General features: G+C 57.6%; 43 protein-coding genes and 2 pseudogenes. 21 read left to right on the top strand and 24 right to left on the bottom strand.

The window, feature by feature from the left end; all coding sequences use genetic code 11:
- On the top strand, nucleotides 1-662 hold a 662-nt coding region (locus AC5SEO_RS25065; protein WP_495364124.1), incomplete at its 5' end, for a winged helix-turn-helix transcriptional regulator.
- 15 nt (nucleotides 663-677) lie between these two features.
- On the opposite strand, the gene AC5SEO_RS25060 is transcribed toward AC5SEO_RS25065, so the two are convergent.
- Nucleotides 678-893, bottom strand: coding sequence for a Y4oE-related protein (locus AC5SEO_RS25060; RefSeq protein ID WP_112155426.1), 216 nt, complete (start codon nucleotides 891-893; stop codon nucleotides 678-680).
- 320 nt (nucleotides 894-1,213) lie between these two features.
- Between AC5SEO_RS25060 and AC5SEO_RS25055 the strand changes: the two genes are divergently transcribed.
- From AC5SEO_RS25055 to AC5SEO_RS25035, 5 genes are all read left to right on the top strand, one after another.
- The gene (locus AC5SEO_RS25055; protein WP_112155427.1) at nucleotides 1,214-1,939 is read left to right on the top strand and encodes a winged helix-turn-helix transcriptional regulator; all 726 of its coding nucleotides are present in this window, start codon (nucleotides 1,214-1,216) and stop codon (nucleotides 1,937-1,939) included.
- Nucleotides 1,940-2,064: 125 nt separating this feature from the next.
- Complete coding sequence (locus tag AC5SEO_RS25050) at nucleotides 2,065-3,306, top strand: 8-amino-7-oxononanoate synthase family protein (protein ID WP_112155428.1); 1,242 nt, start codon at nucleotides 2,065-2,067, stop codon at nucleotides 3,304-3,306.
- 162 nt (nucleotides 3,307-3,468) lie between these two features.
- Entirely contained in the window at nucleotides 3,469-4,407 is a 939-nt protein-coding gene (locus tag AC5SEO_RS25045; RefSeq protein ID WP_112155429.1) for a nucleotidyltransferase and HEPN domain-containing protein, read from the top strand.
- Nucleotides 4,408-4,703: 296 nt separating this feature from the next.
- Nucleotides 4,704-5,015 carry an SMa0974 family conjugal transfer regulator gene (gene rctB, locus AC5SEO_RS25040; RefSeq protein WP_112155430.1) on the top strand — a complete coding sequence of 104 codons (312 nt, stop codon included), beginning with the start codon at nucleotides 4,704-4,706 and terminating at the stop codon, nucleotides 5,013-5,015.
- Between the two features lie 387 nt (nucleotides 5,016-5,402).
- Nucleotides 5,403-5,660, top strand: a complete 258-nt coding sequence (locus tag AC5SEO_RS25035; RefSeq protein ID WP_162632963.1) for a hypothetical protein — start codon at nucleotides 5,403-5,405, stop codon at nucleotides 5,658-5,660.
- 58 nt (nucleotides 5,661-5,718) lie between these two features.
- On the opposite strand, the gene AC5SEO_RS25030 is transcribed toward AC5SEO_RS25035, so the two are convergent.
- The 3 genes from AC5SEO_RS25030 to traA all read right to left on the bottom strand — a co-directional run bounded on the left by AC5SEO_RS25030 (nucleotide 5,719) and on the right by traA (nucleotide 12,168).
- Nucleotides 5,719-5,997, bottom strand: a complete 279-nt coding sequence (locus AC5SEO_RS25030; protein WP_003517384.1) for a helix-turn-helix transcriptional regulator — start codon at nucleotides 5,995-5,997, stop codon at nucleotides 5,719-5,721.
- Nucleotides 5,998-6,014: 17 nt separating this feature from the next.
- Nucleotides 6,015-7,337 carry a type II toxin-antitoxin system HipA family toxin gene (locus tag AC5SEO_RS25025; protein ID WP_112178821.1) on the bottom strand — a complete coding sequence of 441 codons (1,323 nt, stop codon included), beginning with the start codon at nucleotides 7,335-7,337 and terminating at the stop codon, nucleotides 6,015-6,017.
- A gap of 202 nt (nucleotides 7,338-7,539) precedes the next feature.
- Nucleotides 7,540-12,168, bottom strand: coding sequence for a Ti-type conjugative transfer relaxase TraA (traA, locus tag AC5SEO_RS25020; protein ID WP_112192284.1), 4,629 nt, complete (start codon nucleotides 12,166-12,168; stop codon nucleotides 7,540-7,542).
- A gap of 222 nt (nucleotides 12,169-12,390) precedes the next feature.
- Between traA and AC5SEO_RS25015 the strand changes: the two genes are divergently transcribed.
- The 5 genes from AC5SEO_RS25015 (at nucleotide 12,391) to AC5SEO_RS24995 (ending at nucleotide 15,961) form a co-directional block, all read left to right on the top strand.
- Nucleotides 12,391-12,678 carry a TraC family protein gene (locus AC5SEO_RS25015; RefSeq protein WP_010974374.1) on the top strand — a complete coding sequence of 96 codons (288 nt, stop codon included), beginning with the start codon at nucleotides 12,391-12,393 and terminating at the stop codon, nucleotides 12,676-12,678.
- Nucleotides 12,668-12,901, top strand: coding sequence for a conjugal transfer protein TraD (locus AC5SEO_RS25010; RefSeq protein ID WP_112192285.1), 234 nt, complete (start codon nucleotides 12,668-12,670; stop codon nucleotides 12,899-12,901). Before AC5SEO_RS25015 ends, AC5SEO_RS25010 begins: the two co-directional genes overlap by 11 nt.
- Complete coding sequence (traG, locus tag AC5SEO_RS25005) at nucleotides 12,898-14,817, top strand: Ti-type conjugative transfer system protein TraG (protein ID WP_112401590.1); 1,920 nt, start codon at nucleotides 12,898-12,900, stop codon at nucleotides 14,815-14,817. The genes AC5SEO_RS25010 and traG overlap by 4 nt, the downstream gene beginning before the upstream one ends.
- A gap of 520 nt (nucleotides 14,818-15,337) precedes the next feature.
- Nucleotides 15,338-15,649 carry a WGR domain-containing protein gene (locus AC5SEO_RS25000; RefSeq protein WP_112192288.1) on the top strand — a complete coding sequence of 104 codons (312 nt, stop codon included), beginning with the start codon at nucleotides 15,338-15,340 and terminating at the stop codon, nucleotides 15,647-15,649.
- A gap of 33 nt (nucleotides 15,650-15,682) precedes the next feature.
- On the top strand, nucleotides 15,683-15,961 hold the full coding sequence (locus AC5SEO_RS24995) for an HU family DNA-binding protein (RefSeq protein ID WP_035200990.1): 279 nt from the start codon (nucleotides 15,683-15,685) through the stop codon (nucleotides 15,959-15,961).
- 149 nt (nucleotides 15,962-16,110) lie between these two features.
- On the opposite strand, the gene AC5SEO_RS24990 is transcribed toward AC5SEO_RS24995, so the two are convergent.
- From AC5SEO_RS24990 to AC5SEO_RS24955, 8 genes and pseudogenes are all read right to left on the bottom strand, one after another.
- On the bottom strand, nucleotides 16,111-16,272 hold the full coding sequence (locus tag AC5SEO_RS24990) for a hypothetical protein (protein WP_174038061.1): 162 nt from the start codon (nucleotides 16,270-16,272) through the stop codon (nucleotides 16,111-16,113).
- Between the two features lie 319 nt (nucleotides 16,273-16,591).
- Entirely contained in the window at nucleotides 16,592-16,903 is a 312-nt protein-coding gene (locus tag AC5SEO_RS24985; RefSeq protein ID WP_003517402.1) for a DUF736 domain-containing protein, read from the bottom strand.
- Between the two features lie 590 nt (nucleotides 16,904-17,493).
- The gene (locus AC5SEO_RS24980) at nucleotides 17,494-18,426 is read right to left on the bottom strand and encodes an ArdC family protein (protein ID WP_025591405.1); all 933 of its coding nucleotides are present in this window, start codon (nucleotides 18,424-18,426) and stop codon (nucleotides 17,494-17,496) included.
- A gap of 431 nt (nucleotides 18,427-18,857) precedes the next feature.
- A complete protein-coding gene (locus AC5SEO_RS24975; protein ID WP_076846236.1) occupies nucleotides 18,858-19,457 on the bottom strand; it encodes a hypothetical protein in 600 nt (199 codons plus the stop codon).
- Nucleotides 19,458-19,962: 505 nt separating this feature from the next.
- Nucleotides 19,963-20,310 (bottom strand): annotated as a pseudogene (locus AC5SEO_RS24970) (DUF1419 domain-containing protein); the annotation flags it as partial.
- A gap of 140 nt (nucleotides 20,311-20,450) precedes the next feature.
- Nucleotides 20,451-23,708, bottom strand: a complete 3,258-nt coding sequence (locus AC5SEO_RS24965) for an error-prone DNA polymerase (protein ID WP_495364123.1) — start codon at nucleotides 23,706-23,708, stop codon at nucleotides 20,451-20,453.
- Nucleotides 23,705-25,216: a Y-family DNA polymerase gene (locus AC5SEO_RS24960; protein WP_162705482.1), complete on the bottom strand. Its 1,512-nt coding sequence runs from the start codon at nucleotides 25,214-25,216 to the stop codon at nucleotides 23,705-23,707. Before AC5SEO_RS24960 ends, AC5SEO_RS24965 begins: the two co-directional genes overlap by 4 nt.
- On the bottom strand, nucleotides 25,137-25,889 hold the full coding sequence (locus AC5SEO_RS24955) for an ImuA family protein (protein ID WP_035200997.1): 753 nt from the start codon (nucleotides 25,887-25,889) through the stop codon (nucleotides 25,137-25,139). Before AC5SEO_RS24955 ends, AC5SEO_RS24960 begins: the two co-directional genes overlap by 80 nt.
- 282 nt (nucleotides 25,890-26,171) lie before the next feature.
- Here AC5SEO_RS24955 and ligD point away from each other — a divergent pair, with 282 nt between their 5' ends.
- Both ligD and AC5SEO_RS24945 read left to right on the top strand, forming a co-directional pair.
- The gene (gene ligD / locus AC5SEO_RS24950; protein ID WP_112401592.1) at nucleotides 26,172-27,224 is read left to right on the top strand and encodes a non-homologous end-joining DNA ligase; all 1,053 of its coding nucleotides are present in this window, start codon (nucleotides 26,172-26,174) and stop codon (nucleotides 27,222-27,224) included.
- A 58-nt stretch (nucleotides 27,225-27,282) separates the two neighbouring features.
- On the top strand, nucleotides 27,283-28,047 hold the full coding sequence (locus AC5SEO_RS24945) for an SOS response-associated peptidase (protein ID WP_112401593.1): 765 nt from the start codon (nucleotides 27,283-27,285) through the stop codon (nucleotides 28,045-28,047).
- A 127-nt stretch (nucleotides 28,048-28,174) separates the two neighbouring features.
- On the opposite strand, the gene AC5SEO_RS24940 is transcribed toward AC5SEO_RS24945, so the two are convergent.
- The 4 genes from AC5SEO_RS24940 to AC5SEO_RS24925 all read right to left on the bottom strand — a co-directional run bounded on the left by AC5SEO_RS24940 (nucleotide 28,175) and on the right by AC5SEO_RS24925 (nucleotide 32,177).
- Nucleotides 28,175-28,762 (bottom strand): DUF1349 domain-containing protein, encoded by a 588-nt coding sequence (locus AC5SEO_RS24940; protein ID WP_003517419.1) that lies wholly within the window; start codon nucleotides 28,760-28,762, stop codon nucleotides 28,175-28,177.
- Nucleotides 28,752-29,222 (bottom strand): transposase family protein, encoded by a 471-nt coding sequence (locus tag AC5SEO_RS24935; protein WP_495364125.1) that lies wholly within the window; start codon nucleotides 29,220-29,222, stop codon nucleotides 28,752-28,754. Before AC5SEO_RS24935 ends, AC5SEO_RS24940 begins: the two co-directional genes overlap by 11 nt.
- Before the next feature lie 313 nt (nucleotides 29,223-29,535).
- Complete coding sequence (locus AC5SEO_RS24930) at nucleotides 29,536-31,485, bottom strand: methyl-accepting chemotaxis protein (RefSeq protein WP_174041393.1); 1,950 nt, start codon at nucleotides 31,483-31,485, stop codon at nucleotides 29,536-29,538.
- Between the two features lie 362 nt (nucleotides 31,486-31,847).
- A complete protein-coding gene (locus tag AC5SEO_RS24925) occupies nucleotides 31,848-32,177 on the bottom strand; it encodes a hypothetical protein (protein WP_162705675.1) in 330 nt (109 codons plus the stop codon).
- Nucleotides 32,178-32,975: 798 nt separating this feature from the next.
- Here AC5SEO_RS24925 and AC5SEO_RS24920 point away from each other — a divergent pair.
- Nucleotides 32,976-33,971: an ornithine cyclodeaminase family protein gene (locus tag AC5SEO_RS24920; RefSeq protein ID WP_495364122.1), complete on the top strand. Its 996-nt coding sequence runs from the start codon at nucleotides 32,976-32,978 to the stop codon at nucleotides 33,969-33,971.
- 2 nt (nucleotides 33,972-33,973) lie between these two features.
- Nucleotides 33,974-34,942 carry a threonine/serine dehydratase family protein gene (locus AC5SEO_RS24915; protein ID WP_025591382.1) on the top strand — a complete coding sequence of 323 codons (969 nt, stop codon included), beginning with the start codon at nucleotides 33,974-33,976 and terminating at the stop codon, nucleotides 34,940-34,942.
- A gap of 22 nt (nucleotides 34,943-34,964) precedes the next feature.
- Here the strand turns inward: AC5SEO_RS24915 and AC5SEO_RS24910 are convergent, their stop codons facing one another.
- The 3 genes from AC5SEO_RS24910 to AC5SEO_RS24900 form a co-directional block, all read right to left on the bottom strand.
- Nucleotides 34,965-35,318: a HipA domain-containing protein gene (locus AC5SEO_RS24910; protein WP_112402046.1), complete on the bottom strand. Its 354-nt coding sequence runs from the start codon at nucleotides 35,316-35,318 to the stop codon at nucleotides 34,965-34,967.
- The gene (locus AC5SEO_RS24905) at nucleotides 35,306-35,452 is read right to left on the bottom strand and encodes a hypothetical protein (RefSeq protein ID WP_162633828.1); all 147 of its coding nucleotides are present in this window, start codon (nucleotides 35,450-35,452) and stop codon (nucleotides 35,306-35,308) included. The genes AC5SEO_RS24910 and AC5SEO_RS24905 overlap by 13 nt, the downstream gene beginning before the upstream one ends.
- A 504-nt stretch (nucleotides 35,453-35,956) precedes the next feature.
- The gene (locus AC5SEO_RS24900) at nucleotides 35,957-36,223 is read right to left on the bottom strand and encodes a hypothetical protein (RefSeq protein ID WP_112402048.1); all 267 of its coding nucleotides are present in this window, start codon (nucleotides 36,221-36,223) and stop codon (nucleotides 35,957-35,959) included.
- A gap of 148 nt (nucleotides 36,224-36,371) precedes the next feature.
- On the opposite strand from AC5SEO_RS24900, the gene AC5SEO_RS24895 reads away from it, so the two are divergent.
- Both AC5SEO_RS24895 and AC5SEO_RS24890 read left to right on the top strand, forming a co-directional pair.
- Nucleotides 36,372-36,983, top strand: a complete 612-nt coding sequence (locus AC5SEO_RS24895; RefSeq protein WP_112402049.1) for a TetR/AcrR family transcriptional regulator — start codon at nucleotides 36,372-36,374, stop codon at nucleotides 36,981-36,983.
- Between the two features lie 217 nt (nucleotides 36,984-37,200).
- A complete protein-coding gene (locus AC5SEO_RS24890; protein WP_080581035.1) occupies nucleotides 37,201-37,401 on the top strand; it encodes a BrnA antitoxin family protein in 201 nt (66 codons plus the stop codon).
- Nucleotides 37,402-37,413: 12 nt separating this feature from the next.
- On the opposite strand, the gene AC5SEO_RS24885 is transcribed toward AC5SEO_RS24890, so the two are convergent.
- Nucleotides 37,414-38,325, bottom strand: a complete 912-nt coding sequence (locus AC5SEO_RS24885; RefSeq protein WP_003517424.1) for an HNH endonuclease — start codon at nucleotides 38,323-38,325, stop codon at nucleotides 37,414-37,416.
- A 50-nt stretch (nucleotides 38,326-38,375) separates the two neighbouring features.
- Here AC5SEO_RS24885 and AC5SEO_RS24880 point away from each other — a divergent pair, with 50 nt between their 5' ends.
- A complete protein-coding gene (locus AC5SEO_RS24880; protein WP_495364121.1) occupies nucleotides 38,376-38,720 on the top strand; it encodes a recombinase family protein in 345 nt (114 codons plus the stop codon).
- A 3-nt stretch (nucleotides 38,721-38,723) separates the two neighbouring features.
- Nucleotides 38,724-38,915 carry a hypothetical protein gene (locus tag AC5SEO_RS24875; RefSeq protein WP_495364120.1) on the top strand — a complete coding sequence of 64 codons (192 nt, stop codon included), beginning with the start codon at nucleotides 38,724-38,726 and terminating at the stop codon, nucleotides 38,913-38,915.
- 100 nt (nucleotides 38,916-39,015) lie between these two features.
- Here the strand turns inward: AC5SEO_RS24875 and AC5SEO_RS24870 are convergent.
- The 4 genes and pseudogenes from AC5SEO_RS24870 to AC5SEO_RS24855 all read right to left on the bottom strand — a co-directional run.
- Nucleotides 39,016-39,142 (bottom strand): annotated as a pseudogene (locus AC5SEO_RS24870) (transposase); the annotation flags it as partial.
- Nucleotides 39,143-39,257: 115 nt separating this feature from the next.
- Complete coding sequence (locus tag AC5SEO_RS24865; protein WP_112402050.1) at nucleotides 39,258-42,347, bottom strand: efflux RND transporter permease subunit; 3,090 nt, start codon at nucleotides 42,345-42,347, stop codon at nucleotides 39,258-39,260.
- Nucleotides 42,344-43,465 (bottom strand): efflux RND transporter periplasmic adaptor subunit, encoded by a 1,122-nt coding sequence (locus AC5SEO_RS24860; RefSeq protein WP_112402051.1) that lies wholly within the window; start codon nucleotides 43,463-43,465, stop codon nucleotides 42,344-42,346. Before AC5SEO_RS24860 ends, AC5SEO_RS24865 begins: the two co-directional genes overlap by 4 nt.
- Nucleotides 43,465-44,889: an efflux transporter outer membrane subunit gene (locus AC5SEO_RS24855; protein ID WP_495364119.1), complete on the bottom strand. Its 1,425-nt coding sequence runs from the start codon at nucleotides 44,887-44,889 to the stop codon at nucleotides 43,465-43,467. Before AC5SEO_RS24855 ends, AC5SEO_RS24860 begins: the two co-directional genes overlap by 1 nt.
- A 146-nt stretch (nucleotides 44,890-45,035) precedes the next feature.
- Between AC5SEO_RS24855 and AC5SEO_RS24850 the strand changes: the two genes are divergently transcribed.
- A complete protein-coding gene (locus AC5SEO_RS24850; RefSeq protein ID WP_112402052.1) occupies nucleotides 45,036-45,722 on the top strand; it encodes a response regulator in 687 nt (228 codons plus the stop codon).
- 2 nt (nucleotides 45,723-45,724) lie between these two features.
- Entirely contained in the window at nucleotides 45,725-47,011 is a 1,287-nt protein-coding gene (locus AC5SEO_RS24845; RefSeq protein WP_112402053.1) for a sensor histidine kinase, read from the top strand.
- Nucleotides 47,012-47,212 lie beyond the last annotated feature (201 nt).

Genomic DNA, 47,212 nt, shown 5'->3' with positions numbered 1-47,212 from the left:
GTTTGGACGCCGATCACCCCATTTGCGGGGTCCTTATTCCATGCCTAATCACACTCGAACAGGCCGGCCACGACGTCGACCTGCTGCCGAGCCTCGATATGTTTTTACCGGATGATGCGAAGAGTCAGCCACAACGCCGCACGGTACTGATCTGCCTTGCAATGGACGATCTGCTCCGCTCAGCGGTTCTTGTAAAGAAAGAACAGCCGGACATTCGAGTTGTCGGCTTCCCACTTGACAATAAAAAGATAGCCGGCGTTCAATCATCCGTATTTGACTATCTGGTGAGGCGCCCTTTTGACCCGGGCAAACTGCTTGAGTTTCTCAAGTTTGGCCTGCGGTGCAACACAACCGCACCAACTGATGTCAGCGTTTTTCTCGATGACGTGGAAATCAATGTTGCATCCGTCAGGGTCCGGCGGGGTGAGACGCACATCAGTCTTTCGCCCCTGCATTTCAGGATCCTGTTGTATCTTGCAAGAAACACAGACAGGGTCGTCAGCCGTGACGAACTCATCCGGAATTGCTGGCCCGAGGATGCCGATGTCGAGCCGCGTACGGTGGACATTCACATCGGCAAAATAAGACGGTCTTTGAACCGACACGGCCACAACGTCATCAGAACCGTGCGCTCCGCAGGATATTCGGCCACAAAATTATAATCCGGCGCGCACAATTCATCCGTCAGTAAGCGACCGAAAAACTCTGGCCCAAAAAAGAAAATCGCGATCCCTCCCGTCTAGACGTGCATCAATAGCACTGAAGGCGACGGCGAGCGCGGCATCTGTACCGAAAATCATTCTGGCAATTGCCGTGGCGTCGGCTTCATCGCAAGACGTGAGAATGTCATCGCCGGCGCTATCGGCAATGACTGCACTTTTCCAACTACGCATGTAACCTCCGAGCCACCCGGCGCGGAACAACGAATATGCCGGGCGTTCAGGCTCGTTTTAGAGATGCAGAGCGCAGCGCCTGCATGTTCGCCCATGGCTATTCGATCAGGTCACGGCTTTCCCGCCCATGAAGCGCAATGGGCCGCAAGAAAGCATCTTTATGATGTCACATAATACGCTCTGACTTCAAGCGACTTGCCGGGATATCGGGTATAATTTGTTGATTATTCTATTTTACATAGATGGCTACCGGTGATTGCATTATTTTTTGTGACATCATATGACGGCTACTAAAAGACGTTATGTATTGAGGATCTGAGATGCAGCACGGGATAGAGACCAAAGCCGCAGTCGCAATTCTTACGGAGAACGCGGACTATTTTGCGATGCTCAAGCACATTCTCTCTACGGAGGGCACGCGGGCGGTTCTTTGCGATAGAAACGAAATCGGCGACAAAGTTGCCCAGCCGGACATCGTCGGACTGATCCTCGACGTGGATCGCGATCACCATGGGGCAGCCATCATCTGCCAACGCATCAAATCGTGTGACAAGACGGAAAAACTGCCAATACTTGCCATCATTCCCAACGGCGACACGGAAGCCTATATGGAACTCATGCGTGCAGGCGCGGATCAGTGCCTGATCCGCCCATTCTGGCCGCCACATCTGCTGGGCTTTCTCGAAGGCATAAACCCTGTACGGCAACAACCAGTCGCGACAACGTCACAAAACGCATCCCTTAAACTGGGCGAAATCGAGCTTTGGCCAGAACGCAAACGCGTTTTGGTTAGCGGCGTCGAGCTCACTTTGGGACCGATTGAGTTCAAATTGCTCGAACACCTTCTTACGGCTCCCGGGAGAGTGTTCAGTCGAGACGAGTTGATAACAGCGGCGTGGCCGAATGAGGTTTACGTGCAACCACGGACGGTTGACGTTCACATTGGCCGTATCAGGCGGCACCTGAAGAAAGCGGCGGGCTTCGACATCATCAGAACCGCGAGATCAAGCGGCTACGCCATCGATGTAGCCGCGCAGCCGGCGTAAGCGCCGTTCTGGTTTATGACGCCAAAGGTTTACAGAGATTTCTCAAAATCTTCCGAGAGCGTTTGTTGATCGTTGCGATAATTTGCCGATCCTGCATGCATCTTTTTGGTTAGGGGACCTGAGAAATGTCGACCGACAAAACGCAGCAGCACGCAAGCCGAAACACCGGGGGATTGATAGATCATGCGCAAGACTACTTTAACGCGGCTCACCAGCAGGGCTTGATGGCCCTATATGCGCGGCCAAGGGCTGCGAGGCAGGTAGACATCGTTTTTGACGGCTTTCCATCACAGCGCATCACAGATTTCGTGCGTTGTTCATATCTGGGCCTCGACAATCACCCGCTCGTCATAGACGGCGCGATCAAGGCGATTGAGGAATACCGGGCACTGCACTGGTCATGCGCAAGGACCCGACTGAATTTTGCAATCCTCCGCGACTTGGAAAATTCGCTTTCAGATCTCTTCCAGGCGAGGGTCATCGCCTACACAACGGTGCTGGCGGCGAACATGGGAGCATTACCTATCGTCGCCTCCGGACACCTCACCGGCGGCATCAGGCCGATGATGGTTTTTGACCGTCACGCGCACGCAACACTCGCCTTTCACAAGGGCACAATCGCTCTGGAAACGCAGGTCCGTACGTTGGCCCATAATGATCTAGATGCATTGGAGGAGTTGTGCCGGTCCAACAGGGCCGTGGCTTACGTTTGCGACGGCGTCTACTCGATGGGTGGAAATGCGCCCATTCGGGATCTGCGCTACTTGCAGGATCGATACGGTCTGTTTCTCTACATCGATGACGCCCACGGCGTATCAATCTGCGGGAAGAACGGTGAAGGATTTGTGCGGTCACAATACGGAAACGAACTCGGCGAGCGAACTATCATAGCCGCGTCGCTCGGAAAGGGTTTTGGCGCCTCGGGCGGAATGTTGATGCTTGGTACGGCGCGTCAGGAAGAACTATTCCGTCGTTTTGCTGTCGCGCACGCTTTTTCTGCGTCATTGAATGTTGCGGCAATTGGTGCAGTTTCAGGTTCGTTGACAATACACCGCAGCGACGAGCTTTTGCGAAGACAGCTGGCTCTCAGTTCCAATATCGCACTTCTGGACTCGATGTTGGTGACAGAGCAAAGCGGAGCTCCCTTGCCAATTCGGACGGTGAACCTTGGCACCGAAGAGCGTGCCGTCAATGGGACCCGGGCGCTGCTTGATCGGGGAATTTACGGCTCGGCGATCTTCTTCCCGACAGTTGCGAAGGGGAAGGCCGGCATTCGCGTTTGTGTCACCTCGGACCATACACCTGAGGAAATCACGGGACTTTGCACAGCTCTGTCAGAGATCATGGATGACCAGGCAATATCGTAAGTCCGCATCAGGCTGTAGTCGCTCAGAAGGCCGGTCTTGCGACGAGAATGAGCGGCGGGTTTTGCGGATAGCAACATTTGTTGCCAGCAAAGTGTGATGTAAACTACAGATTGAGGCGGACGAATCCAGCCTGTTGCGGAGAAGAGAAGACATTTGCCGACCATGAAAACATCGCTCGATCATATTCCCCCGCAAATACAAACGGAGCTCCAGCGCGCGCTGGAGATTATTCACGAAGAATTCGAGGATGCCCTGGAGGGCGGCACGGCGAAATTCAAAAAGCGTGGCCGCATCCTGAAGATCATCCTCTTCGGATCCTATGCCAGAGGTACGCAGGTGGACGAACCGTTCACATCCAAGGGGTATAGATCTGATTTCGATCTTCTTGTGATCGTCAACAACCGCAAGCTGACGGATTTTGCCGAATATTGGTACAAGGCTGCCGACAGGTTGATCCGTGACAAGATGATAAAGAGACCCGTGCAGATCATCGTCCACTCGCTGCGGGAAGTGAACACATCTTTGCAGGAGAGCCAGCATTTCTTCTCCGACATCCGCAAGGAAGGCATCGCGCTTTATGAGCTGGACGACAAGCCGCTCGCAGAGCCCAAGATGTTGACACCGGAAGAGCACTTGCGAGTCGCAAAAGAGCATTTTGACCATAGGTTTAACGCGGCTTCGAAATACAAGAAGGGGTTTGACTTCTACAACCGGGAAGGAGATATCAATGAGGCAGCATTCCTCCTACACCAAGCAATCGAGCAGGCTTATGCCAGCGTTCTTTTGACGATGACGAACTACACGCCGGCGTCCCACAACCTGAAAGTCCTGCGATCATTCGCGGAAGAACGGGATCGTCGACTGATCGAGGCCTTCCCTCGCGATCACCATCGGGAGAGAGCGTGGTTCAATACGATCAACGAAGCATATGTAAAGGCACGTTATTCAAGCCATTACAAAATCAGCCAAGAGGCGCTTGATTGGATTGGCGAGCGAGCAACGGTACTGCTCGGTCTGGTGGACAAGGTATGCCGTGACCATGTATCGGCGCTTGAGGCAGACGTCGCTCGTGAGATTGCCGAGCAAGACGTGGCTGAATAATGCCGGGCTAAAGCGCTTCCCGAAAGTACCTTTATGTTTGTGGTGAACCTTGGCGGCTTGCAGGACTGTCATCACTAGCCGCGCCTTCGTGGAGTGCCGAATGATGAACGTCAAACGGTTATTTCCGTGTCTTTGATCGTCTGTTGCGTCGCATAAAAGGGTTCATGCAGCCTCCTCGCTGCCATTTGCGGAAAACTCCAAGTGTATGAGCCACTTTATCGCCAACCGCTGTTCGCGTCACGCGCTGCCGCTGCTCCGGGCTTGCTATTTGTCTGACCCGTCACCGAGAGTTTCTTATGGCCAAACACATTTCCGAAACGTTCGTGTCGATCGCTGATCCGGATCGGACGCTCGATCTACTGCGCGGCACTCTGCGCGGCTGGTCTTTTTCAATCACAACCAATCATTCTGAACCACTGATTGCCTTTGACGACGGGCGCGTCATCATCACCCACGCAGTCGGTGGCCTTCACCTTCGTATTGAGGCCGAGGATCCTTTGACACTCCTCGGGATGCGGTCCGTGCTGCAGGCAACCTTCTCTCAGGTCGCTACCCATCTGCTCCCGGAGCTCGAATGGCACCGCGCCGATGGCGAGGCACTCGAGTGACGGGGCCCCATGGAGGGAGCACTCGCTGAGGATAACACAAGATGGCTTCGGATCAGGAGCCTCTTAACTCTCCCGGAAAGACAAGCGAGTTAAGGGCATAGCCGACCAACTTGCGAAGTTACCTATCCCCGCATTCCGGCAAATCTTCGCCACTGGCACGCTGCCGTCGCCCTGCTTAAAATTAAACGACTTCTGGGCGTCCGAGAACTTCGATGCCTTCATGCTTCCGCTCTTTTCCCCGACCGGGAAGTTATCGCGGAAAACTCCAGTTATGAACTGGTCCAGTTTTGAGGGCTCGGAGCAGTAAGCGGTGTTTTCCTCGCACATTGACCAAGCTCGATTGGGCTTTCCGAAAAATGCCGTTACGACATTGATGGCAAGGTCAGAATGCGCGAATACGCTTGCAGGTGGGGCTATACGATCTTTATCTTCCGATTTCGCTTCCAAGATGATCAGCGGCTTGCCGTCGTTGCCCAGCAACAAAAAGTCGATGAATCCCTTCGCGCTTTTCTCAAAGTCCGCACCGCGACTTTCGATGTGCTCAGGCTTCAGCTTGACGTTCGGCTCAAGAACGACATTCGCGGGACCGCTCTTGCCATCGAAGAAGCGCCAGCCAGCGGCCTCCAGCAGCCGATTGATTTTTGATGGTCGCCGTCGCTTACTTGCGTAGTACCAACGCCCATCCCCCGAGAAAATTCAGCCATCATTGCGCCTTCGGAATAAACCCCACAGTAAATCCGAACAATCGGCCAATCTTCCCCAAAGTTTCGAGCGTTGGGTTCGCCGTCCCTGCTTCGATCTCAGCAACTTGGCGCCTGGTGAGCGATAGCGTCTTGGCGAATTCGTCCTGCGTCAAACCAAGCCCCCTTCGGATTTCAACAACAGCCTCAGGTAACCTCAAGTCGCCAGTCCGAGCGCGTTCCGCCAGTGTTCGCCGGTTCTCAAGAATTTCCTCTTTCGTTGGCTTTCTCCATCGAGCCATTTAGCTGTCCTCCGGCATCACTGGCACGCCGCCAGAACGCTCTCCGCGATTTCAATGCAGCGGCCCATTGCACGCTCCAGAATTTCCGGAGACCCACCCATATCTTTCGCCATAGCCGGTGTTTGCCGGAGGTAACCGGCAAACACGGAAAGCTCAGCTGCGAGCGCATTCTGCTCATCAGGATCAGGGATCAGTTCAGCGCAAATGCGTTTCCAATCGGGAAGGTGATCGCGACCACCGTCCCGCATCATGGCCCAGCGGGTGGAACGAACGATCCCCTCTTTGGCAAGCCGCATTGGCGCGAAATCAAAGAGCGGAGACAGGCGGATCGTGCCGTCCTGGTGCTTACTCAGTGCAGAATTTCGGCCGTGATTATCGGGATTGCCGAGCGCCAAATTGGCGATGTCCCGCTTCAGGTATTCGACAATGTCCGCGAAGGGATTAGCAGAATAGTGGCGCAAAACGTCGATGTAGGCCTCATGCGAGCCGACATGACCGAAATCAGCAACGCCGATCGCGGATACCAGGCTTTCTTGGCCCAGCCTAACGGTTCCGCCACCTTCTTTTTTCTTCCGGTCGAACCGAGGAATGATCAGGACACTTTCGGCATAGGTCGAAGGTTCGTGCCCATTCAGGCCGATCTCTTGAGCGATCCGCGAATAGAGAGCTTCGCCTTCGAGTATAAGGCGGTCCACAGGCTCGCTGCTGCGGACCAGCTTGACAATGACATGGCGCACGGCCTCATCATCAGTCACGAAGCTGTCGGGATAATAGAGACCGTCATTCGCTTGGGTCATCGAGACCTTAGGCCATTCGCCTTGCAGGCCACTTGAGCCAGAGGCGAGCATTCCGAAGCGATCGGCGACTTCCATGAAACGATCCGAGCGCTCAAGCATTTCCGCTTCTGTAACCCCTTGGCGCTCAACACCGCGCAGCCGTTCCGTCTCGGCCTCCGCCGCTTCTTTGATCCGGATATTGCCTATGCCGCCCGTCGCCGATCGCAGAAGCAGCGGTAGATCAGAAGCGCGCGAGCCTTCAGCAAGACTGAGATGCTCGGCAAGCTTTCGCCTTGCATGCCCCTGTGGCATAAGATCCAAGAGGAAGGGCGGCCAGCTGCGGCTATATCGATTTTCGAGATCAACGGGATATCGGACAGATAACGCGCGATGGTCGCGAACCGTTTTTCCACCCGCGAACTCCGCAGATGCAACTGTGACGAAATAGTAGAGATCGTAATCGACGATGGACGCGCCCTGGAAGCCGGCCGCGTCATCCTTAAGTTCCAGCGTCGCGGCGTGGTGCCACTGGCCATAAAAATGGGTTTGGAGCGTTAGGCGCATTAATTGACCCTTTCAATGGTTCAATTAACGCATATTTTCAATTTATTCAACCCATCAAAGTGGGTTGAATAACTGCCTTCAGAACTGCCAGCTACTGAAGCGGTCATTAAAGCTCCTGATCCGGCTGACCATCTTCCGGCCACGCAACGCATTGCCGCAAGCGAACAGCATGAGGGACAAGCTCAGCACAGGTGTTAGCCATTCATTGGTTAAAGAGGATAACGCCGCGGGCGCGGTCGAGGACACGCCGGTGGCGCTCTGCTACGATGTTCTGGCTTGCCTGCATGCGGACAACCTGCTGCAACACCTTCAACTGTTCCCGCATTACCTCGAACGCGCGGCGCTGAGCAGGCGGCACGCGATTGATAACATCCAGCTCTCCACGCAGGATGGCATTGCGGCCGAAGCGCTCGTCGAGGGCGCGGCTGACGGTTGCAAACTCCTTACTAGTGGAGGGATCGAGCGAGCCGGCAGCAACGTCGAGCCTGCCGTTCTTTTTCTTCATCGCCACTGAGAGTTCTCTCAGTGCATCTTCGGCGGACGGCGACAGTCCCGGGATGGCAATGCTCATGCGCTGGCGCTCCTCAGTTATCGCCTCCCTCTCTGCATCAAATGCGGCCCTAAATGAGGTGGCCAATAACCGCACACGGCTTGCCGCCTCCGGGACGGCACGGAAAGCCTCCCGCCGCTCCAGGCCGACAGCGAGCAATTTGTCCATGATACGGCCGGAGCCTCGCAACGCGCCGTAGGCAGCGGGATCATTGCTGATGGCCGCAGCGATCCGCTCACCGGCAAAGCCCTTCAGGATCAGATCTTCAATCTTTCCGACAGCACCTGCCGGATCGCGCCAGATACGCGCTGCCGCGTTCGCAAGGGCGGCGCGATTTTGACTGTAGTGAGGAACAGCTCGCGCCCTCTCCCGCGCCTCGTGGTCGATCGGGGTTTCAAACTCCATTACAGCTGCAAGCATTGGCAACACCGGCACCGTCTCTTTCCCAGGCACGACGCTGGCGCCGGTAACGATCCTGGAGCGATCCTTCCTTTCGGCAAGATGCTGTTCTTCGGCAAAGCGGCGTATGGTGGTAAAAAGACGATTGAGCTTTTCGCACCGGTCGAGGTCAAGGTCGTCCGGCATGCGCTCGATCATGTTGCGCTGGGCAACAGTGTCTGCCTTGTCGGTGAAGGCGGACCAGCCGAAGCGAGCGTTGAGAGCGTCGTTGACCCCCCTCACCTCTTGAACAAAAAGGCGATCCTCCGCCGCGTAGGCGAAGGCCGTCTTGTAGGCATCCTTGCCACCGCGCTCGCGTACGGCTTCGATTTCGGCAAGGCGCGCCATAGCCGGTTTGGAAAGCGCCGGGATCGACAACGACATATGCGCGCGCCGTTGCTCCTCTCGCATGCCGAAGTGTTCGACCTGGCGGCGGAACTCTGTGGCATGGGAACGCGCCATCGGCAGCAATTCGGACAAGGCCGACACCGCCGCATCGCGCTCGGAGCGGGCCGCGCGGCCATCGACAAGAAGATTCGATCCACGCAGACGGCCGAGACGCTGCGGCGAGGCCTCAAGATCGTCGGCAAGCTCGCGGGGCGCAATCCGCGCGTCGGAGGCAAGCGCGTTCAGTCTTGCAAGCGCACCTTCGGGATCGCGATAGATCTTTTGCAAGACTGGGCGAAGAATGGCGTCGCGTTCCTTCCAGTGATCCGAGCGAAGCTGCGCGCGGCGGGCATCCTCGCCGACACTACGGGAAAACAATGTTTTCGGCGGGATGAGATATTGTCGATCCGTCGGAATTTTTGCCGTCCGGGTTTCGGCTCGTTCCTCACTATAGGAAACACGCTTCTCGCTTTCGATCGCGAAGCCGAGCGCCACGCTCGCCCGCTCCCAAAGCTTCGCCACTTGCTCGCGCTTCTGCGCCAGCCACGCCAGCTGCCGCGCCGCTCCGTCCTCCATCCAGGCTGCGACCCCAAAGAGCGTATCGATACCGCGACGCTGGGCAAAATCGCGGGCGTGCGCCCGGTAGCCGGCCTCGCTCTCGAAATCGAGGGTCGTCGTCTTGGCGCCGGAGCGGCCAAGACGCTCCACCAGTTGCTTGAACAGTTCCGGCCGATGGCTCTCCTCCTCGAGGCGCTGCCGGCGAACCTCTGTCGTTTCAATCCGTTTGGCAGTCCAGACGTTTCGATGGACCGTCCGTTCCTCGAGCCTCTTCTTTCCCGTTTTTTCGTCGATGACGTGCACCATCACCGTCACCCGTTCGACACCGTCCTTGCGCAGCGTCACCGTGTCGCCTTCCGACACGCCGGCCTCCTCCAGGGCCTTCGGAAGGCTTACGCCCCAGAGCCGATGCACGCTTCCGTCGTCCGCTTTCACATCGGCGTAGGGGCTTTTATCGGCATCCTCGTCTTGCGGCCTGAACTTCGCATTGCCGGTTCCGACCAGCTCGCCCGTGACGCCTGCGGCGTGATCAACCCGGGATATTTTGCCCCATCCCGGCTTCGGCTCAAAGTCCTCGCGAGCGGCATAAAGATCGGCCCGGTCGCGATGGCGTGTCATCGACACGTACGTCAGGTGCTGATCCATCAGCCCGGTTGCGAGCACGAATGTCCTGTCGACGGTCGCACCTTGGGACTTGTGAATGGTCGCAGCATAACCGTGATCGACATTGCGATAGCTGTCTTCGCTGATAATGACATCCCGGCCATTATCGAGACGGACCGATAGTAGTGGGCCGCCGTGCGTGTCGCCGGTGGAGACGACCGTGCCGAGCATGCCGTTCTTGACATATTGAGGCCCAAGCCTTTGCGCGCGCGGCTCGAGGAACCGGGCGTTTTCGAGGAAGATGATCCGGTCGCCGACGGCGAACTCCCGCACGCCTCGTTCCGTTTGGAATTCACGAGAGACGGTCAGGGCGCCTTCATCTTTCATGACGTTGCGCAGCGCTTCATTGAGCCGCCTTACGTCGTCATTGGTATGGGCGAGAACGAGCAGTTCGTCACCACGCATGCGAACCGACTGTTCTTTATCGGCATATTGCTGGATGAGGTCGCGGCGAGCGCTCGTCCAGTCAGCAACGATGCGCTCCACAGCTTCAGCCCGGCTCTCCGCCTCGACAATATGCCCCCGCTGCGCATAAGCATCCAGCCCCTCCTCGACCTTGCCGCGGGCGAAAAGACGGGAGGCCTCTCGCGCCCACTCCTCACGCTGGCGCCGCACACCGGCAAGTTCGGCGAAACCGATCCGTTCGGAGATTGCCCGAAAGGCTGCGCCGGCCTGGATCGGTTGAAGCTGCATTGCATCGCCGACCAGAACCACCTTGGCTCCGGCCTCCTCGGCGCGCTTGAGCACACGCGCCATCTGCTGCGACGAGACCATGCCAGCTTCATCGATGACAAAGATGTCCCGCCGGTCGAGGAGATCGCGTCCGCTATGCCAGGCTAGTTCCCAGTAGGCGAGCGTGCGCGATCTGATGCCGGAACTGTCCTCAAGCCCCTCGGCCGCCTTGCCCGCAAGCGCCGCCCCGAAGACGCGGTGGTTGTCGCTCTCCCAGGCGACGCGCGCCGCGGCAAGCAGCGTCGATTTGCCCGCACCGGCAAGCCCGACCACAGCAGCGATGCCAGTGTCGCCGGCGACATGATGGACAGCCTCCACCTGTTCGCGATCAAGCGTGAACAGATTTTCCGGATTGGCGGTTTCTATGGTTCTGACAGCCGCCGCAATTTTCGCGTTGGCGACGCCGAAGCCCTTGCGCCGGGCCAGAACTTCCGCCGACTGCGCCATGTCGTATTCGGTGCGCAGGATATCGCGTGTGGTGAAGACCGCAGGTTCGGCCAACTTGCCGGTCTGCAGGTTAGCCTGTTGCCGCTTCAACAGCATGAGGTCATTGGAGGCCATCAGCTTGGCACGTATATTGGCGAAATCAGCGGGATCGTCGACATAGCGGTGCAGAGCCTTGGCGATGTCCCGTTCATCGAAGGTGGAGCGCTCGTTGCCGAGTTGTTTCAGGAGTAGATGCGGATCGGCCAGCAACCGGTCGGCCATCTCCTGCCGGCGCGCGAGATCGGCCGGCGCGAAATACATCGTGACACCCTTGCGGGCAAGCGCTGCCTTTTCTGGCCCGAGATGTTTCTGGGCAATCCCGTCGAGCCCCTGTTCGGCATAGGAACGCCCGTCGAGGCGTATCTCATGGCCGGCAAGCGCTAGATGCCGATTGGCTGTTTCCGCCCAGGCGATTTTCCAGCCCTTCATGGTCTCCTTGTCGCCGGCCCAGAGCCTGTAGACGATCTTGCCCTTCGGTCGGTCCGGCGTGACGACCCGCAACGGCTCGCCGTCGGTGCCAAGCACCGGCACTTTCTTCGGCCCGAAACCCCGTTCCGTCAGAGGTCGAAGCGCGGTCATCAGGTGGATGTGTGGATTGCCTTGCCTGTCATGATAAACCCAGTCGGCGATCATGCCCTTGGACGTCAGATTGTCCCGGACGAACTCGCGCACAAGGGCGATGTTCTCTGATCGCGTCAACTCTTCCGGAAGCGCGATGATCAACTCGCGGGCAAGCTGCGCGTCGGCACGAGTTTCGAATGCGTCCACTGCATTCCAAAGAGCCTCGCTGGCCGCAACGACGCTCTTCCCGTCGATGACCGCGCGCAGCCAGGCCGGTACCTGGTCCGGCAGCGCCAACTCCTCGTGTTTCAGTTCGGCGCCGCCGCCACGGTAACTGAAGGAGGTTCCGGCCTGTTCGTCCATCATCCGCGCCCGATGACGATAGGCGGCGGCCGAAACGATACTGCGTCCCGCTCCCCTGCTGATCACCTGCGCTCTGACGAACATGATCGCCACTAACGTCTCCAGTCCTTCCAGGCACGTCGCGTCAGCGACGTATATTGCGCCCTCAAATCGATCGGCCTGACAAGACCGATGCTGCTTTTCCAGGAGACGGCCCTGCTGGGATTTCCAATATCGACGTTTGTGGGCTTGTGTACGGTAGCGCTTTTGACTACTATTTTCTAGTCAGTTAAATGACGGGATGAAAATTTCCAAAGACGTTGAAAGGACTTGCCTATGGCCACTAAGCCTGCGCTCATGGATATTGATGCTCAAATCGAGAAGCTTCGCGAACGAAGAAAAACTTTAATAGTAAAATCAGCTGATCGTTTCGCGCGTGCGGCGACGAAGTCGGGATTGGCGGAGATGGAGATCGCTGACGAGGAGGTGGATCGCATCTTCGACGAGATCGCAGCGCGATTTCGCAACGGCGAGAAGAAGCAAGCCGCTGGCTCACCTGCTTCGCCGCGTGGACAGGCAAATGGAGCAACTGGTTCGGAAACGGAGGTTCCTCATGACATCTGACCGAAAGACGGGAGCGAGAGAAAAGTTCTTGCTCGGTGACATTGTCGTTCGCGCGGGCCTTTCGAACGCCGATCGGGCTTTCCTGCTTGGCGGACTTCTCGAAATGAAGCGGGTCGTGCCGGGGACACCTGAACATCGGCGTATTCGCGATATCGGGGAGCTCGCCTTCAGAGATGCGGCATCCAACGGCGGGTTAGAACGCTTTTTGAAGGTGGCGGAATGAAGGGAAAGGCCAAACAGCATCCGAGCCTGTTGCTTATCACCATTCCCATCGCCGTCACCGGATTTTCCTTTTACGTCGCCCACTGGCGTTGGCCTGAATTGGCGACTGGCATCACCGGCAAGACGCAATACTGGTTCCTTCGGGCGTCACCGTTACCGGTCCTTTTGTTCGGGCCTCTGGCTGGATTGCTGGCGGTCTGGGCGCTGCCCCTCCATCGGCGAAGGCCCGTGGCGTTGGCAAGCTTTCTCTGCTTTCTCCTGATGGCCGGCTTTTACGGGTTGCGCGAGTTCGGGCGGCTTCAGCCGCTCGTAGAGAGCGGTGTGCTGACCTGGGATCGGGCGCTCTCATTCGTCGACATGATTGCGGTCGTTGGCGCAGCGATGGGGTTCATGGCGGCCGCGGTCGCGGCGCGCATCTCCAGCGTCGTGCCCGAACAGGTGACGCGCGCCAGGCGCGGAACATTCGGAGATGCAGACTGGCTGCCGATGTCGGCGGCGGCACGGCTGTTTCCCGATGATGGTGAAATCGTTATCGGTGAGCGCTACAGGGTCGACAAAGACCTCATCCATGAGCTGCCGTTCGATCCGAACGATCCGGCCACCTGGGGACGTGGTGGCAAAGCCCCGCTGCTGACCTACGCCCAGGATTTCGATTCGACCCACATGCTTTTCTTCGCGGGCTCTGGTGGCTTCAAGACCACCAGCAACGTCGTGCCGACGGCGCTCAGATATACAGGCCCGCTCATTTGCCTGGATCCGTCCACCGAGGTGGCCCCGATGGTCGTTGACCACCGAAGAGATAAACTCAACCGAGAGGTTGTTGTGCTCGATCCGGCAAATCCGGTCATGGGATTTAACGTGCTCGACGGAATCGAGCACTCGCTAAAAAAGGAAGAGGACATTGTCGGCATTGCGCACATGTTACTCTCGGAAAGCTTGCGCTTCGAATCGTCGACTGGCTCTTACTTCCAATCGCAGGCGCACAATCTGCTGACTGGTCTTCTAGCGCATGTGATGCTGTCACCGGAATATGCAGGACGGCGAAACCTGCGCAGCCTGCGCCAGATCGTCTCCGAGCCGGAAACCTCCGTGCTCGCCATGCTGCGCGACGTACAGGAACACTCCACGTCCGCCTTCATCCGCGAAACGCTCGGCGTTTTTGTTAACATGACCGAGCAAACGTTCTCAGGCGTCTATTCGACGGCATCGAAAGATACGCAATGGCTGTCGCTCGATAATTACGCGGCACTGGTTTGCGGCAACACGTTCAAATCGAGCGAGATCGCTGGCGGAAAGAAAGACGTGTTTATCAATATCCCCGCATCGATTCTGCGGTCCTATCCCGGTATCGGTCGGGTGATCATCGGCTCGCTGATCAACGCGATGGTCGAAGCGGATGGTGCGTTCACGAGGCGAGCGTTGTTCATTTTGGACGAAGTCGATCTGCTTGGCTACATGCGCGTGCTTGAAGAGGCTCGCGATCGCGGTCGCAAGTATGGCGTCAGCATGATGCTGATGTACCAGTCAGTCGGGCAACTGGAACGGCACTTCGGAAAAGACGGTGCGGTGTCGTGGATCGACGGCTGCGCTTTCGCGAGTTACGCCGCGATCAAAGCACTGGATACCGCCCGCAACGTCTCTGCCCAATGTGGAGAAATGACCGTCGAAGTCAAAGGCAGTTCTCGCAATCTCGGCTGGGGTGCGAAAAACAGTGCATCGCGTAAATCCGAAAGTATCAATTTCCAGCGCCGGCCGCTCATTATGCCGCACGAAATCACCCAATCGATGCGCAAGGACGAGCAGATCATTATCGTCCAGGGCCACAGTCCGATCCGCTGCGGACGGGCGATCTATTTCAGGCGGAAGGACATGGATATGCACGCCAGGCCCAACAGGTTTGCCAAGCTGGGACCTTGACGGCTCAGGCGTTTTCTTGCGGACCGTATTCGGCTTCTATTGGCCATTTCGTTGCCTTCATCAGCGCCAGTGCCGCGTCGATAGCCTTCTAGCGCTTCGATCAGGTCGTTGTGTCTCGTTGAAGGATGGGCATGGACACCGAAGAATTGACGATGTGCTAGCTCAACCCGTCCTAGTGCCTCTCCAGCGTAGATGACAGATGCTCCTGTATCGTAGTCGTCGCGGCCGCCGCTTCCTCAAAGGGTGCCATTTGATCCTCCTTTTTCGAAAACATGCGATACCTGAACATGGACCGACTGACGATTGGAAGCGAAGACAGCTCGCCATCTGATTTACCGGCTGTGCTCACCTCGACGATCGCGCCCGGGCGTATCGTTCAGACCGGGAAGCTTGATCCCGTGAGGATGATCGGACACTGCCGAAACCGCAACAGGCATCCATCACAGAAATGAATCGGACGCGACCTTTCGATTCATAAGTCTCGTTGGACCAGATCGCGAGCATCGCCGATCATGCGGGGATGGAAACACACCACTACCAGCTTTATTGCCAGAGGATCGACGCCAACAGGAACATGGCCCGATATTACGCGCTCGCGATCCGGCCAACCCTTTTTGGCGAAATAGCCGTCGTGCGAAGCTGGGGACGGATCGGCAAGGCTGGCGGGGAGATGACCGAGGTGTTCGGCAATGAGAATGATGCGATATCGCGCTTCCTCGAACTGGTACTGCAGAAGCGCAAAAGGGGCTATCAACCGGCAAGAAGCTGTGGAAACCCCTGCAGGAGCGCCACTCTAAGCACAACGCCGCATGACAACGTAATGATCGCCTGAAAGGGTTTTCCCGTCTTTAACGAGGAAACCGTCATGACCACAACCAATGAAATCGCCGAAAAGATCGCATCCGAACAGAACCTGACCAAAGCCCAGGCGAAATCGATCGTCGAAACCGTCTTCGCGTCGATCACGAGGGCAGCCACGTCCGGAGCGGAAACATCTATCCCGGGATTCGGCAAGTTCAAGATCAAGGATACCCCGGAGCGTGAGGCTCGCAATCCGGCAACCGGCGCCACCATCAAGGTTGCCGCTGCGAAGAAGCTTACGTTCCAGCCTGCCAAAGCACTGAAAGATGTGCTGAACAAGTGAGCCGCACCGCGGTAAGCGGGGTCATCAGGGGGGAGCCGCCAAAGGCAGACGGCGCAGCGTCATCGGCGCTGCTTGCCATCACGCTTAAGCTGATCTCGATCTCGATGGCAATCGGACGGTAGTGGCAGCATTGCGGGTGTATGCCACCCTCAGAAGGGCGGCACGGCCTCAACGGAACCGTCCTGCTCGGCCATGATAACGGCCAGTTCGGCCAGAGCCAGTTCCAGCTCCGCGGCAATCTGGCGACGCTCGTCTGGGTGGCAATGGTTCATCTCGGCGCGCAGTTCTTCGATATGTTGTTCCAGTAGCATCGTCATCTCCTTGACGTTTGAGAAAGATGACGCCGCGGGGCGTGAGGAAATGACGGGGTCAGGGATCGCGTCGGCGACCGCCAGAGGCGGCGAGTGGGGTGCCGGTTTTGTTGAAGCGCAGGGAACCGGAGCGGAAGCAAAATCGGGGGGCCACGCGAAGTCCTTGAGGCCGGCATTTGCTCGCGGCACGATTGGTCACTCTGAGCAGACCCCGCCTCTCCGTATCGCGACCAGAAGAAGAAGCGGGCTAGATGCCCGGTTCCTTCTTGGTTTGAACAAGAGAAAAGCCCCGCCGTTTCCGGCAGGGCTTCGTCTTTGATCAGGCGTCGCGCTTCGGGCGGTTCCAGACCAACGTATAGTCGCCTTCCCTCTCGGTCGGCCAAAGTGCCGCATTGATCGGGGCCGGGAAGCTCGGATCGTCGAGCTTGACCGAGATGTAGGGCTCTCCGTCGCCGGAAACCTGGCTCCAGGCGGCGCCGACTTCGGCCGCTCCGGACATGATCCGGAAGTCGGGAGCGTCGCGGGATGTGCGTTCGATCGGGTTCAGGCGGGCCTTCATGGAGACCGTCAGAGTGCGTACGTGGCCGAGGATGGTGTTGCCGTTGGTGGTGAATTCGCCGATGATTGCCATTGTCGTGATCCTTTCGGTTTGATCGGGCCGCGACCATCGCGTCCTCGATGACTGTCGATTTGATCGGGGACGATCGGACCGCATCCTTAAGGGACCGGAATGCAATGGAGGGCGGCGGGAGACGGCTTTCTTGGACCGCGAGGAATGCGAACGCAGGTCGCAGGGGAAGAAAGGGGGCGATGCCGTTGCGGGAGAACGATCGAGGCGCAGCCGCTCTTCGATCAGACATGTCAAATCGAGGCCGCGTTGGCCGCGCCCACTTCCTATGCCCGAATGGATGGCAGCAATGGCCACATCGATCGTTTGGGCATTGCCGGGCCAATGCGACAAGTCCGGTGAGCGTCGCCGAACTTTCCTTCTCGATGGCGGCTCCGGTTTTCAATCGGGCACATGTTGCCCATGCTTGCTCGTATCCGCAAACATGACCTGTTGCTGATGCGCAACGCATTAGGGCCAGTCGCAGCAAAACTGGCTCGCGCCCGCACGGAACAAGATCGCCTTCGCTTTCCTCCCGAACGGTCAATCCGCGCTGCCCGGATTCAGATTTTGGGAGCAGTACCAAAGGACGCTCTAAAAAGAGAGGGGCGCTATTACACTGCCTCCCTCGTCGCGCAGGCATCCGCCCTTGGCTGAAGACCGTGGAGATAATTGACCGCCCGCTGCGCATGCGCGGCCGCCTGGAAAATTGCCCGTTTGTCGTTGGCCAGCACCGAGAGCCATGACTGCAGATAGGACGCGTGATCCGGCCGCGGCTCAAGTTCCGGCGCGATACCGAGGTCAGCGCAGAGGAAGCAACTGCCAAGTTCGGCAATGAGTTCTTCCCGCGCTCGCTCCGTCCGGTCCTTGGCATAGCGCGACAGGTCGCGTCCCACGCGATGTTCTGCCGCCGTCCAGTGGGTCGCCTCATGGCTGAGGACTGCCGCATACCCGGCGGCATCGCGGAAGGCTTCGAACGGTGGCATCTGGATATAGTCCATGGCCGGAGAATAGTATGCCTGTTTGCCGCCGTGCCGAATGACTGCGCCGGTATTGCGGAAGAACTCGTCGGCGTGACCGATGCGCTCGATCGGGCTCAGGAGCGGTTCGGGTACGCCATGATAGTGGTCAGGCAGGCCGTCGATCTGCGCCACGTTGAACACCGTGTACGATTTAAGGAACGGAATATCGCGCTCCACCTCGCCGCCATTGCTGTCGGTCTCCGACTTGGTGAAGCGGCTTGCATAGATGACCGTCGTTCCGGTCTCGCCCTTGCGAACAGCTCCATCCAGCTGCAAGGCCTGTTTGAACGTCATCCATGTCGGCGAGACATAGCCCCTCGCTGTGCTCTCCGACCACAACAGCAGCACGTTGAGACCGCTATAGGCTTCGCCGTTGTGGCGCAGCGGCCGGGTGATCCGTCCGGTCGTATTTGCGGCCGACCAGGGCTTCATCCACGGACGGACGCCTTTTTCCAGATCCGCAACGATCCTGTCGGTGATCCGCGCATAGAGATCGGCGCGCTCGCCCTGCCCTTTTCTTTTCATATCCTTGAACCTCCGTTTTTGGAGGTCGCGACCATCGCGACCCCGTCACGTCGGTCAAAAGCCGGGCAGATCAGGGATGAGCGCACGCGGAACGCGCCGTAACAACGTGAAGGAGGGCGAAGCCCTTGCGCGAGACCCTCGGCCCGGCAGACCGAAGGCGGGACGGGGTCGCAATGGACAGATTCCCGATCTTCATCCGCAGCCAATGCGAGGGCTTCGCCAGCAGGACCACTTTCTGCCGCACGGTAGCCGATGGAATCTTAGCAACGGCGCGGTTGAGGTTGGGACCTTCTGTCGACGCATTGAAGTCGCGTCCCGTCGTAGATTCGAGGTGGTGGCCGGCACAGGCCCTCGTTACTTCGAGCTGACGAGAACAGGACACCTTCGTCGACGTGAACAAAGGCGGGGCCGGAGCCCCGCCGTGATGGATGTTATTCGAAGGCTGACAGCTGGACTGCTGCCGCCTTGCGGTCGAGCGTCTGGCCGGGATTTTCGACCGGCCGGTCGAAGGGCTTCCATGTTTCGCCCACCACCTGCTCATAGGCTGCGACAGCGCCGACGGCCGCCATTCTGAGCGCATGTGCCTGGATGCCCATGTCGGCTGCGAATTCGCGCTTGCGCTGGGCGGCGCTCTCATAGCCGACCGGACCGTCGAGATCCTCGTCGCGGGCATCCGCAGCGCTCTTGGCGGTGGCGTTCCGCGCCTCGGTGACGGCGCGGGAGTAGAACTGGCCGGCGCCATGGGCCGATCCGACATAGGCCCCGACGATGCGCTGCAGATGGATCTGCATCGCCCGGTCGCCAAGGCCATCGGAAAGTGCGGTGGCGGTTTCGACGATCAGGCGCTCGTGCATGCCACGGATGCCATCGCTGTCGACAATGGCGATCCCGAAGCTTTCGGCGATCCGAAGCGCCTGTGTTTCATCGGGGCATGAAAGGCGGACCATTTCGAGGGTGGCGCCTCTGCGCAGCGGCACGACGCGGGCGGATTGGCGGATTGATTGGCGGGATTGGGTTGCTGACTTTGCCATGGTGGTCTCCTTTGCTTCGCCGAAGTGTCGGCCCCCTGGCCGTTCTGTCCTTCGGTGCGGTCGAAAGGAACAGGCGCAATCCGGGCGGATCAGGGCCCGGGCAGGCCAGATCGAGCGAAGCAGGCAGGCGGTCAAGCAGGGGTGACAAGCCCTTGCGAAGCCCGCGTGCCTGCTTTGTCGAGAGCGGCATGACCGGCCGCCCCGCGGCGCGACAGCGGCCTTGAACCGAACGGGCGCCGGTTCAGACGCCACGAAACCGAAGGACGGAACGGCCAGAGGCAAACCTCGGATGCCGAAGCTGAGAGGAAACCACGCTAGACCTGCGCCAGGCCGCGCCGATCCAACGTCCAAGCCGCAGCTTGCCCAGTCATCACAACCGCCGACGTCACTATCGGCTCGTGGTCCCGTTTGGCCTGAGCCACCCGGCAGATGTGCACGGGCACGCAATGATGCGATTGCATCCTCCTGTCGCGCGAGCTTTCACGAAAGTCCATCGACGGAGGGATTACGCCGCATAACCGCGATAATCGTCGGCGGTGCTCGACCAGATATGTTCCAGCTTCTCGTCGTGCGTCATCACAAGGGAGGGCCTGGATTCGCGTTCGATGACAGCGCTTTGCATGCGTTCGGGCGAGCTCTTGTCGGCCAGGTCGCAATAACCGCGGAAGTGCCGGATGCACCCGTCGACCGGCAGAGAGAAGAGGATGCTGGTGACCAAACCGTTCGGGAATTCGCGCATGGTGAATATCCCGGCCTTGATCGAGAGCGGCGGCAGTATCTCCAACGTGTAGTCGCGGGATGCCTCGGCGATCTCGAACCATTCGCCGCTGTAGAGCGCGCTGTCGTCCCACTCCCATACATGCTCAGCCTCGTTCGGTAATTATCGCGCTGATGTGGCACCCATGGCTGCACGCCAACTCTACTGTTTTCCCAAAAATGCTGCGGGGGCCCTCGAGGGACGCCAAGCGGCGCGGCTCCCGGGATAGCGAAAAATCACTGAAAATTCCTGCTCTTCACCTTCAGCGTATCGATATGGAGATCGGGTGTGAACATGTCCCGCGGGACAACAGGCTTTTGTCGATCACGCGAATCCGGCCCGCCGCCGCCGTGGGCAAACTCGTCGCCCCGCCCCGCCGGCAGCCTGAACCCGGTATCCCGATCAGCCAGACCGACAAGGTCCGCTGACAGGTCGAAGAGTTGCTGCGCGACAAGATGCACGACCTCCCCTTCCCGCTGAATCCGCCCATTGATTGCCATCATCGAGGATCCGAGCACCACGCTCCTGCGCTTCTCGAACAGTGACGGCCAGACGACGATGTTGGCAGGGCCTGTTTCGTCCTCGATGGTGATGAACATGACACCCTTGGCCGACCCGGGCTTCTGGCGCACCAGCACCAGACCTGCAGTATAAACCCATCGCCCATCCCGAGCATTCATCGCCTCCGCACAAGGGATGATGTTGCGTGCCGACAGGTCCCTGCGCAGGAACGCAACCGGATGCTGCCGTAGCGTCAAGCCCGTATGGCTGTAATCTTCGATGACGTTGTGCCCGTCCGTCATCTGCCGAAGGGCGACCTCCGGCTCCTGCTGCTCAGCAATTGCCGCCATCTCCCGCTCAGTCGCGGCGGCAAACAACGGCAATGGCTCATCACGCAGCGCCTTGATGGCCCAGAGCGCGTCGCGCCTCTCGAGTTTGAGCGATGGCAGAAAGGCATCGGCCTCTGCCAGCTGGACAAGGGCCTCCGTCGGCACGCTGGACCGGCGCCACATGTCATCGACGGATAAGAAAGGACTATTCATTCGTGCCGTCACGATCCGCGCTGCGTCGGCGACAGCCAGTCCCTTTACCTGCCGAAACCCAAGCCGGACAGCATGCCGATCGGTGCTGCCGATCTTTTCCAGCGTGCAGTCCCAGCGCGAGCGGTTGACGCACACAGGTCGCACCTCGACGCCATGCTTGATCGCATCACCGACGATCTGGGCTGGAGCATAAAAACCCATCGGCTGACTGTTCAAAAGCGCCGCGCAAAAGACATCCGGATAATGGCATTTGATGTAGTTCGATGCATAGGCGATCAGCGCAAAAGATGCCGCGTGACTTTCCGGAAAACCGTAGCTGCCGAAACCTTCGAGCTGGGAAAAGGTCTTTTCGGCGAACTCCGCCGAATAACCGTTCTTGACCATGCCGGAGACGAGTTTTTCCTTGAAGCGGGAGACCCCGCCGGTGAACTTGAAGGTGGCCATCGACTTACGCAGCTGGTCGGCCTCGCCACCGGTAAAACCGGCGCAGACCATGGCGACGCGCATGGCGCTCTCCTGAAACAGCGGCACGCCCAGCGTCTTGCCGAGCACGGCCTCAAGCTCGGGTGTGGGATACTCTACCGGCTCCTTGCCTTCGCGGCGGCGAAGATAGGGATGCACCATGTCGCCCTGGATAGGACCGGGCCGGACGATCGCCACCTGCACGACCAGATCGTAGAAGGTGCGGGGTTTCAGGCGCGGCAGCATCGCCATCTGGGCGCGGCTCTCGATCTGGAAGGTCCCGAGCGTATCGGCTTTTCTGATCATTGCGTAGGTGGCTGCGTCCTCCTGCTGGATCGTAGACAGATCGAGATCCTCGCCCTTATCCTCACGGATGAGATGAAACGCCTTTGCCATGCAGGTGAGCATGCCGAGTGCGAGCACATCCACCTTCATGAACTTCAGCGCCTCGACGTCATCCTTGTCCCATTCGATGATCTGGCGGTCCTTCATCGTTGCCGGCTCGATCGGCACGAGATCGTCCAGCCGGTCATGGGTGAGGACAAATCCTCCTGGATGCTGGCCAAGGTGGCGTGGCGCACCCATCAGCTGCTGCGCCAGTTTCAGGGTGAGCGCTAAGCGCCGGTCGTCCGGGTTGAGGTTGAGTTCCCGGATGTTTCTGTCGGGCACTTCCTCCGACCAGGACCACATGCCCGATGACAGCGCCTTGATCACGTCTTCCGGCAGGCCGAGCGCCTTGCCGACATCGCGGATCGCTCCCTTGGCACGATACCGCGTAACGGTGGCGCAGAGGGCAGCCTTGTCATGTCGGTAGGTCTTGTAGATCCATTGGATGACCTCCTCGCGCCGTTCATGCTCGAAGTCGACATCGATATCCGGCGGTTCGTCGCGCTCCTGGCTGACGAAACGCTCGAACAGGAGGTCGTTGGTCGAGGGATCGATAGAGGTAATGCCGAGAATATAGCAGACGGCGCTGTTGGCCGCCGATCCCCTGCCTTGGCAGAGAATGCCCTGGCTTCTTGCAAAGCGCACGATCGAAAACACCGTCAGAAAATACGGCGCATATTTCATGGCGCGGATGAGATCGAGCTCATGCCGTACGGTTTTCAAGACGTCGGGCGGCAAGCCTTCCGGATAACGATCCGGCAGGCATTGCCAGACATAATGCTCGAGCGATCCCTGAGCATCCTTGCCCGGCACAATGGCTTCCTCCGGGTACTGGTAGGTCAGTTCCTCAAGCGAGAACTTGCAACGACGCACGATCTCCATGCTTCGTGCCAGGGCCTCCGGATAGCGCGGAAATAGGCGAGCCATTTCTTCCGGAGGCTTCAGATATCGGTCGGCATGACGCTCGCGCTCGAAGCCGACATCGTCGATCGTTGTGTTATGCCTGATGCAGGTGACGATGTCCTGCAACTGCCGCCGACCCGGCTCATGAAACAGCACGTCATTGGTGACAACGGTTTTGACCCTGAACCGTGCCGCCATGTTGGAAATCTCATGGAGCCGCATCTGGTCGTTGGGTCGCCGGCGCAGGCACAGCGATACATAGGCTCGATCACCAAAAACGTGCGCCAACTTGCGAAGCTGCGCGGCGCATGTGGTGTCCGGCAGATCCGGCACCAGAATGCCGATCATGCCTTCCGAGTAAGCCATGACATCGTCCCAGTGCAAAATGCAGTTGTTCTTGCCGCCGCGCGACTTGCCAAGCGTGATGAGCCGGGTCAGCCGCGAATATGCCGGACGATCCATCGGATAGACCAGCAACGACATACCGTCGGCAAGGTCGAGGCGACAGCCAACGACGAGGCGGAGACCCGTCGCGCGGGATGCTTCAAGGGCGCGGACGATGCCTGCGAGCGAATTACGATCGACGACGCCGATCGCACTGATCCCAAGGAGTTTTGCAGTATCAAACAACTCCTGCGCCGACGAGGCACCACGCAGAAACGAAAAATGTGTCGTGACCTGGAGCTCGGCATAGCTCATGCGAATATCCCGTGGCAGAACCAGCGGTGTGACCCGGTTTCCGGATCAATACCGTCGCCGGAGCGGAACACCCACAAGCGCTCGCCTGCTTCGTCCTCGATGACAAAGTAGTCGCGCACGGCGTCCATTTCGGCATCTCGCTGCCACCATTCCCCGAAAATGCGTTCCGGGCCGTCGGCACGTTTGACCTTGCGGCGTTTGCCACGCCAGACGATGGAGACTGGGGGCCGGTCCGGCATCAGCGCGATCGCCTCGATCAACTCAGGTCTCGGCAAGAGACGAACGGGGCGGCGCCAATGGCTGACCCAGGCAACGGCGATCGGTTCGGCGACGGGGCTGATGCGCTGGACAGAGCGTTCCGGCACATCGGAGGCGACCGGTGCGACGCGATAGACCCTCTGCCCCCGGTTTCCATAGAGGTCGATCAGCGGCGTGACATCAGTGACCTCATCCTCGACCAGAGCAGAGGCTTTCTGAGCCTCCTCGAGAGGCTCGGCTATCACGGCGAGCAGGATCAGCTTTTCGATTCCGAAGCCCGGCTCGATCTTTTCCGTCCGGTCCCGAAACAGTTTTGTCAGCCAGGCGACATCGCGGGCGGGCCTGGCGGTTCCGGCGCGGATGGCCTGTCTCGTGCCATCGACCTTCTCGACGATCAGGTCGGCACGGCGAACGCCAAGCCCGCGCTGCTGGAGTTCGTCAACGAGTTTGACGACTAGACGGCCAACATATTTATTGATTGTTTCCGCAGCCCCGATCGGTTCGGCGAAGGCCTTGGAGACTTCAACCAGCTCTGCCGTCCGGATGGGCTCGATCGGCTCGGCGACACGACAGAGCATCTGGTCGAGACGGCGACCGACCTCCGGACCGAAGCGCAATGTCAGCGGGGCCCGCGGGGTGTTGGCAAGCTCGCCGATTGTCTGGAAACCGAGAATGCGCAGATCAGAGACGATCTTTGACGGCAGGCGCAGAAGCGAAATCGGCAGTTTTTCGACGGCACGGGCCGTCTCGCCCGGAGGAACGACAATCGTTTCGCGATTGATTGCGCGGGCGCAAGCATGGGCAGCACCCCAGCTGTCGGCAACCGCCACGCGCGCCGTCAGTTTTCGGGCAAGAAACTGGTTGGCGATCTTCGTCACCATCGGCAGTTCACCACCCTGCAGATGATCGGCGCCTTCCGTATCCATGACGATACCATCAATCCCGTCGACGGCGCCGATCGGCGAATAGATCGTCAGCGCCCAGAGCGTGATGCGCTCGAGCGCGGCTTGATCGGCTTGCGAATCTGCGTCAACCAGCATCAGGCCGCGAAACAGCGACTGCGCCTTTGCCGCCGCCATGCCGGCATGCACGCCCGCCTTTCTGGCAGCCGGATCGGCGGCAGACACCCATCGCTTCGAACCGATTCTCGCGATCACGGCGATTGGCTGTTCAGGCGGAATAGACGGATCGGCCCGACGAATGCGATCCGTCGGCAGATCCGGAAGATAGATCGAGACGACCCTTGTCATCGCACGCCCTCACGAGAAACTCAGCACACTCACCCGCTTTCACGCGCATCAATTCCAGAAACCATTGAGGCCTGCCCACCCCCGGTACCGGCAACTCCTCTGACGGCATCACGCTGACACGCCACCGCGTGGTCGAGGCCGTCGGCTGCCCAAAGTCATTGGCCTCCGTCTGTCGCCGCCATCGGCGGACCGCAAGCGCCATGGTCCCGGTTCGCTCGGCTGCAAGCTGCAGACGGCGGGAACTGACCATAGGCAGGCGAACAAGTTCACCGACGACGGCACCAAGTCCGCCGAAGGAAAGGCCCTCCTCCATATTGGCCAGCACATCCTCTTCCTTGTCGGATTCAACAAAGATGACGCGGTCGGGATGCAGACCCACATGGGCAAGAGCTGGAAAAAAAAGATCCGGTCGCGTCAGACACCAGATGACGGGGCCTTTTGTTCTTGCGGCAATGCCGGCAACACAAAGGGCGGCCGCTGCACCATCGACAGTACCGGAGCCACCGCCTGCAAACTCGTGCAGCGCGCCATAGGCGAGGCCCCCGCCAGGCAAGGCCGCATCGATCTCGGAAACGCCAAAAGAAAGTGTTCCGGCCCGCTTCGCGGATACCCCTTCCATCGACGCGATGCGATCTCTCAAGTCACAAATCACCCTCTGACGGGCAGCACTCATCGTTCACGGCTCCCTTCAAGGTCGTGTTCAAAGGATCGACATTATGTCGTACGGGCTATATGTTCATTGTTTGTTCTCGTAGTGCAAAAGAGTCAAGCACCCCAAAGTTGAGGAATATTATCCCAGTATTAGCAAAGTCGAAGATTCGAAAAGGATTCAAGGAGGTAAGGGGAAACAGAAATTTTTGCAGCGCTTGCGTCCGTCGGGTTCAAAATGGTGGATGGCGGGGATAGATGAACGGCGTCACAATCTTCTTAAGGTTTTCGTGCTGAACTCGTTTGCATGACGAAGCCACCGAGATCAAAGCCGCTCCTTCGTGATACCGAAGCTCCGCTACGGTCAAAGCCGCGTCGGAAGCGCAATCCCGCACAGCCACAGCTGCTGTTTGATCCGATGCCCGATCGCGTCGAGCCGGCGCTCGCCCAATCGAAGGCGCACCCTCCACAAGGCGACCAATGGAGCTGGGAGCTGAAATGGGATGGCTACCGGCTGGCTATCCATATCGAGCAGACAGGGGTCCGCATCCTCACGCGTGGTGGCCATGACTGGACGCACCGGTTTCCGGCGATCGAGCAGGCTGCCCGGGCGCTTGGTCCGGCAACGATGATCATTGATGGCGAGGCGGTTGTGCTTGACGATGAAGGGCGGCCGGATTTCGGGCTACTGCAGAAATCGTTGGGTGCGTCTGGAAAGACGGCTGGCAACCGAGCTTCGGACGCCATCCTCTACGCGTTCGATCTTATTTATCTCGACGGCCATGACCTGCGCAACGTGGAGTACCGTTCGCGCCGGCATCTTCTCGAGGATACGCTGAAGGGGCACGACGGCGCGATCCGCCTTTCGGAAACCATTGACGCCGATCCCGCGATCCTGCTGGAACACGTTGGCAGCCTTGGCCTCGAGGGCATCGTCGGCAAGCAATTGGATCAACCCTATCGCTCCGGCCGGACCGGCGACTGGGTCAAGATCAAGTGCGTTAAGAGCGAAGCCTTCATGGTTGTTGGCTACGAGCCATCGACGGCATCGTCCGGCGGCTTCGGCTCTCTGGTGCTTGCTGCCTATCGCGGTGACGAGCTCGTTCATGTCGGGAACGTCGGGACGGGCTTCAGGCAAGCCGAGATGAACAGGCTGCGCAAGATGCTCGACAAGCTGCGCTGGAAACGGAAGCAGCCGTCTGTTCCCTATGCCGAAAAGGCAGACATCGTTTGGGTCGAGCCGACTTTGATTGCCGAGATCGAGTTTCGGGCCTGGACGGCCGACGACAAGCTACGCCATTCTTCCTATAAGGGCTTGCGGGAACGGCAAGACAATGCCGACGTTTACAAGCTCGACTAGCGACGCAGGCGGAACTCACCACACAACTGCATTCGGTCGCAACGGAGGAATTGCTGCCATGTGCAATCTATATCGGATGGAAGACAAGGACTGGGTCTCCAAATGGGCTCAGGACGCCGAAAGCCTGATCAACCTGATGCCAGCCTATCAGATGAACCCCGACCAAATGGGGCCGATCGTCCGCAACACGGCGGAAGGCAAGAAGCAGCTTGTGCATGCGCGATGGGGATTACCTTTCCCTCGCTTCGCCTTGGAGAAAGCGGCCAAAGCCAAGGCCGAGAAGCTCGCGGCCAAGGGCAAGCCATTTGATCTCGAGGAGCTGATCCGCATGGAGGCCGACCGCGGCACGACGAACGTGCGTAAGCTCAATTTCCCGCACTGGACGCGATGGTTCGACGTCGAACACAGATGCCTTGTCCCAGTCACCAGCTTCGCCGAACCGGATCCGGCGAGCAGAGAGGAAGGCGGCAATGTGCCCAATGCCTGGTTTGCCCGCGATGACGAGAAATCGCTGATGTTTTTTGCCGGCATCCATGTGCCGCAATGGAAGAGCGTCCGGAAGGTTCGGGACGGACTCACGATCGACGACCTCTATGGTTTTCTGACCACAGACCCCAACGATCTCGTTAAACCGATCCATGGGAAAGCCATGCCGGTTCTGTTGCTGACGAAGGAGGACACGGACATCTGGATGCGGGCGCCGTGGGACGAGGCAAAACATCTTGTCCGCCCGCTTCAGAACGATGCGTTGATTATTTCGTCGCGAGAACCGTACGGGTCCACCGTCGTGTCGAAATCGGGCGAACCGGTTGACCAAGACTGATTTATGTAGTGTCTGATCAGGCGGCACTGGCGCCGAGAGGCCGTGGCTGCTCGTATCCCTTTACTGGCACCTGTTACAAGGACGATAGATCGAGGCGGCATTTACGAAGAACTCTCTTAAATAGCTGCTAGCTGGACAGGTCGTGGAGATCGGTAGTGATCGCCGCACCGACTGAAAACTCCGAAAACCGGACATCCAGTCCGCCACGCTCAGGCGTACAAGCAGTCAACCCAACGAAATAATGGGAAACTTTAGGAAACGGAGCAAGCCGCAGCAACGGCCAAATGCTCCCATTGGAGGATGCCTGAATACGCATCGTGCCTTCCTTCAATGTAATCCGGATATAGAAATCTTCAAGTTCCTTGAAGGGCTGGGACACTGACCAGTCGGATTTTCCATCGGTGATGACTGTGCTGAGAAACCGTTCGCCATCTGTAAACTCAACGCCTGACTTCACCCATCGATTTTCATCAATGCGCACCATAAGACCGGCCTGATCGTAGAGAGACCGGAATTCGCCTTGGACGCGGACACTCGCTGTGAAACCATCCACGACCGTTACGCCTAGGAAATGGCCACTGTCGCGCGTGAAGCCGTAATGCGTTTCACGCCAGAAGTCAGTGTTTGCATCGGTGGTTAAAGAGAGACCCGTCTCGGTGGCTTCCCACACTACAGGTTTATTCAGCCACTCGGCTTCTTTGAGATTAACGTCCACGGCACTGTCTCCAGAATTGCCCTTGCATCACTGCTGGTGGGGCTATTGCCCGACTCAACGGATACCCGTGATCATAAACCTGGTAAAGTGAGTGCTGTCCTGCTGCCAGTTTCGTGGACACCAAGTTAAGGTGCTTCCAACGAAACTGGAGTGCATAAATGCAACGAAGGAAGTCCAGCCGCGAGTACAAGCTTGAGGCAGTGAAGTTCGTTAGGGAGCGTGAGGCCACACCGTCACCGAAGCGCTCGGCAAAAATCTTTCGATGGCAGTTGGTAGCACTATAGACAAAGCGCCTGACGGTCAGATGCAATTCGATCCGTCGAGCCGTACACGGCAGATCACCGATCACCGGAGGGGAACGGCTATGAACTCGACGGGAAACGGTCCCGCAGTGGGGATAGATGGAGTCCGTTGACCCGGCGGACGCAGTGACAACGATCGCATCGGTGGCATCATGCATCGATTCAACGTTCAAACTGGCCGGGATCAGGTCGGAAGTCAAAACTGGGCTCGCATGGCGCTGACCGCCCTTCGGAAATCACACCAATTGAATCCGAAACATCGTCGAGCCTGAGTCAGTGCCCAAAAAGATCCCGCGGCCATAGTCGCGACGCGCTGCGTGAAGGACAATGTATTGCGAAGATTGCCAGACATGTTCGTCACCCCTCTGGCATAAACTATGCCACGCAAACGATTTCCGATTGCGTGGCATAGTCCTTGATTAGCGGCGGGGATATCCCCCGCCGATGCTCATGTCGTTGACCGATCGCCGATCAAAACTCCTGCCAGTCGTCCTTTGACGTATCGACAGCAGCGTTACCGGAGAATGCGGATGCAATCTTGCGGCCAAGCGCGCGTACGGGGGATGCCACGTATCTGTCGTTGCCGCCGGCATTGCGAACCGGAGCGGGCTGGCTCTTCTGCTGATAGGCGGTATCGGCGAGCTTGAACTGCGCGAGAAGCTGGTTGAGCGAAGCTACCTCCTTGGCCAGATTGTGGCTGGCGGCGTTGGTCTCTTCCACCATGGCAGCATTTTTCTGCGTGTCCTGGTCCATCTGGTTGACCGCGGTATTGATCTGCTGGAGGCCGGAGGATTGCTCCTGCGCGGATTCCACGATGGAGACGACGTGCCGGTTGATTTCCTGCACTTCCGATACGATCGTCGCCAGCGCCTTGCCGGTGTCGCCCACCAGCTGAACGCCCTGCTGCACCTGATCGTTCGAGGTGGTGATCAGCGCCTTGATTTCCTTGGCCGCATTGGCGGAGCGTTGCGCAAGCTCGCGCACCTCCTGCGCGACAACGGCAAAGCCCTTGCCCGCCTCGCCCGCACGCGCAGCTTCCACGCCGGCATTCAGCGCCAGAAGGTTGGTCTGGAAGGCGATTTCGTCGATCACGCCGATGATGTTGCTGATCTCGTTGGCCGATTTGGAGATCTGCTCCATGGCGACCACGGCGCGGCGTACCACTTCGCCGGATTGTTCGGCACCTGCCTTGGCGCGGCTGACGATCAGGCCGGCCTCCTGCGCGCGCTTGGTGGAATCCTTCACTGTCGTGGTGATCTCTTCCAGAGCGGCAGCGGTTTCTTCCACGGCTGCTGCCTGCTGTTCGGTACGCTTGGCCAGATCGTCGGCGGCCGATTTGATCTCGTTTGCGCCCGCGCCGATGCCACCGGCATTCTGCGCAACGCGGGTCAATGCCGATTGCAGCTTTTCGGCGGACATGTTGAAGTCGTTACGAACGCCGTCGAGTGTCGCCGTGAACGGCTGGCCGATGCGGTAGGACACATCGCCATCCGAAAGCTTCGAAAGACCGGTTGCAAGATTGTCGACGGCAAATTTGACGTCGGCAGCTTCCTTGGCCTTCTGCTGCTCGCGCGCGATGCGTTCCTTTTCCGAAAGGCTGCGATTGGCTTCTGTTTCCTGTTCAAGGCGGATGCGCTCGATCGCACTCTCGCGGAACACCTGAACGGCAACCGCCATCTGGCCGACTTCGTCCTTGCGGTCCATGCCATCGATCTCGGCTGCCGTATCGCCGCCTGCCAGCGACACCATACGCTCCCGCAGGCGGGCAATCGGCGTTGTGATGCCACGCGAGGCCACGAACAGCGCGAGAATGATGCCGGCTGCAAAGCTGATGCCAACCACAACAAGCGAGGTCAGGATCGTGGAATTCGTCTGGTCACTCAGATCGTCGCTGCCTTTTGCAACACCCTTGGCAAGCTTGTCCAGCAACGAGCCTATTTCGTTTCCGGCCGCGCGAATTTGCCCATCAGCCTTCAGGAGTTCCGCCGCGGACTCCTGATTACGATTAGCGGAGCCAAGCTCGACGGCCTTATCCGTGCTTGTGATGATGCTCTGAGATTGTTTGAGCAGTTTGTCGATTGTGGCCGTCTCTTCCGGGAATATGGCCTTGACGTTGTTCAATCGCGAGATCAGTTCGCCTTTGTCGGCGTTATACTCGCCTTTGGCGATGGCGAAATCCGGAATGGAGGTGTCATATGCCATTACCTGATAAGCACCGTAAGCCACCGCCTGAAGATTGCGGTTGGCACGAGAAAGCTCGACAAGCGCGGCATTATCGCCGGCAATGAATTCTGAATAGAGCGTGTCCGCGTTTTTGTAACGGGCGGACATATATACTGTTGCACCCAGACCGATGATGCAGAGCGGTAGAATGAGCGACAGAATTTTGGTGCGGATACTGGCATTCTGGAGAAATGACACGGATAACCTCAGGGCATGAATACCGCTCCTTCCCCGTGCCGGAGGTGTTCGGCAAGACTGACATTGCACGTCGCGTAACCTCGATCATCAAGGCTTCGGTAGCCGCATCATCGGCTCTGATCGCAACTGCATCATGCATGCGCCGAAAAACGCCGGCCTGCCCCCTCAAATACGGGCAGGTCACCATTCCGCGGGCGAAACGACAGCCCCGCCAAAAGGCGGAAACGCCGGGCCGCATTTCGCAAAACACGGACTAGAACCAATTGTTCCACGGCCGTGCTTCGCTGGTTTTCTTGCGATTAGTTATAGTTAAATACTTTACAATTTCTTCATGCCCAAACGGGCGCAGGAGATACCAATATCTAAAAGATCAGCGTGCGATTAGCCATCCTGACAAGTTGGGCGATTTTTCTTCCAGCCTCGAGCATCACATGCCTTGGGTGATCAAGCAGATACGGACGGATATGTTCAACCTCGAAGCCTTGAGGTGCAACTCGCAGCGCGTCGATGAGTTTTCGGAGCTTGATATCGAGAAAGCGATTTTGCACGAAGCTGACAATTAGACGAAATCTTATATAGAACTGATGGTCCAGTTCCGACCAGCACGCGCCTCGACCGTCTGCTGGCGTTAGAGTTGAGAGTTTCGCGTTCGCCGCTGCAAACGCTTCATGACGGCGGTATGCTTCAGACAAATTCTGACCGCGCCAACGTCCTGCGGCGGCGCATCAAAACTGGTACGCAGGTTATCTTCGACCTCTCCACCGAGGCCGAACGACTGCAACTGTGGAGACCTTTAGCGACGAGTTAGCCCGGTATTGCCGTATCACAAAGGCCCGAAATTTCAGGCCCTTCGCGATTTCACACCTCGTTTTCAGCAAACGTTCTTGCCTCATTCTGTCCTGCCGTTGTTTCGCGGGATATCAACGCGATGCCCTCAAGCGGGTGCTAGAGAATATAAGGCCTTATTTAGTCCGTTTGATCATCTACCGGAAATTGCCCCCGCTTCTGAATGGCCATATCGACTGGACGATGATTAGTCAGGCCTGTGGGATCGAAGCCGAGTTGACGGCAGAACTGAAAAAGCAGCCCCGGCCAAGCTTGCATGCAATCATCCGCCGGCTCGGCGCATCAGCGGCCGAAGAACGACGACCGCCAAAGCCGACAGTTAGCTCGAGCAAAATGGCACCCGCCAAGAAGGCAGCATCCGCACGCTCCGCCCGACAGCCACAACGCGCGGCAGTGGACGATGTTAGCGATCGCAAATCTCTTCGCGGCTCGTGCGCCTGGTGGGTTGGTAACATTAGATACGACCGTTCTTCCCATTGTCTGAGGACAGCAAATTTTCTGCGAAAGCAGGAGCCTAAATCGCAACAATCTGCTTGCAACGGGTTCGCATATGACTGGAAATAGTGCTCTGACCGGTGATGATTAAAAAATAAATGTCACACACGCCCATAACTCCGGTGGTCGCGAACGAACTGAGGTCAGCGATGCAGACGCTTCTACTTAACAAGAATCAAGTGAGGCGGCTCATCGACTTGAAACAAGTCATCGGCGCTGTCGAAGACGCCTATAAAGCCTATAGCAGCAATCAGGTCGAGCAGCCCGAGTACATTGGGATTAGTCTTCCTGCCAGGCGGGGAGAGATTGATTTCAAGCTGGGCTATCACAAGCAGGCTGAAATCATTTCGATGAAAGCACATTCCGGGGGATTTACCCGAAATCCTGAGGAGCATGGCGTACCGAACAGCATGGGGACAATTCTCCTTTTCGATGCCAGGAGCTGTGCATTGATCTGCGTCATGGACGGAAGCCTGATCACGGGGCTCCGCACCGGGGCCGCCGGAGCTGTGTCCGTCAAAGCGCTTGCAAGACCGAACGGCCGTGTTGTCGCTTCGATCGGCACAGGCAGTCAGGCGAGAATGCAGATCCGGGCAATCAACGAGGTCATACAAATCCAGGAAATCCACGCCTGGAGCCGCACCCCTTCGGCTTTGTCCGACTACAAGAACGATATCGAACGCGAATTCGCAATTCCCGTAATCATCGCCCCCTCCAAGAAGGAGGCCGTTGAGAAAGGCGACATTTTGATCACGACAACGCGGGGCAAAGGTGATGTCGTACAGGCGGACTGGGTGAGGCCCGGCACGCACATTGTCGCGATCGGTACGGATCAGCGGGGCAAACAGGAGCTGGACCCCGAGCTTTTCACACACGCCAAGATCGTTGTTGATTCCATCCAGCAATGCACACAAAAGGGTGAAACGTGGCACCCGCTGCAAACTAACATTATCACAATGGCCGATATTCACGCTGAAATCGGAGAGCTGCTGCTGGGTGCGAAGCACGGCCGGACAAGCGATGATGAAATCACCATTTTCGATTCCACCGGTATGGCGATACAGGACAACACCACAGCCGGAACGATCTACGAAAAAGCCATTGCCGCCAATGTCGGCACCTTCTTTTCATTTTTCGAGCAGTAGCCATGAACAGTTTTCCGACGATACAAGATATACTCGACGCCCGCACCCGACTGAAACCCCATGTCAGACACACGCCACTACTGCGCGCGGACAAGATTGGGGAGACCGTTGGCTGCAATCTCTACCTCAAGCCTGAAACCCTGCAGATTACCGGAGCCTTCAAAATAAGGGGGGCGCTGAACAAGGCTCTTTCGCTTTCCAAGGAAGAAATCGCAAACGGCATCATTGCGACATCGTCGGGCAATCATGCACAGGGACTTGCCTATGCCGCTAGGATGCTGGGTGTGAGGGCGATATTGGTGCTGCCTGTTAACACGCCCAAAATCAAGATTGAGAACACAAAGGCCCTTGGGGCAGAGGTCGTCCTATTCGACGGCGACACTGCGGCCAGATGGAAAAGGGTCTATGAAATCGCTGCAGAAAACCACTATGCCCCGATCCACGCATTTGAAGATCCGATCGTCATGGCCGGACAGGGAACGATCGGCTGTGAAATACTCGATGATCTTCCCGAGGTGGATACGGTCGTCGTGCCGGTCGGCGGCGGCGGACTGATTTCAGGGATCGCCACGGCCATAAAAGAGACCAGACCCAGTGTGCGCGTGATCGGGGTGGAGCCCGCGCTGACACCGAAGTACTTCCAGAGCCGTATTAACAAGACGCGGACCTCGCTACCCTTGCAGAACACAATAGCAGATGGTCTGAGAATCAGCGTTCCCGGCCAGAACCCTTATCCCATCATCGAGAAATATGTCGACGAAATCGTCCTCGTCGACGATCACTATATTGTTGAGGGTATGCGCGCTTTGGCAAAGGATGCAAAGCTCATTGCCGAACCTGCAGCCGCTATCACGGTCGGAGCACTGCTGGCGGGTGCGCTCGACGTCAAGCCTGAAGAAAAAGTCTGTGCCGTCCTTTCCGGCGGAAACTGGGATCTGGGCGATCTCGCAGCAGTCTATGTTGACAGGTGACTCCCGCCAAACTCGAGCCAAGCTATCCAAAACTGTCCAGGCGTTCGCCCACAATCTCCCGCACCTGCGCCGCTCTTTCAGCGCCCACTGATCTATCTGTCAGCGGCGGCGGTAGCGCAAGCTGTTCCAATCCGCGCGCAAGCACTGCTCTCATTTCATCCATGGCCTTATCCGCCGCCGCCGGAATACCCGCTGTCGCTGCGCAACGCTTGAAATCGGCTCTCTTCAGTCGTTCATCCTTGCCGCTGATTTTGAAGGCCATGCGGCCATGGTGCAGGTTCGGAAACACCAGCGTTGTTACCGCATCATAGAGCGGCGCCATGCGAACCGAGCTGAAATCTCCTGTCCTTGGCGCTGCAATCTTCAGAAGCGCCATATTCGCACCGTCTGGTCTATATCGTCGTCGGCGTCGACATAGATGCCGCGCATTAGCTGTACAAGCTTGCCAGCCTCGGCTTGGCGAAAGCCGCGAGTTTTGTCGATGTTTTCGCCGACGAGATAGAGGGGCATGTATGTAGCTTTCGCAGACTTCAGATACGAGAAAGTTACATTGCCCGACCGTAAAGCGCTCGTGTCTGAGGCTACGATACTGCTTTCTAAATGGAGATCTTGTCGCCTTGAGCGGAGTCGCACCAGCGACCCGCAATAGGCATGGTGGTAATGGTCGGATCGAGGGGCGTAGATTATCGCACCAATTGGTGCCATGAGCGCGTCTCCATCTGGGAGCTAGCTATGCGCACTTAATGAGATGGATTCTTGATCCAGCATATACTCGCGATCCTGCGAAGCAGCCTGCTCACGCTCAGTCATAAAGTCGGATGTCGTCTCCGCTCCTTTAAACCAACTGCCCCAGATCTCACCGGCTGGTACAATGACGCGAGTGCGTTCCACTCCATATGCATGCCTCCGAATTGCATCGACAACGACGTAGCCCATGAACGGATGTCTAGGAATGGGGCCATCTTGTATCACCGCGGATAAGCCCGACTTGCGGGATGGTGATGCAGGCCACATTCACATATGGGCAGCGCAAGGCTTAAAGAAACCTGCGAACAAGGGCTGTATGGCGGTCGCGAGTGTACGCTTCGATGAAGCTGCAGGACCGCTCGTTTCAAACTGTCCAGCAAATGTTGCGCGATCGCGCGTCGTCAAGGACGTCGCCGCCGAATGCATCAACTCTTTGAAGTCGTCCAGACCAACGTCGTCGGCGCGCATGACTGAACGGATCAGTGGATCTGCGAAAATCTCGGCGAGCGTCATCTCGTCTATCGTCTGTCTCATCTCAGTCTCCTTTCGATAATTCCTAAGCTGTGAAAGCGGGCGATTGCTTGACGGGCTCGCGCCAAGGTGTTACCGGTAAGTAACTTTTGTGATAGTTACCGATCGGTAACACGCATGTCAACACCGCTTGAGGGTAAAAATTAAACTCATGAAATCCGAGACATCTGATCGTGCTTCCGAGCAGAAAATCGCACCTCGTGACCGGATTGTGTCAACGGCCTGTCAACTGTTTCGTGAACATGGGATACGCGGCATCGGTGTTGATGCCATTGCCGAAGCCGCCTCGACCAACAAAATGACGTTATACCGACATTTTGGTTCCAAGGACGATCTTGTGTGTGAAGCGCTCAAGCACAGCTCTCGAACGCTCAATAAAGCCTGGGAAGATCTCGAAACAGAGAACCCGGGCGACCCGAGGGCTCAGCTCAAGGCATGGGTTAACGCGCGCGCACAATGTCTTTCCAGCGAGCCCTTTGGATGCGATTTGGCCAATGCTGCGGTAGAGTTGAAGGAGCAAGGACACCCTGCACATGCGATAATAGAAACGTTGAAGATGGAACAGCATTCCCGGCTTGCCGATCTTTGTCGTTCGACAGGTGTAAGCGATCCTGAACTTTTGGCTGATACGCTATCCATGCTGTTGGAGGGAGCACGCGTCAGCAAACTTGCCGCCGGCAAAGAAGGTCCGTCAATGCGGTTTACGCGTGCGTGTGAAGCGGCGATGGTCTCGTTTGGTCTAGGCGCACAGGCTTCTGCCTGATCCTGGTGGTGCAAGAATGAAGTGCCACTGAAAGAGCAAAGGTGCATGTTGATCGGCCAACTTAGAGTAACCTTCGCGATAAGCGTTCTCTTCCGGATTGAGGGGCGGTTGACCAGTTTATCAGCAGCAATTGCGTTATTTCGGCTGCCCACCAAATGTGGGGTGCGACCACCGCTGTTTTGACATACAGCCTGAAAGTAGAAATTGACCGGCTGCGCTGTTCAAACCGGCGCAGAAGGTCGCAGCTCCAGCCGTTGAACGGTCCGCAATCTCCAACACCAAGGAGCTTGTATCCTTGAAAATCGACAGTGATGTCCTTTCGCATTTTCAGGCGGACGGTCCGAGCTGGCAAGAGCGCATCAACGATACCTTGCGAGCCGCAATGAATGTGTCCCATCAAGCACTTGAACGGATTTGAGCCGTTGGCGCGCTATTGCTTAAAGGTATTCTCGCGATGCCATCTCAGAAATTGTGGATGCGGGCGTTCGTGAACACCTGCCGGTACGATCGCTCTTCCGGTCTTGTTGATAAGACCTTGGATGCTGCCGCGGTCGTTCGCTTGACGCGAAACCAGGACCTCAAGATCGTCCGACAAGCCGATAAGGCCGCGATCGAACATCCAGTGTGCCGTGCCAGAGAGCGCGATGCCATTCGACAGAATATCCGGGCCGTCCGCTTCAACCGGGCGAATATGGGCGGCATCAACCTCCGCGCGGCCGCCGCCATTGATCAGCTTCAAGCCTGTTATCGCGCATCGTTTGTCGTAGGCCTGCAAGATCAGTCGGCGAAACAGGCGATCGCGAACGATACGCGATGAAAGCTGTGTGACCCGCACCCTTTCCTCTTCGAACATAAATGGAGCTTGAATGCCGCCCGAGAATCCGGCGCCAGTTGGCCTGTCTATTGCCTCGCCCGATCGCGGCAGTTCCGGTTGATCCTCTGCCAGGCCAATTGACAAGATACGATTGAAGTCTGCGGCTGAGATCGGCCGCACGGCTGCTTGCGCCCTTCCCGAAATTCGCCCCGCGTCGTTGAGCACTCCCCGCTCGATCACGCCATCTGGCCCGCTGAAAGGAACAGCGTTGACGAAATCGAGATAGCTGCCGGGTTCGATCAGAGCCAGATGCATACCGGACGCTTTGGGGTCTGGAATGACCTGTGCGACCTTGGCGACCGCGAAATATCCGCGCGTCGCCGCAACCTTTCGAGGCTCGTAGTATATGACCCAATCTCCAACGCAGGCTTGGACGCGGCCGAGATACTGGCTCGGAAACTGATATTCCTCAGCCGGACTGTCGTCGTAGATTGAATCTGTGCGGTGAATGAAAACCCCGAATCCCATATTCGATCTCTACCATGGTGATCGCGATACAAACAGGGAGATCGGTCATTATGCATGCCCTCAAGCGCATCGTGCTTTACACGCGTTATGCAACAGATCAACAAGACCTCGCTTGGATCACAACCCAGCCCGATCTCGGAAAGCAATTCGTTCCGCGACAAGGCTGGCATTTGGCCGACACTTTCGTCGACGCCTATGTAAGCGGTTCGTCTTTCGAGACGCGGCCTGGGCTCCAGGCCGCTTTGGCGGTGGCGAAGACCGGCGCCTATGGCGTGTTTCTCTGCCTTACTCTCGATCGCCTTTCCCGCGGCCTTCAGCACAGTGCCCAAATTCTCAAGATCCTGCAGTTTCATGATGTTGATTTGTGGAAGGTTCACGGCGCCGCGGCGGTGTGATTGATGGAACTTGGATTGAGGGCGGTTCTCAGGCAGGAAGTGCTCGAACAAGTTCGCTACCGCGTGCGCGCAGGCATGAAGACCGTGGCCAAACAGGGGCGGGTGCCAGGCGGTATCTTTTACGGCTACAGAGTGCGACGTGAGTTCGATGATAGTGGGGAGCCGGTTCGCGGCCTGCGTTCGATTGACATTTAGGATGTCGCGCTCCTCGGTGGCGCGAGCCAGTTCCTTCTTCAGCCGCTTGATCTCATCAGCCTCGTCGCTGCCTTGACGTTCAACGAAGCAAACTTCTTCTTCCATTCGTAAAGCGAATGCTGACTGACGCCGAGCCGCTGCGAAACCTCCGCAACCGGATAGCCTCGCTCTGTGATCTGACGCACCGCGTCACGCTTAAACTCTTCGCTGAAATTCGATTTCCTCATGGATTGGGAAAGAAGGTGTCTGCAAATCTAGGGTTATTCGCTGTATCGTCATCGGTGGGGCGCAGTTTCCGGCGACCCAATGCAGAGCCGGTGTCCCCGGCAGGTCCTGCATGCGTTAGACTTGTGGCGTGGAAAATCCCTCTGCCTGCTTGGTTTCGCCCCCTCCGATCCTCGCCTTGAGCCATACAAGCGCGTCATCCAGGAAAGTGAAGACCACAGGAATGACCAGAAGGCTTAGGAAGGTGGAGGTAATCAATCCGCCTATGACAACGATACCCATGGGTTGGCGAAAGCTTGAGTCTCCCGAGACGAGACTCAACGCTGCGGGCAGCATGCCGCCGGCCATAGCGATGGTGGTCATGATAATGGGTCGTACTCGCTTGTGGCAGGCATCGACAAGGGCGTCGTAGCGAGACATGCCGGCACGTCGTGCCTCAATGGCGTACTCCACGAGAAGGATCGAGTTTTTCGAGACAATTCCCATCAGTAGGATCAGACCGATAACAGCAGGCATTGAAAAGCTCGTACCTGTCAGCACCAAAGGCAGCAGAGCGCCGCCGAGCGCCAGCGGCAGAGCCATCAAAATAGTCACAGGCTGGAGGAAATCATGAAACAGAAGGACCAGAACGGCATAGATACAGAAAATGCCGATCGCCATGGATGTGCCGAAACTACTGAACAGCTCACTCTGACGTTTTAATTCGCCCTGCTCCACGAACTTCACGCCCTGCGGCAGGTTTTTATAGCCGGGCAACTGTGCGGCTTCTGCGGTCACGTCGGAGAGGTTCCTGCCATTTAACTCGACAGTCAGCGAGACGTTGCGCGATCGGTCAAGCCGATCGATCTGACTGGGGCTGGAGCCAATCGAGATGTCGGCGATAGCACCCAGCGAGATCTTGCTTTCTTTACCATCGACTGGGATCAGCGAGATAGCATCCAATGACTGACGGCTTGCGGTGTCGAGCATCACGCGAATGGCGACCTGGCGTTCGGGCAGATTAAGCTTCGACAGAGCTGTATCATACGCACCAGCAGTCGCCACGCGAATGGCTTCGGCGATGGCCTTGGACGTCACACCAAGAGAGGCCGCCTGCGCAAGGTCGGGTTTTATGGTGACCTCCGGAGTCTGCATGGCCGCGGATGAAGTGACATTGCCGATCCCTGGAAGCGTGCGCAAATCAGTTTCAAGGCTTGCCGCCGCCTGTTCAAGAAGGTCAGAATTGTCGCCTGCAAGCGTCAGCGTGAGCTTTGTCCCATTGCCTCCGGAGCCTATTTCCAGGCGAACGCCGGGCAACTGCTCCAAGGCTTTTCGCAAATCATTTTCGATCTCCGACTGCTTTATATCCCGGTCGTCAATCGGCGTTAGATTGACGACGATTGTCGCACTGTTAGTGCTTGAATTTGACGTACTGTTCATCCCGCCCGTGGACGCTGTTCCGGTTGACTGAAACACCGAGGTGACGTGGTCTACGCCTGCGATGATTTCGGATGCTTTTCGCGCCGCCTCGTCAGTCGCTTCAATCGTCGATCCATATGGCGTGGTGAGGGTAATTTGCGTTCGACTGTCATCGGAGGCTGGGAAAAAGCCCGTCGACAAATGAGACAACAGAAGGATCGTGAATGCCAGAAACCCGACCGTCCCAAGCACTGGAATCCAGCGGCGGCGCAACGCACCCTTTACCAGCCAGAGGTAGCTCCGCATCAGGCGGCCGTCCTCTTCGTGTGTCTTGCCACTGGCCTTCATCATATACGCTGCCATCATTGGCGTTAGCAATCGCGCAACCAGAAGCGAGGCGAGAACGGCAACTGACGCAGTAATACCGAACTGCTTGAAAATGATGCCCGGAATGCCGCCCATGAAAGCTGTTGGAAGGAAGACCGCGACCAAGGTAAACGTCGTGGCAATAACAGCCATGCCGATTTCGTCAGCTGCCTCCATCGCCGCCTCGAAGGGGCTTTTACCCATGTTGAGGTGTCGCTCGATATTTTCTATCTCGACAATGGCGTCATCCACGAGAATCCCGACCACAAGTGAAATCGCCAGCAGTGTAATTGTGTTCAACGTATAGCCAAGCAGGTACATCACGAGAAAAGTCGGTATGATCGACAGCGGCAGGGCAACAGCCGCGAGAAGCGTCGCACGCCAGTCGCGCAGAAACAGCCACACGACGAAAACGGCGATGAGCGCGCCCTCATAGACCATGTGCATCGAGGATTCGTAGTTTTGCTCGGTGGGTACGATGGTGTTGTAGGCTTCTTCGATTGTCACGCCCGGATTGGCCGCAGCAAATACCGTCATCGCGTCGCGAACTTTCTCGGTAACCGCCGTATCAGAATAGCCTTTTGAACGCTTGATCTGAGCGGCAATCACGGGTTTGCCATTCAGGTAGGCAAGTGAGGTAAGATCGTTGTGGGTATCTGTTACCGTTCCGAGTTCGTCCAGTCGAACCCAACTCCCGGCAGGTAAGGGTATGGGCAATGATCGGAGCTGTTCTACACTGTTTGCCGTTGCAAGCGTCCGGACAGACTGACTTTCGCCGCCGATTCTGCCCTTGCCACCAGACAGATCGGACTGCACCGCTTCGACCTGGCTGTTGACATCACTCGCGGTCAAACCAAGGCCATCGAGGAGATTTGCGTTGAGCTCTACCCTGACTTCTCTATCGACCCCGCCAAGGCGACTGACTTCACCAACACCGTCCACAGCCATCAGCGCCCGCGACAGATCGTTGTCGATGAACCAAGAAAGCTCAGCAGAATCCAATTTGTCTGAATGCACGACGTAGGTGATGAGTGGCGAGGCGTTCAACGACTGTTTCGAAACGGTCGGCGCGTTCATTTCTTCCGGCAGGTCGCTCTTTGCCTCGTCGACAGCACTCTTGACCTCATCCAGTGCTTCCTGGGTGTCCTTTCCAACCTGGAAGGCAACCGAGATGCTAACAGAACCATCCGTGATCGTTGTTGTGACGGAGTCCAGCTTGGAAAGGCCCGTCAGTTCATCCTCGATCTTGCGAGCCACTTCCGTTTCGAGCTGAGACGCCGACGCCCCATCCAGCGAAGCACTGATCTCGATCGTTGGAAGGTCCATATCGGGGAAATTCTGGACGTCGAGGCGATTGAAAGCCCACAGACCACAGGCGGTCAACAGGACGAAAAGCAGAACGGGCGGGACGGGATTGCGGATGGACCATGAGGAGAAATTCACTTTGCTTCCTCCTTTTTGGCAATCGTGGTGCCGTCGGACACTCGCACAACCGAGCCATCTGCGAGGAAAGCACCACCTGCTGTGACGACTTTGTCCGCCTTTTTGATACCAGAAACAATCTCGACACGGTCGCCCTGTCGGCGACCTGTCTCGACGCGCTTCCGCGCAACGGTCACCTTCTCAGCCTCGTTCAAAATGAAGACATAGGAAAACCCGTCCCGGAGCGTGACGGCTGTCGCTGGCACTGTCAGCGCATCGGCGTGGTCGAACGCGAAGTAGCCGCTGGCGAGTATGCCGGTCTTCGGGGTTTGCATTCCTGCCTCGGGCTGGAGGGTCACGTAAACCGTGACCCGACCATTATTTGTCGACGTAGTGGGTGAAACCAACCTAACCTCGCCACTAATATTGCCGTCAGGGGTCGGTATCACTGCTTTCGTTCCTTGCTTTACTTCGGCCAACCGCTTTACCGGCAACTCCGCTTGCCATTCTACCCTGCTTTGCCGGATGAGCTTGAACAGTTCGTCACCGGCATTCACGACGTTACCGAGAGATGCCGAACGCGCAGATATGATCCCGTCATCGACGGCGTAAACCTTTGTCCGGTCCAGTGTCAGTTGCGAAGATGCCAACGCGGCTTTCGCAGAGAGGACGTCGGCTTTCGCCTTGCGCTCGCTGATCAGATACTCTGTCGTTTGCTGCTTCGACAACGCACCGGACCCCGTCAGTCCTCGGGCGCGATCCGCATCCGCAACCGCTTGATCGAGCGCCGCTTCCTGCTTTTCGACCGTCGCTTGCTGCTGTTCCAAATCCGCCTGCGCCGTATCAGCGGAGAACTGCACCAGCAGGTCTCCCTTTTTAACCGTCGCACCGATATCTGCTTTGACGTCGATGATTTTAAAGCCGCTAACCTCAGCGGCGATGACCGCTTCATCCCATGCGGCAAGTCGACCACTCGCAGGAATAGTCACCGGCCAGTTCAAGAGCTGGGGGTTGGAGACGCTCACTGTCAAAGCTGCAGCTTGAGAGTCGGTCTGTACGGCGTCTTCGCTACGGGCCGACTGCGGCATGAAAGTTACGGCAATGGCCATGGCGAGAGAGGAAAAAGCGGATCTACGCATCAGTGTGTTCCAGTCATAAGGGTATTCGAGGCGCCAGCCGGAGCGGACCAACCGCCTCCCAGGGACTTGTAGAGTGCGATCCAGTATCGGACCGCGTCGCGCCTGATTTCGATGAGGGTGATGGCGGCAGACTGTGCCGAGCGACGCGCCTCTTCCCGGTCGAGGATGCTGACGCCACCAGATTTCCAATTCTCATCGACCGAGCGGAAATAGCTTTGATAGTTATCAGCGGCCATCTTGGCATCGCCGATACGTTTCAAAGCCGTGTTGACGCGAATGAGGGCTGTTTCCACGTCTGCGACAGCCGTCAAGACGCCGGACTTGTAACTTGCGACAGCAACATCGTAATCCGCCACTGCACTTCTGACGGCAGCCCTTTTGGTGCCGCCATCAAAGAGCGGTATCGACAATGCAGGACCAAAGGACCACGGTATCGATCTGCCGGTTACGGTGGATTCGCTGATTGAAATGGATCCACTCAAGCTGAGACTTGGATAAAGGTCGGCCTTTGCCGCGCCAACATCCGAAACCGTTGCTGCGACCTCAGCTTCCAGCGCATTGACGTCAGGCCGTTGCCTCAAAACCTCCGCCGGTACAGAGGCGATCTGCAACGATGAAGGCTGTGGAATGCTACTTTTCCCCTGGTCCAGCAATTTTCTGATCACCACTTCATCGGTAGCAGTCAGTTGTACCAGCGACTTGACAATGATTTCGCAGTCACCACGTTGGGCGGTCAAATTTGACGAGGATGTCGCCGCACTTGCGCGGGAGAGCGCCAAATCGGCAGTTGACGTGAAGCCGGACTGTGCTGACTTTTCAGTGGCGCGCAGCGTCTCTCTCTGCGACGCGAGCTCGTCGCGGTAAAGCTTTTCCAACTGGCGACACGCGCGATACTGGACGTAGTAATCACCGACCTCGGCTGCGACGGAAATCCGTGCGTCATGCCATGACCAGACCTTGCCTCGGGCTCTCGAAGCCGCAGCCTGTGTTTCTTTCTTAGTCTTGCCGAACAAATCAAGTTCCCAGGCTGCGTCGAGACCACCACTTTTGTTCGTTCCGGCTACAATCTTATTGAGGTCATCGCCTTTGTTGCCCTCGCGCGATGCAGAGGCAGATCCATCCAGCGACGGGAAGAGGCCCGCACGAGCGCTATCCAGCGTCGCACGCGCCTTGTCGATATTGCCGACGGCTTCTTGAACGGTCGGATTTTCCCGTTCCGCCAGTGTTAGCAATTCCGTCAGCGAAGGATCTTTAAAGCTTGCCCACCACGCGACGAGATCAGTAGGGCGTCCTCCATGCGGCAACGTCGCGTGCCAATAGGCTGACACGACAGAATTTGAAGTTTTGAGGGTGTCAAGGGCGGTACAACCGCTGAGTACCGCCAACGTGGCGAGGACGGAACCTGAAGAGAAGACTATACGCATGATCCGGGCTGCCTTTAAGCTGTCGGCTGCACTATAGGGATCGCGATGTTAATGTCGGTCAAGAACGTGTTAAGTTATGTAAAACTGCTGTATTTACGGGCGTCATGCCTTAAACAATTCAAGCATCGACGCGACGGATGCAAGACATGCCTAAGGTGCTTTTAATCGATGATGACATCGAGCTAACAAATCTGCTCTGCGAATACCTGACCGAAGAAGGCTTCGCGGTTGACACCACAGACGACGGCAGAACCGGTGTCGTTGTAGCAACAACGACGTCACTCGATCTCATTGTCCTCGACATCATGATGCCCCGTATGAACGGCCTCGATGTGTTGCGGAAAATCCGGCAGGTTAGCGATGTCCCGGTTCTGATGTTGACGGCCCGCGGTGATGACATTGATCGTATTTCCGGGCTTAATCTTGGCGCGGACGACTATGTCGCCAAACCCTGTTCGCCAGGAGAACTGGCCGCTCGAATCCGCGCGATTCTTCGTCGATCTAGCCGAAGCGAACGGGATGGTAGGCTGGAGGTGCTGAAAACGGGCGCGCTGACGCTATATCCTTCAACCCGCAGAGCCGAGTGGTCCGGTACCCAGCTCGAACTGACCGGCACCGAGTTCAGTCTGCTCGAGGTGCTTGTCCGTTCTTCCGGCCAGTTGGTTTCCAAACAGGATATCTCGTTGCGCGCCTTCGGCAAGCCACTGACCGCATTTGATCGCCGCATCGATGTCCATATCAGCAGTATCCGCCAAAAGCTCGGAACCCGCGAAGACGGGCAGCCGTGGATTCAGGCTGTAAGAGGCCGCGGCTATCAGCTGTTAGAGGGCTAGTGATGCATCGACTATTCTGGAAATTTTTCAGCGTGGTCTGGCTTGCCATGGCAGGGTCGATAGCACTGCTGTTTGCAATTAGCACCATGTTCCAATCCCCTTTTGAAGAAGAAGTCGCCAACCGCGAACACAGGCTTGCCCTGGAAACAACGGCCCAGGTCCTGCAATCAGATGGATATGACGCTGCAAAGAAGCTGGTGGCAGCCATGCAGCGTACCGGTCGCGAATTATCCATTCGGATCAGCCCGGTTGGTCCAGCATTCGACTGTGGGGTTAAGGCGGGACATGATCTAATTGTGAACGCGGTGAGCGACGGGAATTGCTACGAGGTCCAGATCGCCGGCTCGCCTCAGGGTGTTATTTCAAAAACCTGGCCGCGGACAGTGCCGTGGTTAGCCGCCCTCATGGCAGCGGCGGCAGCTGCCTACTGGCTCGCCCGGTACTTTATCACCCCCGTGGAGCAGCTTCGATACGGGTTGCGAGCCATAGCCAATGGCCAACTCGATGTTCGAATAGCGCATACAATTGGCAGCAAGCGCGACGAAGTTGCCTCTCTGGCGCACGACCTCGACATTACGGCAGCACGCCTTCAGGAACTCCAGATTGCACAGCAACAGTTGTTTCACGATGTCTCTCACGAGATACGTTCACCCCTGTCAAGATTACAGGCGGCTATCGGCGTCTTGCAACAAAACCCGGCGCGGTTGACCGCAATGATCGAGCGAATGGGAAGAGAAGTCGAACGCTTAGATGAATTGGTCGGCGGAATCCTAACTCTGGCGAGGCTTTCGGAACGAAACGCTCCGCGCTTTGATCGACAAACACTGGATGTTGTCGATCTCGTGAGGGAGATTGTCGAGGATGCGAGTTTCGAAGGTCAGTCACGCGATATTAGGGTTCAATATGAAGGCGTCGACACATTCGTTGCTTCCGTCAACGGAGAATTGATTTACCGGGCGCTAGAAAACGTGATCCGCAATGCAATTGCCTACACCAGAGACAAGACATCTGTTCTCGTCACTTCGGAAGTACACGGTCAGCAACTTTCACTCTCCATCCAGGATGCGGGACCTGGCGTACCGGACGCGGAACTGGACGCTATTTTCCAACCGTTCTCACAGAGTTCCACCGTCACGACGCGCTCGGGCTTTGGCCTCGGCCTCGCCATCACCCGCCGCGCTGCCGAATGGCATGGCGGTTGCGCAACGGCCACCAATACGCCGTCAGGTGGACTACGCGTGGAAATCGTGATCCCTGCGAGTTCCCGAGATTCTAGGGCGGTGATTTAACCGCCCATCGTCGCTGTTGGATGGAAGCTGCTGCTGTTTCTCTTCCCCGGTCAAGATGAACTTCGCCACCCCTACAATTTACCCAGCTTTACACGACGTCTACAGCGCTTAACGTCTGGCTCTCTATGGATGTCTGTGGGTTCACCGTAAGCCCACGGTGAAGGCCGTCTTGCGATGACGGCCTGCTGACTGCCAGTCCTA

This window comes from Agrobacterium sp. K11, from assembly GCF_059429395.1.
This window is presented reverse-complemented; position numbering and strand designations above follow the sequence as displayed.

What these genes read in the sequence shown, in the direction of transcription:
- AC5SEO_RS25060 (WP_112155426.1), bottom strand. Translation starts at nt 893, where the DNA reads ATGCGTAGTTGGAAAAGTGCAGTCATTGCCGATAGCGCCGGCGATGAC.
- AC5SEO_RS25055 (WP_112155427.1), top strand. Translation starts at nt 1,214, where the DNA reads ATGCAGCACGGGATAGAGACCAAAGCCGCAGTCGCAATTCTTACGGAG.
- AC5SEO_RS25050 (WP_112155428.1), top strand. Translation starts at nt 2,065, where the DNA reads ATGTCGACCGACAAAACGCAGCAGCACGCAAGCCGAAACACCGGGGGA.
- AC5SEO_RS25045 (WP_112155429.1), top strand. Translation starts at nt 3,469, where the DNA reads ATGAAAACATCGCTCGATCATATTCCCCCGCAAATACAAACGGAGCTC.
- rctB (WP_112155430.1), top strand. Translation starts at nt 4,704, where the DNA reads ATGGCCAAACACATTTCCGAAACGTTCGTGTCGATCGCTGATCCGGAT.
- AC5SEO_RS25035 (WP_162632963.1), top strand. Translation starts at nt 5,403, where the DNA reads ATGCGCGAATACGCTTGCAGGTGGGGCTATACGATCTTTATCTTCCGA.
- AC5SEO_RS25030 (WP_003517384.1), bottom strand. Translation starts at nt 5,997, where the DNA reads ATGGCTCGATGGAGAAAGCCAACGAAAGAGGAAATTCTTGAGAACCGG.
- AC5SEO_RS25025 (WP_112178821.1), bottom strand. Translation starts at nt 7,337, where the DNA reads ATGCGCCTAACGCTCCAAACCCATTTTTATGGCCAGTGGCACCACGCC.
- AC5SEO_RS25015 (WP_010974374.1), top strand. Translation starts at nt 12,391, where the DNA reads ATGGCCACTAAGCCTGCGCTCATGGATATTGATGCTCAAATCGAGAAG.
- AC5SEO_RS25010 (WP_112192285.1), top strand. Translation starts at nt 12,668, where the DNA reads ATGACATCTGACCGAAAGACGGGAGCGAGAGAAAAGTTCTTGCTCGGT.
- traG (WP_112401590.1), top strand. Translation starts at nt 12,898, where the DNA reads ATGAAGGGAAAGGCCAAACAGCATCCGAGCCTGTTGCTTATCACCATT.
- AC5SEO_RS25000 (WP_112192288.1), top strand. Translation starts at nt 15,338, where the DNA reads ATGGAAACACACCACTACCAGCTTTATTGCCAGAGGATCGACGCCAAC.
- AC5SEO_RS24995 (WP_035200990.1), top strand. Translation starts at nt 15,683, where the DNA reads ATGACCACAACCAATGAAATCGCCGAAAAGATCGCATCCGAACAGAAC.
- AC5SEO_RS24990 (WP_174038061.1), bottom strand. Translation starts at nt 16,272, where the DNA reads ATGCTACTGGAACAACATATCGAAGAACTGCGCGCCGAGATGAACCAT.
- AC5SEO_RS24985 (WP_003517402.1), bottom strand. Translation starts at nt 16,903, where the DNA reads ATGGCAATCATCGGCGAATTCACCACCAACGGCAACACCATCCTCGGC.
- AC5SEO_RS24980 (WP_025591405.1), bottom strand. Translation starts at nt 18,426, where the DNA reads ATGAAAAGAAAAGGGCAGGGCGAGCGCGCCGATCTCTATGCGCGGATC.
- AC5SEO_RS24975 (WP_076846236.1), bottom strand. Translation starts at nt 19,457, where the DNA reads ATGGCAAAGTCAGCAACCCAATCCCGCCAATCAATCCGCCAATCCGCC.
- AC5SEO_RS24965 (WP_495364123.1), bottom strand. Translation starts at nt 23,708, where the DNA reads ATGAGCTATGCCGAGCTCCAGGTCACGACACATTTTTCGTTTCTGCGT.
- AC5SEO_RS24960 (WP_162705482.1), bottom strand. Translation starts at nt 25,216, where the DNA reads ATGACAAGGGTCGTCTCGATCTATCTTCCGGATCTGCCGACGGATCGC.
- AC5SEO_RS24955 (WP_035200997.1), bottom strand. Translation starts at nt 25,889, where the DNA reads ATGAGTGCTGCCCGTCAGAGGGTGATTTGTGACTTGAGAGATCGCATC.
- ligD (WP_112401592.1), top strand. Translation starts at nt 26,172, where the DNA reads ATGACGAAGCCACCGAGATCAAAGCCGCTCCTTCGTGATACCGAAGCT.
- AC5SEO_RS24945 (WP_112401593.1), top strand. Translation starts at nt 27,283, where the DNA reads ATGTGCAATCTATATCGGATGGAAGACAAGGACTGGGTCTCCAAATGG.
- AC5SEO_RS24935 (WP_495364125.1), bottom strand. Translation starts at nt 29,222, where the DNA reads ATGCATGATGCCACCGATGCGATCGTTGTCACTGCGTCCGCCGGGTCA.
- AC5SEO_RS24920 (WP_495364122.1), top strand. Translation starts at nt 32,976, where the DNA reads ATGCAGACGCTTCTACTTAACAAGAATCAAGTGAGGCGGCTCATCGAC.
- AC5SEO_RS24915 (WP_025591382.1), top strand. Translation starts at nt 33,974, where the DNA reads ATGAACAGTTTTCCGACGATACAAGATATACTCGACGCCCGCACCCGA.
- AC5SEO_RS24910 (WP_112402046.1), bottom strand. Translation starts at nt 35,318, where the DNA reads ATGGCGCTTCTGAAGATTGCAGCGCCAAGGACAGGAGATTTCAGCTCG.
- AC5SEO_RS24905 (WP_162633828.1), bottom strand. Translation starts at nt 35,452, where the DNA reads ATGCCCCTCTATCTCGTCGGCGAAAACATCGACAAAACTCGCGGCTTT.
- AC5SEO_RS24900 (WP_112402048.1), bottom strand. Translation starts at nt 36,223, where the DNA reads ATGAGACAGACGATAGACGAGATGACGCTCGCCGAGATTTTCGCAGAT.
- AC5SEO_RS24895 (WP_112402049.1), top strand. Translation starts at nt 36,372, where the DNA reads ATGAAATCCGAGACATCTGATCGTGCTTCCGAGCAGAAAATCGCACCT.
- AC5SEO_RS24885 (WP_003517424.1), bottom strand. Translation starts at nt 38,325, where the DNA reads ATGGGATTCGGGGTTTTCATTCACCGCACAGATTCAATCTACGACGAC.
- AC5SEO_RS24880 (WP_495364121.1), top strand. Translation starts at nt 38,376, where the DNA reads ATGCATGCCCTCAAGCGCATCGTGCTTTACACGCGTTATGCAACAGAT.
- AC5SEO_RS24875 (WP_495364120.1), top strand. Translation starts at nt 38,724, where the DNA reads ATGGAACTTGGATTGAGGGCGGTTCTCAGGCAGGAAGTGCTCGAACAA.
- AC5SEO_RS24860 (WP_112402051.1), bottom strand. Translation starts at nt 43,465, where the DNA reads ATGCGTAGATCCGCTTTTTCCTCTCTCGCCATGGCCATTGCCGTAACT.
- AC5SEO_RS24855 (WP_495364119.1), bottom strand. Translation starts at nt 44,889, where the DNA reads ATGCGTATAGTCTTCTCTTCAGGTTCCGTCCTCGCCACGTTGGCGGTA.
- AC5SEO_RS24850 (WP_112402052.1), top strand. Translation starts at nt 45,036, where the DNA reads ATGCCTAAGGTGCTTTTAATCGATGATGACATCGAGCTAACAAATCTG.
- AC5SEO_RS24845 (WP_112402053.1), top strand. Translation starts at nt 45,725, where the DNA reads ATGCATCGACTATTCTGGAAATTTTTCAGCGTGGTCTGGCTTGCCATG.